This window comes from Flammeovirga sp. EKP202, from assembly GCF_014534745.1.
Lineage (GTDB): Bacteria > Bacteroidota > Bacteroidia > Cytophagales > Flammeovirgaceae > Flammeovirga.
In genome coordinates, this window is record NZ_JACVVP010000007.1 from 57,672 (window position 1) to 115,342 (window position 57,671).

General features: G+C 34.2%; 50 protein-coding genes (2 of these 50 cut by a window edge). 23 read left to right on the forward strand and 27 right to left on the reverse strand.

Annotated features, from left to right (window positions below):
- The 8 genes from IC221_RS05770 to IC221_RS05805 all read left to right on the forward strand — a co-directional run.
- Positions 1-130 carry the end of a MaoC family dehydratase gene (locus IC221_RS05770; protein WP_188168057.1) on the forward strand. It extends 278 nt beyond the left edge of the window, so only the last 130 of its 408 coding nucleotides appear in the window; its start codon lies off the left edge, out of view; its stop codon occupies positions 128-130.
- A gap of 92 nt (positions 131-222) precedes the next feature.
- Positions 223-1,116 carry a bestrophin family protein gene (locus IC221_RS05775; RefSeq protein WP_188168058.1) on the forward strand — a complete coding sequence of 298 codons (894 nt, stop codon included), beginning with the start codon at positions 223-225 and terminating at the stop codon, positions 1,114-1,116.
- Entirely contained in the window at positions 1,116-1,466 is a 351-nt protein-coding gene (locus IC221_RS05780) for an arsenate reductase family protein (RefSeq protein ID WP_044213026.1), read from the forward strand. Before IC221_RS05775 ends, IC221_RS05780 begins: the two co-directional genes overlap by 1 nt.
- Positions 1,466-1,882, forward strand: a complete 417-nt coding sequence (gene ruvX / locus IC221_RS05785; protein ID WP_044213028.1) for a Holliday junction resolvase RuvX — start codon at positions 1,466-1,468, stop codon at positions 1,880-1,882. Before IC221_RS05780 ends, ruvX begins: the two co-directional genes overlap by 1 nt.
- A gap of 17 nt (positions 1,883-1,899) precedes the next feature.
- Positions 1,900-2,460, forward strand: a complete 561-nt coding sequence (gene def, locus IC221_RS05790) for a peptide deformylase (protein WP_188168059.1) — start codon at positions 1,900-1,902, stop codon at positions 2,458-2,460.
- A gap of 54 nt (positions 2,461-2,514) precedes the next feature.
- Positions 2,515-2,991 carry a hypothetical protein gene (locus IC221_RS05795; RefSeq protein ID WP_188168060.1) on the forward strand — a complete coding sequence of 159 codons (477 nt, stop codon included), beginning with the start codon at positions 2,515-2,517 and terminating at the stop codon, positions 2,989-2,991.
- Between the two features lie 3 nt (positions 2,992-2,994).
- Complete coding sequence (locus tag IC221_RS05800) at positions 2,995-3,786, forward strand: amidohydrolase (protein WP_188168061.1); 792 nt, start codon at positions 2,995-2,997, stop codon at positions 3,784-3,786.
- Between the two features lie 9 nt (positions 3,787-3,795).
- A complete protein-coding gene (locus IC221_RS05805) occupies positions 3,796-4,782 on the forward strand; it encodes a sodium:calcium antiporter (protein WP_188168062.1) in 987 nt (328 codons plus the stop codon).
- Positions 4,783-4,788: 6 nt separating this feature from the next.
- On the opposite strand, the gene IC221_RS05810 is transcribed toward IC221_RS05805, so the two are convergent.
- The 4 genes from IC221_RS05810 to IC221_RS05825 all read right to left on the reverse strand — a co-directional run bounded on the left by IC221_RS05810 (position 4,789) and on the right by IC221_RS05825 (position 9,803).
- Positions 4,789-5,442: a DUF4290 domain-containing protein gene (locus IC221_RS05810; protein ID WP_188168063.1), complete on the reverse strand. Its 654-nt coding sequence runs from the start codon at positions 5,440-5,442 to the stop codon at positions 4,789-4,791.
- A gap of 51 nt (positions 5,443-5,493) precedes the next feature.
- Positions 5,494-7,332: a glutamine--fructose-6-phosphate transaminase (isomerizing) gene (gene glmS, locus IC221_RS05815; RefSeq protein WP_188168064.1), complete on the reverse strand. Its 1,839-nt coding sequence runs from the start codon at positions 7,330-7,332 to the stop codon at positions 5,494-5,496.
- 35 nt (positions 7,333-7,367) lie between these two features.
- Positions 7,368-8,789 (reverse strand): DUF4270 family protein, encoded by a 1,422-nt coding sequence (locus IC221_RS05820; RefSeq protein WP_188168065.1) that lies wholly within the window; start codon positions 8,787-8,789, stop codon positions 7,368-7,370.
- Positions 8,790-8,987: 198 nt separating this feature from the next.
- Positions 8,988-9,803 (reverse strand): glycogen/starch synthase, encoded by an 816-nt coding sequence (locus IC221_RS05825; RefSeq protein WP_188168066.1) that lies wholly within the window; start codon positions 9,801-9,803, stop codon positions 8,988-8,990.
- A gap of 131 nt (positions 9,804-9,934) precedes the next feature.
- Here IC221_RS05825 and panC point away from each other — a divergent pair, with 131 nt between their 5' ends.
- Positions 9,935-10,792: a pantoate--beta-alanine ligase gene (gene panC / locus IC221_RS05830; protein ID WP_188168067.1), complete on the forward strand. Its 858-nt coding sequence runs from the start codon at positions 9,935-9,937 to the stop codon at positions 10,790-10,792.
- A 68-nt stretch (positions 10,793-10,860) separates the two neighbouring features.
- Here the strand turns inward: panC and IC221_RS05835 are convergent, their stop codons facing one another.
- The 3 genes from IC221_RS05835 to hemL are packed head-to-tail and all read right to left on the reverse strand — an operon-like array spanning position 10,861 to position 14,162.
- Entirely contained in the window at positions 10,861-12,498 is a 1,638-nt protein-coding gene (locus IC221_RS05835) for a S8 family peptidase (protein ID WP_188168068.1), read from the reverse strand.
- A gap of 32 nt (positions 12,499-12,530) precedes the next feature.
- Positions 12,531-12,866, reverse strand: coding sequence for a hypothetical protein (locus tag IC221_RS05840; RefSeq protein WP_188168069.1), 336 nt, complete (start codon positions 12,864-12,866; stop codon positions 12,531-12,533).
- A 3-nt stretch (positions 12,867-12,869) separates the two neighbouring features.
- Positions 12,870-14,162: a glutamate-1-semialdehyde 2,1-aminomutase gene (hemL, locus tag IC221_RS05845; protein WP_188168070.1), complete on the reverse strand. Its 1,293-nt coding sequence runs from the start codon at positions 14,160-14,162 to the stop codon at positions 12,870-12,872.
- A 361-nt stretch (positions 14,163-14,523) separates the two neighbouring features.
- Between hemL and IC221_RS05850 the strand changes: the two genes are divergently transcribed.
- Entirely contained in the window at positions 14,524-15,162 is a 639-nt protein-coding gene (locus IC221_RS05850) for a hypothetical protein (RefSeq protein WP_188168071.1), read from the forward strand.
- Positions 15,163-15,164: 2 nt separating this feature from the next.
- A complete protein-coding gene (locus tag IC221_RS05855; protein WP_188168072.1) occupies positions 15,165-16,487 on the forward strand; it encodes an AarF/ABC1/UbiB kinase family protein in 1,323 nt (440 codons plus the stop codon).
- Here the strand turns inward: IC221_RS05855 and IC221_RS05860 are convergent.
- From IC221_RS05860 to IC221_RS05895, 8 genes are all read right to left on the reverse strand, one after another.
- Positions 16,484-19,477 carry an ATP-binding protein gene (locus IC221_RS05860; protein WP_188168073.1) on the reverse strand — a complete coding sequence of 998 codons (2,994 nt, stop codon included), beginning with the start codon at positions 19,475-19,477 and terminating at the stop codon, positions 16,484-16,486. The genes IC221_RS05855 and IC221_RS05860 overlap by 4 nt on opposite strands.
- A 23-nt stretch (positions 19,478-19,500) precedes the next feature.
- A complete protein-coding gene (locus IC221_RS05865; RefSeq protein ID WP_188168074.1) occupies positions 19,501-20,958 on the reverse strand; it encodes an NADH-quinone oxidoreductase subunit N in 1,458 nt (485 codons plus the stop codon).
- Between the two features lie 10 nt (positions 20,959-20,968).
- A complete protein-coding gene (locus IC221_RS05870) occupies positions 20,969-22,717 on the reverse strand; it encodes a NuoM family protein (RefSeq protein ID WP_188168075.1) in 1,749 nt (582 codons plus the stop codon).
- Positions 22,718-22,750: 33 nt separating this feature from the next.
- Positions 22,751-24,802: an NADH-quinone oxidoreductase subunit L gene (locus IC221_RS05875; RefSeq protein ID WP_188168076.1), complete on the reverse strand. Its 2,052-nt coding sequence runs from the start codon at positions 24,800-24,802 to the stop codon at positions 22,751-22,753.
- Positions 24,803-24,827: 25 nt separating this feature from the next.
- Entirely contained in the window at positions 24,828-25,136 is a 309-nt protein-coding gene (gene nuoK, locus IC221_RS05880; RefSeq protein ID WP_169658763.1) for an NADH-quinone oxidoreductase subunit NuoK, read from the reverse strand.
- A 50-nt stretch (positions 25,137-25,186) separates the two neighbouring features.
- Positions 25,187-25,663, reverse strand: a complete 477-nt coding sequence (locus tag IC221_RS05885; RefSeq protein WP_188168077.1) for a hypothetical protein — start codon at positions 25,661-25,663, stop codon at positions 25,187-25,189.
- A gap of 120 nt (positions 25,664-25,783) precedes the next feature.
- Positions 25,784-26,491, reverse strand: coding sequence for a response regulator transcription factor (locus IC221_RS05890; RefSeq protein ID WP_044201675.1), 708 nt, complete (start codon positions 26,489-26,491; stop codon positions 25,784-25,786).
- A 164-nt stretch (positions 26,492-26,655) separates the two neighbouring features.
- Positions 26,656-27,738: a nucleoid-associated protein gene (locus IC221_RS05895; protein WP_188168078.1), complete on the reverse strand. Its 1,083-nt coding sequence runs from the start codon at positions 27,736-27,738 to the stop codon at positions 26,656-26,658.
- A 384-nt stretch (positions 27,739-28,122) separates the two neighbouring features.
- Between IC221_RS05895 and IC221_RS05900 the strand changes: the two genes are divergently transcribed.
- Positions 28,123-28,443, forward strand: coding sequence for a DUF3467 domain-containing protein (locus IC221_RS05900; RefSeq protein WP_188168079.1), 321 nt, complete (start codon positions 28,123-28,125; stop codon positions 28,441-28,443).
- A gap of 51 nt (positions 28,444-28,494) precedes the next feature.
- Here IC221_RS05900 and IC221_RS05905 read toward each other — a convergent pair whose 3' ends face one another.
- From IC221_RS05905 to truA, 3 genes are all read right to left on the reverse strand, one after another.
- Entirely contained in the window at positions 28,495-28,824 is a 330-nt protein-coding gene (locus IC221_RS05905; protein WP_188168080.1) for a tRNA-binding protein, read from the reverse strand.
- A 9-nt stretch (positions 28,825-28,833) separates the two neighbouring features.
- Complete coding sequence (locus IC221_RS05910; RefSeq protein ID WP_188168081.1) at positions 28,834-29,739, reverse strand: hypothetical protein; 906 nt, start codon at positions 29,737-29,739, stop codon at positions 28,834-28,836.
- A 543-nt stretch (positions 29,740-30,282) separates the two neighbouring features.
- Positions 30,283-31,080, reverse strand: coding sequence for a tRNA pseudouridine(38-40) synthase TruA (gene truA / locus IC221_RS05915; protein ID WP_188168082.1), 798 nt, complete (start codon positions 31,078-31,080; stop codon positions 30,283-30,285).
- Positions 31,081-31,179: 99 nt separating this feature from the next.
- Here truA and IC221_RS05920 point away from each other — a divergent pair, with 99 nt between their 5' ends.
- Positions 31,180-31,695, forward strand: a complete 516-nt coding sequence (locus IC221_RS05920; RefSeq protein ID WP_188168083.1) for a GNAT family N-acetyltransferase — start codon at positions 31,180-31,182, stop codon at positions 31,693-31,695.
- 39 nt (positions 31,696-31,734) lie between these two features.
- On the opposite strand, the gene IC221_RS05925 is transcribed toward IC221_RS05920, so the two are convergent.
- Both IC221_RS05925 and IC221_RS05930 read right to left on the reverse strand, forming a co-directional pair.
- Positions 31,735-32,721 carry a YhdH/YhfP family quinone oxidoreductase gene (locus IC221_RS05925; RefSeq protein WP_188168084.1) on the reverse strand — a complete coding sequence of 329 codons (987 nt, stop codon included), beginning with the start codon at positions 32,719-32,721 and terminating at the stop codon, positions 31,735-31,737.
- 166 nt (positions 32,722-32,887) lie between these two features.
- Positions 32,888-33,382 (reverse strand): histidine phosphatase family protein, encoded by a 495-nt coding sequence (locus IC221_RS05930; protein WP_188168085.1) that lies wholly within the window; start codon positions 33,380-33,382, stop codon positions 32,888-32,890.
- A gap of 237 nt (positions 33,383-33,619) precedes the next feature.
- On the opposite strand from IC221_RS05930, the gene IC221_RS05935 reads away from it, so the two are divergent.
- From IC221_RS05935 to lpxB, 5 genes are all read left to right on the forward strand, one after another.
- Positions 33,620-34,780 (forward strand): PorV/PorQ family protein, encoded by a 1,161-nt coding sequence (locus IC221_RS05935; RefSeq protein ID WP_223241306.1) that lies wholly within the window; start codon positions 33,620-33,622, stop codon positions 34,778-34,780.
- A 103-nt stretch (positions 34,781-34,883) separates the two neighbouring features.
- Positions 34,884-35,936 carry a tetratricopeptide repeat protein gene (locus tag IC221_RS05940; protein ID WP_188168086.1) on the forward strand — a complete coding sequence of 351 codons (1,053 nt, stop codon included), beginning with the start codon at positions 34,884-34,886 and terminating at the stop codon, positions 35,934-35,936.
- An 11-nt stretch (positions 35,937-35,947) separates the two neighbouring features.
- Complete coding sequence (locus IC221_RS05945) at positions 35,948-37,462, forward strand: tetratricopeptide repeat protein (RefSeq protein ID WP_188168087.1); 1,515 nt, start codon at positions 35,948-35,950, stop codon at positions 37,460-37,462.
- Between the two features lie 225 nt (positions 37,463-37,687).
- A complete protein-coding gene (locus tag IC221_RS05950; protein WP_044201704.1) occupies positions 37,688-38,107 on the forward strand; it encodes a 6-carboxytetrahydropterin synthase in 420 nt (139 codons plus the stop codon).
- A gap of 146 nt (positions 38,108-38,253) precedes the next feature.
- Entirely contained in the window at positions 38,254-39,384 is a 1,131-nt protein-coding gene (gene lpxB / locus IC221_RS05955) for a lipid-A-disaccharide synthase (RefSeq protein WP_188168088.1), read from the forward strand.
- Positions 39,385-39,619: 235 nt separating this feature from the next.
- Here the strand turns inward: lpxB and IC221_RS05960 are convergent, their stop codons facing one another.
- The 5 genes from IC221_RS05960 to IC221_RS05980 form a co-directional block, all read right to left on the reverse strand.
- On the reverse strand, positions 39,620-40,396 hold the full coding sequence (locus tag IC221_RS05960) for a DUF4292 domain-containing protein (protein WP_188168089.1): 777 nt from the start codon (positions 40,394-40,396) through the stop codon (positions 39,620-39,622).
- 153 nt (positions 40,397-40,549) lie between these two features.
- On the reverse strand, positions 40,550-43,177 hold the full coding sequence (locus IC221_RS05965; protein WP_188168090.1) for a valine--tRNA ligase: 2,628 nt from the start codon (positions 43,175-43,177) through the stop codon (positions 40,550-40,552).
- A 295-nt stretch (positions 43,178-43,472) separates the two neighbouring features.
- The gene (locus IC221_RS05970; protein WP_188168091.1) at positions 43,473-47,252 is read right to left on the reverse strand and encodes a caspase family protein; all 3,780 of its coding nucleotides are present in this window, start codon (positions 47,250-47,252) and stop codon (positions 43,473-43,475) included.
- Positions 47,253-47,455: 203 nt separating this feature from the next.
- Positions 47,456-48,061, reverse strand: coding sequence for a hypothetical protein (locus tag IC221_RS05975; protein WP_188168092.1), 606 nt, complete (start codon positions 48,059-48,061; stop codon positions 47,456-47,458).
- Between the two features lie 170 nt (positions 48,062-48,231).
- Positions 48,232-49,176: a D-2-hydroxyacid dehydrogenase gene (locus IC221_RS05980; protein WP_188168093.1), complete on the reverse strand. Its 945-nt coding sequence runs from the start codon at positions 49,174-49,176 to the stop codon at positions 48,232-48,234.
- A gap of 68 nt (positions 49,177-49,244) precedes the next feature.
- Here IC221_RS05980 and IC221_RS05985 point away from each other — a divergent pair, with 68 nt between their 5' ends.
- From IC221_RS05985 to IC221_RS06005, 5 genes are all read left to right on the forward strand, one after another.
- Positions 49,245-49,745, forward strand: a complete 501-nt coding sequence (locus IC221_RS05985) for a hypothetical protein (RefSeq protein WP_188168094.1) — start codon at positions 49,245-49,247, stop codon at positions 49,743-49,745.
- A 5-nt stretch (positions 49,746-49,750) separates the two neighbouring features.
- Positions 49,751-50,161, forward strand: a complete 411-nt coding sequence (locus IC221_RS05990) for a thiol-disulfide oxidoreductase DCC family protein (protein WP_188168095.1) — start codon at positions 49,751-49,753, stop codon at positions 50,159-50,161.
- A 104-nt stretch (positions 50,162-50,265) separates the two neighbouring features.
- On the forward strand, positions 50,266-51,363 hold the full coding sequence (locus IC221_RS05995; RefSeq protein WP_188168096.1) for a leucine-rich repeat domain-containing protein: 1,098 nt from the start codon (positions 50,266-50,268) through the stop codon (positions 51,361-51,363).
- 149 nt (positions 51,364-51,512) lie between these two features.
- Positions 51,513-53,399 (forward strand): amidophosphoribosyltransferase, encoded by a 1,887-nt coding sequence (locus IC221_RS06000; protein ID WP_188168097.1) that lies wholly within the window; start codon positions 51,513-51,515, stop codon positions 53,397-53,399.
- A 71-nt stretch (positions 53,400-53,470) separates the two neighbouring features.
- Positions 53,471-54,067, forward strand: a complete 597-nt coding sequence (locus tag IC221_RS06005; protein WP_188168098.1) for a hypothetical protein — start codon at positions 53,471-53,473, stop codon at positions 54,065-54,067.
- A gap of 187 nt (positions 54,068-54,254) precedes the next feature.
- Here the strand turns inward: IC221_RS06005 and yidC are convergent, their stop codons facing one another.
- Together yidC and IC221_RS06015 are read right to left on the reverse strand one after the other, a co-directional pair.
- Positions 54,255-56,063, reverse strand: a complete 1,809-nt coding sequence (gene yidC / locus IC221_RS06010) for a membrane protein insertase YidC (protein WP_188168099.1) — start codon at positions 56,061-56,063, stop codon at positions 54,255-54,257.
- A gap of 182 nt (positions 56,064-56,245) precedes the next feature.
- Positions 56,246-57,671: the 3' portion of a CTP synthase gene (locus IC221_RS06015; protein ID WP_188168100.1), read on the reverse strand. 221 nt of this gene lie beyond the right edge of the window; only the last 1,426 of its 1,647 coding nucleotides appear in the window; its start codon lies beyond the right edge, outside the window; it ends in the stop codon at positions 56,246-56,248.

The window sequence follows — 57,671 nt, forward strand, 5'->3', positions numbered from 1 at the left end:
CTTTGAAATCACAGAAATAGATTCTAGAAGAAAAACAGCTATCATTAAAACCACCATCACTTCAGTAGCAAATAAAAAAGTAATGGTAAAAGGCGAAGCGAAAATTATGCATCAAGAACTTATCGCTTAACCTCAATTAATATTCTTGTTGTCTTCCTCTGACTATACTTTTTGAATCAAAATTACTCATCAAATAAAATATCATTATAATCTTTTCAAACTATGCCTAAAATTAACAAGTTCAGAAATACTACCTTTTATGGGATGTTCAATTACAAAAGTTATCTCATAAAAAAACTAGCATTTGATTTGGTATGGATTACGATCCCTACTACAATATTATGTGCTGTCCATGAATTCAAACATTTTGATATCGGAATGAATTTTTCACTTCCAGGTTTGATGGGGGCTATATTAGGTATTTTGTTAGTTTTTAGAAATAACACGGCATATGACCGTTGGTGGGAAGCTCGAAAAGTACTTGGAGGACTTGTAAACACTTCCAGAAATTATGCTTTACAAGTTCATTCGATGCTAAGTGACAGTGATGAAAAAAAAGATTTAATGAAACTGATTGCATCTTTCCCTTTTGTATTAAAGGAACACCTTAGAGATGGAGTCGTTTTTAGTGAGATTGAGTTTATTGGTGATAAATTATTAGTTGAAGTAAAAAAATGGGATCATATTCCTAATGCTATCAATTCATACATTCAGGAGAAATTAAAGATAGCACTTAATAGAGGTGACATTACTGATTTTCAATTTTTAAAATTAATTGAAAATAGCGATGAACTGATTGACATTATGGGTAAATGCGAAAGAATTAAAAATACTCCAATGCCTGAATCTCATACATTTCTATTAAGACTCTATATTTGGGTTTATGCTATTATCATTCCATTTGGTCTAATCAATACATTAGGATGGTGGACAATTCTTGCGGTGGTAATGGTTTATTACGTAGCGATGAGTATTGTGACCATTTCAGAGGAGATCGAAGAACCGTTCGGGACAGATCCTAACGATTTACCAACTGACAAGATTGCTCAAAATATTTATAATAACATTCAAGAGATTCAATTTAAATCAACTGAATATTCAACATACAATCCATAATGGTAAAAATATATCACTTATCTACTTGCTCTACCTGCAAGAGAATTATTGAAGAAATTGGAAAAGATAAGTTTGATCTTTTTCAGGATATTAAAACCGAAAAGATCACTGAAGAACAAATTGATGAAATGCAATCACTAGTTGGATCTTATGAAGCGCTTTTTAGCAGAAGGTCAAGACAATTTAGACCTATGGGACTTCATGAAAAGGATTTATCTGAGAATGATTATAAATCGTTAATACTTCAAGAGTATTCTTTTTTAAAAAGACCTGTTATTATTGCAAATAATAAGATCTTTGTAGGTAATAGTAAAAAAGAAGTAGAAAAAGCAAAAGAAGCTTTAGGATAATGGGAAGAATTTTGGCAATTGATTACGGTACAAAAAGAACTGGTTTTGCAGTGACCGATCCTCTTAAGATCATCGCATCTTCATTGGAGACTGTTCAAACCAATGTTGCAATGCAGTACATCAAAGAATATTTAGAAAAGGAAGATGTTGAGTGTTTTGTAATGGGGCTACCTGTTGGCCTAGACGGCAAAGAAACCGACAATACAAAACCGGCACAATCATTTGCCAACAAATTGAAAAAAAACTTTCCTGATAAAATAGTACATTTTGTCGACGAAAGGTTCACTTCTAAAATGGCAGAGGCATCTATGATTGCTGGTGGCATGAAAAAGAAGGACCGAAGAGTAAAAGGAAATGTGGACAAAATAAGTGCAGCTATTATTTTACAATCTTATTTGGAACAAAATAGCATTTAGAAAATTTAGATAAGTATATGATTTATCCTGTTGTCGCTTTTGGCGACCCTGTATTAAGAAAAGTTGCAAAAGACTTTAGTGAAGAAGAATTAAAAGAAGTTGGTACGTTAGCTTCTGATATGTTTGACACAATGGAAGGTGCTCATGGTGTTGGGCTTGCTGGTCCACAAATTGGCAAAGCAAAAAGAATTTTTGTAATCGACTCTAACTTAATGATTGACGAAGAGTCAGAAGAAAAAGGTTACAGAGGAGCTTTTATCAATGCTGAGATCATTGAGGAATGGGGAGATGAATTCACTATGGAAGAAGGTTGTTTAAGTATTCCTGGTATCAATGGAGATGTTACTAGACCTTCTAACCTAAAAATCAAATACCTTGATGAAGAACTTAATGAAAGAGAAGAGGAATTCTCAGGTATGACAGCAAGAGTCATCCAACATGAGTATGATCATATTGAAGGTGTTCTATTCACTGATTACCTTACTCCAATCAAAAAGAGGTTAATCAAAAACAAACTGAATAACATCTCAAAAGGAAAAGCTCAGCATAGCTATAGAATGAGATTTCCGAAAAAATAACTAACTTTCAGCCACTCTTCGTTGAGTGGCTTTTTTATTGAATTATTTTTTGTCATGAAACTTCTAATAAATATACTCCTAATTTTAACCCTTCTCGGCTGTACTTCTAATGAAATCAATTGGTCTACACCAAACAGTCTAGATGATGATTTTATGAATCAAATCAACAAACATCGACAAGAGGTTGATTTACCTGAATTAACGTTCAACCCTATCTTTTTTGAACAAGCTAAACGCTTTGCTGCTCGCATTGCTGACAATCCACATATGAGAGAGCAATTAACCCAAGAAGAAGAAGGGTATTACAAAAACGCGATCATTGCACAAACAAAAGCCACAAACTTGCGTGGTTGCACGGGTTTCAGTTCAGGTATGAATATAGACCCTACATCAGGAGTTGTCGAATATATGTTGAGAACTTCGTGTAGAAATACAATCGAAAGTAGGAATGCAAACACAATTGGTGCTGCTGTATTTCAAAATTCCAATACTGGTGATTATTTTTACGTAACTTTTATTGGTAGATTATAAAAAATGAAACATCAAGAGAACTTTAAAATTGCCATGGTTCAACATTCTATAGACTGGATGAACCCTACTTCTAACTTTGCTACTTTAGAAGAAAAATTATGGCAAATTGATGAAAAAGATATCGACCTAGTTATTTTTCCAGAATTATTCACAACTGGATTCCATCAATCAGCAGCAGACCTTGCAGAACCTATTGGCTTAACTACTACAAAATGGCTCCTACAACAATCAAAAAGAATGAACGCTGCCATGATTGGAAGTTACCCTGTTCGACAAGACCGTAAAGTATTCAACAGGCTCCTTTTTGTAAAACCTGATGACACTTTTTCACATTACGATAAAAGGCATTTATTCAGAATGGCCTCTGAGCACATGACTTTTTCCCCTGGCGACTTTCAAGTAGTAGAAGAATGGAAAGGCTGGAGAATAAACCCTATTATTTGTTATGATTTAAGATTTCCTCTATGGTGCAGGAATACAAATAATGACTACGATATTTTATTATGTATTGCCAATTGGCCTAAACCTAGAATTGCAGCATGGCATACATTATTAGCGGCTAGAGCTATCGAAAATCTAAGCTATACAGTGGGTGTCAATAGAACAGGAGTTGATCCAAATGAGGTAGTCTACAATGGCAATTCAGCTGTTTATAATCCAAAAGGTGAAATTACAAATGAGATAAGCGAAGAAGATGACATACAAATTGTCACATTAAATTACCATCATGTTCAATCTTTAAGAGAGAAGTTCCCAACTCATCTCGACGCAGACCATTTTAATTTACATTTATAGACTTTCTGAATGGAATATATTCTTCTTCATTTAATTATTAGTTCCGTTGGTGTTATTCTGATGAGAAATGGTGCTTTGATGCTTTCAAAAGGTGCCACTGCTTTATCTACAAAATCACACTTTTCGGGACTAAGGGTTGGGCTTACAATCGTTGCATTGGGAACCTCTATACCTGAGGTTGCTGTATCATTGATTTCAACCTTTAAGAATGAAGAAACACTTGCTTTCGGTACCTTGATAGGAAGTAATACTTTTAATATTGTTTTTGGGCTAGGCCTGACTACTTTTTTTACCAGTATTAGGGTGTTTGCAAAGAGTATTTGGAGAGATTTACTTGTTGCAATATTGGGAGGTGTTTTGTTATTCGTTTTATTAAATAAACAACTCATCTTTAATATTGGAGCCAACTATCTTACTAGAACGGATGCTTTAATACTATTTAGCACCTTCGTTTTCTATTATATTATAATTTTCACCAACAAGAAGTCTAGAAGAGAAATTTCTCTTCTTAATGCACAAAAGCATTCTTCTTTTCATCAATTCAACAAACAGACAATTGTAAGAAATATTATTGTTGGTATACTAATTATTTGTGTAGGTGCATATATTGTGGTTATTGAGGCATTATTACTAAACTCTACAACACCACTAAGCTCAAGATTTATTGGTGTAAGTATAATGTCTATTTGTACCTCATTACCGGAAATCACAACTACTTTAGCAGCAATTAAAAGAAAGCGTCAAGATATTGCACTTGGTAATATCATGGGATCTTATATTATCAACTTTTTACTGACCCCTTGTCTATTAACAATCAAGGGTGAAGCCTTTTATGACTACACCCTTAATTATGATTTAATATTTTCGATATTAATCTGTACCCTTTGTATTACACTAGCATTATCAAGTAAAAATTACGTTTTGAATAAATTCACTTCGATAATTCTACTATTACTTGGGATACTATTTTATGTGACCACTTACCTAAGAGGATAGCATTCACTATTTTCTTCTTTTCTTACGACGCTTTTTACTTTTTGAAGAAGAGTTATTACTAGAAGAAGTCGTTACAGCCGTATTCGAAGGAAGTTTCACATTTTTAAAAGCATCAGGATATTTGGCCTTTACTTCTTTCATGTTTACTTTTCCCTTAGATAAAATACTCAATGTATTCATGATTACATCATCTTCTATCTGATTATTTACTTGAGCAGAATAGAAGGATTTCATCAATTTTACAATCTTAGAAAAAGCTAACTCTACATCTTCTTTTGTCTCTAATTCCAAAGCATTTTGAACCATAGCCTCCAGATTTTTACCAAAGTGTCTGAATCGGATATTACTTTGTGTATATTCAACTCTCCTTGGTTTACTGAACATCATATTTTCCTTTGGAGCAGGGTATGGAGAGTCTATATCCAATTTAAAATCAGACATCACTTGTAAGTGATCCCAGATTCTTTGTTGGCTATCATTTAATTGCTTTTGTATTGGATGAAGCTGCTTCATCAAAGCAATCAAAGTATATGCATATTGCGTCCTTAAAGACTTATCTTCCAACGAAGAAATAAATTGAACTAAACCTTCAATATTTCTCCCATACTCTTTCAGAATAATATCTGATCTACTGGTGTTATAACTATGTTCGTCGCGCATATTCTTAATTAAACTGAGTGATTTATTAATAATCACTCAGCATATTATAATTTATTCTACTGTTACTGACTTTGCCAAGTTTCTTGGTTGATCCACATTACACCCTCTCATAACAGCGATATGATAAGAAAGCAACTGTAAAGGAATACAAGAAATCATCGGCATTAATACTTCATGCGTATCAGGCACCTCAATCACGTGATCTACCATACTTGGAATTAATGCATCACCTTCAGTTACAACAGCAATTACACGCCCACTTCTAGCCTTAACTTCTTGTAAGTTAGACACTACTTTATCATAAGAGCTATCTCTAGTAGCAATAACTACTACAGGCATCTCTTCATCAATCAAAGCAATTGGACCGTGTTTCATTTCTGCCGCAGGGTAACCTTCAGCATGAATATATGAAATCTCTTTTAGCTTAAGAGCTCCTTCTAAAGCTACAGGGAAATTAAACCCTCTACCTAAATATAAGAAGTTTCTAGCATCTTTATACAATGCAGACATCTCTTTAACAGCAGCATCAACTTGTAAGACTTTCTCAATCTTAGATGGAATGCTTTCAAACTCCACTAACAAATCATGTAATTGTGCTTCTGTTAAAGATCCTTTTTCTTTTGCCAACATCAATGCCATTGTAGTAAGCACTGTTAATTGAGCAGTGAATGCTTTTGTACTGGCTACACCAATTTCTGGCCCTGCATGAGTATAAGCTCCTTCGTGAGAGTTTCTAGCAATAGATGACCCTACTACATTACAAACTCCAATTACAGTAGCTCCTTTAGACTCTGCTAAAGACATAGCTGCTAATGTGTCCGCAGTTTCCCCTGATTGAGAAATTGCAATCATCACGTCACCTTTACCGATAATTGGGTTTCTATATCTAAATTCAGATGCATATTCCACTTCAACCGGAATACGCACTAATTCTTCAATAATATATTCTGCTACCAAACCTGCGTGCCATGATGTACCACATGCAACAATTACAATACGGTTAGCATTAAGAAGGTCGTCAAAGTGATTTAAAATACCACCTAGCTTTACATGGTTTTTACGTGCAATTACACGTCCTCTTAAACAATCGGCTACAGATTTAGGCTGTTCCATGATTTCCTTCATCATGAAGTGATCATATCCACCTTTTTCTATAGCTTCTAGTTCTAATTCTAACGTTTGTAGATAAGGAGTTTGAACTACATTCTTAATGTCGGTAATTGTCATTTCACCGTCTTTAAGAAGTACTACTTCCTCATCCTTAATATAAACAACCTCTTTTGTATATTCTACAATTGGAGTAGCATCAGAAGCTAGGAAGAACTCATTCTCCCCTACACCAATTACCAATGGACTACCCTTACGAGCTGCCACTAACTGCCCTGGATTATCTTTACTTGTGATTACAATAGCGTAAGCCCCCACTACTTCATTCAAGGCAATACGAACAGCTTGATCTAAATCACAATTATTATCTTTTTGGACTTGCTCGATAAAGTGAATAAATACTTCAGTATCAGTTTCTGATTGAAATACATGTCCTTTTTCTATTAATTGAGCTTTTAGTACTTCATAGTTTTCGATGATGCCATTATGCACCATTGCTAGTTTTGAATCAGATGAATAATGAGGGTGAGCATTTACATCATTCGGAGCACCATGTGTAGCCCAACGTGTATGACCTATACCTGTTGAACCTTTAGTGTCTTGTCCTTTTAATTCGTTTTTTAAGTCTGCAACTTTCCCTTTACATTTAAAAACTTTTACATCAGAGTTTTCAACAAGGGACACACCAGCGCTATCATATCCACGATACTCAAGTCGCTCTAAGCCTTTAATAAGAATGTCTAGTGCATTTCTATGTCCTACATAACCGACAATTCCGCACATGATGTTTATAAATTTAGTGAATAATTATCAACTCCCTATTTACAGTTATAGTTAGGGTCATTGAATACAGCATAGTATACAACTAATCTCATCTTCATAGGCTGTCCATTTAATGGATGCATAAGATCATTTTCGTCTCCTGCAAAAACTAGCTTTTGAATAGAAGAAGATTGTTGACTTGGTAATATAACGAGACCATCATCATCAAGAGGTAAACCTTCGACCTCTCTAAATGTTCTTTCTTGTAAGTATTGAGCTAATTTAGCCCAAGTATATGTTTGTGTATTAGAATTATAACCAATTTGATGATTACCAGAAGATGGGAATTGAGCTTGTAATAATCTATATTGTCTAGATTCACTATCTACAGTTTGTATTGTACCATCTTCATCCATAAAACCAAAATACAATCCTGATGGTGGTGGGAGGTTTGATGCAGGGTAAACTTTATATCCATCATCTTCTGGACCAACCGCAGTAATTGCTAAATCTGCTTGGTTAATGTGCACTTCTCTTAAAGTTCCATCCTCCTTCTTCATTAAATTAGCTAAAGAAGGGAACTTAATACGAGCTACCATTCCAGTACCTTCAAAAACGAAGCCTAAATTATTAGAATCTTCAGACTTAACCACATCTCCAATATTGATGTTTTGAGTTAAAGTACCTGGTGTATATTCTATATTATTAAATCTTTGATTAAAGCCAAAATAGTATATATCTCTAAGAGTATCTTCTTCAGAATCTCCAAAATAATGCATATCCATCGTCACAACGGTCCCAAAGTTCTCTAAACTGTATTTCCCTGACCAAGCTGGAGTCTGAGTGTCTTTTACTTTAATTGCTAAACCTTTAATAGTCTCTGCGAACTCATCTTGATCAGCATATCCACCATTAGATATAATCTTGGCTCCAAATAGACTGTCTAATTGAATTTTCACTGTATCAGTTGTGATATCTGAAACTTTGAAAGTTCTTGTTCCAATTGGTGTTGCCGCATATTCAACCTCATCATTAGAGTAATATCCAATTGAATCACCTTGAATATCGTCTAATAATTCATATACTTCAAGCGTCAATTCTTGTGTAGTATCTCCGTAAAGAGTTGTTTTTTCTAATGCTAATGATAAAGAAATAGAATCTAATGTTCTATCATCAAAACTCACTGCTTCTTCAGAACCTATACTTAATTGGGTAAAAGCCATAGTCTTAGTATTACCAATTTCGGTCCCCTCATCCACATAACCTACTAAGAAATACGCTCCATTTTTAGTATAAAGCGAATCTTTATAATGTGTTTCTATTTCAATTTCGAATGTATCGGCATAACACATTACTGTTGCATCATCAATTAGGTCTCCTCCAATTATAATTGTTTGTAGATCCGTACGCTCACAAGCAATGGAAAAAATAACTACTAAAAATGAAATTGCTCTAATGTATAAGTTTCTTATATTCATCTGGAAAATTATCAGTTAAAAAGTGGGAATCTAAAACCCCTCTTTTTCCATGACAATGGATTGTTTAAAATGGTTGAAAACCTAATAAAAAATACGTGAGGACAAAAATTGCAAATATTCTTATAGCACACAAACAAAAAAGGTAGTCGATGTAAAAACGACTACCTTTTTTATATAAAAATACTTAAAAAGCTTACATTATTCAGCTAATCCAGTATAAATATCATAATAAGACTCTGCATACTCGTCACCTTCTGGTTCAGTCTCGGTTAATTTTTCTCCATATGAAGAAAGTACCTCTACTACTGAATCATCGATAGCTGGACTACCTTTGGTTACTTTATCTGCATATTCAGAACCAATTTTAATAAAGCTATTGTAATCTGCCGATGACAAATCAGATAACATTGAATCATCGATATCTAACATTTTCACTTTATTTGCCAATTGCTCATGATCAAATTTATGATCAAACTGCGTATTATAAACCGTAAATACAGTTTTCGCATTTTTGAACATTGGATCGTTCTTGTATGAAGTTTTCAAGTACAAAGGAATAAAGCTTGTAAACCAATCATTACAGTGCACTACATCTGGTGCCCATCCTAATTTCTTTACAGTTTCAATTACTCCTTTACAGAAGAATACAGCTCTATCATCATTATCAGAGAAGAATTCATCACTCTTTTTGTCTCTGAATACTGATTTTCTATGGAAATAATCTTCGTTATCTATGAAGTATACTTGTAATTTCGCACTTTGTATAGAAGCAACTTTAATTGTAAGTGGCTTTTCGTCCTCACCTACGGCAATGTTCATTCCCGAAAGTCTCACTACCTCATGCAATCTGTTCTTACGCTCATTGATCAATCCAAATCTTGGAACCATAATTCTGATTTCCATTCCTCTTTCTTGCATCGATTGAGGAAGCTTTCTCACGTAATCTGCTACCTCTGATGTTTTCAAAAATGGATTTATCTCACTTGAGACATAAAGAATTTTTAATTTCGACATATTCTACCGTATTTACACCTTTTCTACGCAAAAGTACGGAAGAACTTACTTAAATTCAACTTAAATATACTAAACTAAGGTAAATAGTTACAGTTACTTAGTAATTTATTTTCAAAAAATCAACCCCTAAAATGAACGTTTTTAACAAAGTTAGTACCTTAAAAGAATTTGTCAATAATTGCAAATTTTCAAAAAAAACGATCGGTTTTGTACCAACAATGGGTGCATTACATGAAGGGCATCTAACATTAATTCGTCAATCAAAGAAAGAAAATGACATTACAATTTGTAGTATTTTCGTCAATCCTACACAATTTAACAATGCCATTGATCTTAAACATTACCCTATCAAACACACTGAAGATAAGGCACTTCTAGAAGACGCTGAGTGCGATATTTTGTTTTTACCTTCAGTAGAAGAAATGTATCCGTCAGGAATTGAGAACAAAAATCTTGTTGGTTTTTTATTTGGAGACATCGAAAAACAATTAGAAGGAGCCTTTAGACCAGGCCACTTTAACGGTGTAGGAATTGTTGTAAGCAAGCTTTTTCATATGGTTAATCCTGATAAAGCTTACTTTGGGCTAAAAGACTTACAACAGTTTTTAATTATTAGAAAAATGACAAAAGAACTTTCTTTTGGCATAGAGGTTATTGGCGTTCCAACGGTAAGAGAAGAGGATGGGCTCGCAATGTCTTCTAGAAACTTAAGGTTGACTTCCGATGAACGAGCTAAAGCTCCTTTTATTTATGAAGTCATTAGTGAGATGAAGAATAAAATCAACCATTCACAAGCACCAAAAGAAGTTCTTGATTGGGGAATACAGAAATTCCAGAAAAACACTTCTTTCCATTTGGAATACCTCGAAATTGTCAACACTTCAGACCTAAAACCTGTAGAACCTTATCAAACACCTAATGCTTATGCAATCGTAATCGCAGCTCATTTAGGGAAAGTCAGATTAATTGATAATTTATTGATTGAATAATCGGATTAAGAATCATAAAAAAAGGGTTAGAATTTACATTCCAACCCTTTTTTTGCATTCTGAAAAATCTATTTTGAGATTTTCTCGGCATATTTTACAGCTTCATAAAGGTTTACAACCCCTCCTGTTACTGAAAGTGTTCCAAACTTCACTTTTTCAGGCTCTTGACCTTCTTCTAAGTCTCCATAACCTGGCTTGTAAACTTCTTTATCTTTTAAAGGAGTAACCGTTTTCATCAAGATTTTCTTTACTTGAGAAGCAGACAGATTTGGATAGTATGACATTAAAACTGCAGCACAACCCGCTACAACAGGACAAGCCATACTTGTACCGTTTAATGCTTCATACTCTGATCCTGGCACAGTAGAATAAATGTTATACCCTGGAGCAAATAAGTCTACATTCTTCTTCGCATAATTTGAGAAAGTGGCAGGCAACTCCTCATCAATATGCCATGTAGATGCACCTACTTCAATCCAGTTACGAGCAGTACCTCTTCTGTTATATCTATCAGTTGGGAAATTACTTTCAACGTCAGTATTCTTGTTGTCGTTACCAGCAGCATGCACCAATAAAACACCCTTAGAATCTGCATATTTAATAGCAGCGTCTACTTCAGCTTTATATGGTGAAAATGCTTTACCAAAACTCATATTAATAATTTGAGCACCGTTATCGACTGCGTAACGAATCGAGTTAGCTACATCTTTATCTCTTTCATCGCCATTAGGTACAGTTCTAACAACCATAATCTCAACGTTGTCAGCAACACCCTCTATTCCTAAGTCATTTCCTCTTACAGCACCAATAATACCAGCAACGTGAGTACCATGTAAAGCATCAGGACCTACAACTTTATTATTTCCATAATATCTTTCTTTTTTATCATCGATATTATCTCCTACGATTTCTCTAGAATTGAAATCAGGATTATAGTTATAGTCTACTTGACCTTTGAAATAATCAATACCATCTTGAATTCGAGCTTCAGTCACCCCTCTACTCATCATCTTCACTACTACTTCTTTCATACCAAGAAGTACTTGATCTTCTGTTTCCAAAGTCTCTAAAGCACCCAATAATTCTTCTTCAGAATCAAGGTCGAAATAAGCAACAAATAAAGCTTTTCCTCTTTTGTATTGATGCAGTAACATCTCATAATACTCAAGGTTTTCATTTGCCTTAGCGGATCCACTTTCGAAAGACTCTTTAACTTCTAACCAAAGTTTGAACTCTTTTTTGTCAGCTTTTGAAATTTCGTCTTCAGCTTTGCCATCAAACTTTTTGCTTAATGAACCGTACAAACGAGCTACTTCAAGGTTTTCTTCATTTACAAATGAACCGTCTTTACCACCAATGAAATTCCATCCATTAATATCATCAACATATCCATTTTTATCGTCATCCTGACCATTACCTGCTACTTCTTTTGGATTTACCCAAATTACTGATTTAAGATCTTCATGGTCAATATCAATACCACTATCAATCACTGCAACAACGACCTTCTTACTTTTCTTTCCTTTTAGAACTTCTTGGTAAGCTCTTTCTGTTCCAACACCGTAAACACTGTCAGTAGAATAATCTAAATTGAACCAATTTTCTGGTGCTCCTCTTAATGGGTCTTGAGCTGAAGCAACATTTGCTACTCCTAACTGTGCTGTAAACGCACCTGCAACTAGGATTGCTTTTAAAGTATTTCTCATTTAATTAATACTATAGAATATATAATGAAAGTTTAATGATTCTTCTTAGGCCATTGAGCGGCAAAGACTTCACGAAGAAGTAATACCAAACCAATAACCATCAAAGCGGAGAGTAATTGTCCAATTTGAATTCCTATGAAATCAAAAAGACTTGGCAATGTAACAAAAAGTGTTGCGAAAATGAAACCAAATCCCAAATCAATAAACATCTTTTCTTTATCAGAATACTCAGGAAGGTCCTTTTTCTTACAAATTGGACATTTTGATTTATCTAATCGAAGTCCATATAAAAAAATGTGTTGCCACTTGTATCTAGGACAGGTGACAACATTTTTTGTTTTATGAAATCCTTTTCGCTTTTGGCTCATAAATTACTGAATTGCGATATCTAATGATTTATCAATAGCATCTAGAATTGAAGCTAAATTCTCATCTGTTAATGCAGCAGACATAAACCAGCTTTCATATTGTGATGGTGGTAAGTAAACACCATTATCTAACATCGCATGGAAGAATTTACCAAACTTTTCAGTATCTGTAGTTTGAGCATCTGCAAAATTTTCTACTTTCTTATCAGTGAAGAAAATACAAACCATTGAACCTAACAATGTCACTTGATAAGGCAACTTCTTGGCATCTAAGATCTTTTGGATACCAGTGGCTAATTTTTCTCCGTTTTTCGCTAAATCTGTATATACCTCAGGATGTGTATTCAAGTAGTTTAACATTGTAAGACCTGCTGCCATTGCTACAGGGTTACCTGATAATGTACCAGCTTGGTAAACTGGTCCTGCAGGAGCGACATACTCCATAATCTCTTTTTTACCTCCGTAAGCCCCTACTGGCATACCTCCTCCAATAATTTTACCTAGAGTAGTCATATCAGGAGTTACACCAAACACTTCTTGAGCTCCACCTTTAGCCAATCTAAAACCAGTCATAACCTCATCAAAAATAAGGACTATGCCTTCACGATCACAAATATCTCTTAAAGCTTGTAAGTAACCATCGTTAGGAATCACCAACCCCATATTACCTGGCACTGGCTCTATAATTAAAGCTGCAATTTCTCCTTTATTTTCAGCTACTAATTTTTCAATAGCTTCCACATTATTATAAGGAGCTAACAAAGTATCTTTTGCGGTTCCGTCGGTAACACCTGGACTGTTAGGCACTCCCATTGTTACTGCACCACTTCCGGCAGCAATAAGGAATGAATCTCCATGCCCATGATAACAACCTTCAATCTTTATAAATTTATCTCTACCTGTATAACCTCTTGCAACTCTAATCGCAGACATTGTTGCTTCAGTACCTGAATTCACCATTCTCACCTTCTCAATTGAAGGCACCATCTCACAAATTAATTCTGCAATATCAATTTCCTTTGCAGTCGGTGCTCCAAAAGAAAGAGAATTATTTACGGCTTTTTGTACTGCTGCCGTGATATCAGGATGGGCATGTCCTAAAATCATTGGCCCCCATGAGTTGATCAATTCGATATATTTATTATCATTTTCGTCAATCATGTATGCTCCTTCAGCCCCTTTGATAAATAATGGAGTTCCTCCAACTGATTTAAATGCTCTAACAGGTGAATTTACGCCACCTGGAATACTATGCTGTGCTTTAGAGAATAAAGCTACACTTTTATTGTTGTCCACGATAAAAAGGTTTGATTGTTTTTCTTGTATTTATACAAAGTTAATTAAACCTTTGACAATACTAAACAATACCTTAATTAGTATGTTTACGTTGAGTTTTATTCATTAATCAGAATGTAAAATCATGCTCAATTTTAATGACTTCACTTCTGAAAACTTTGGAAAGAACAACTATTACTTCGTTTTTAGCGTTGTACTCAAAAAAAATAATTCAAGAAGTATACTTCGTTATTTTAGTTTTTGCAGTAAAATAAAAAAGAAACCCCCGAAAATCAGAGGTTCCTTCCACTTTAATAAACTAAACTAACAAACAAACTTCGATTATGAAATTAACATACATTTATTAAAATACCTAAACAATATGAGTGAAATTTCAAAAAAAATAGAATTATCTTATATCAACTTTATTTTGTTACATAACAAACGCCCAAATTCTGTTAACGATCTAATTTCAAATGAGTTAGAAGAAAATAAAACAGAGATTTTGGAGGAGTATAAAGAAATAAATAAGATAGAAACACAAATATGGGAAAGTGGAATTATGACAGCTTTCCAACATTCGGAAAATGACCCTAATTATGCTGAATATACTGTTAGAGAAAAACTACTTTCCTTCTTTTACAATTATGCTGAGGTACTAAAAAAAGAGGAGAAGTTTTATGAATATTCAGCAAACATTCATTCAATTTTTGAGTTAAGTATATTAAACGAAAGATCATCTGTATTAAAAAATGTATTTTTAAATAATGTCAATGGTATCATAAAAAGTGGCATAGAAACCGGAGAAGTTGCTGATCGTTTCTTCATCTCAGATTACTATGGCGACATCATATGGTATCAAGCTTTATTGATTATTAGATACTGTATATCTGACGAGTCTAATGAGAAAGAAAATACAGATGAAATTATTGAAAAAAGTGTAAACCTCATTATGGATTTGTTTGAACCTAATTTTACAGATTCTGCATTTCTTCTTGCTAAATTCCTATTTCAGAAATAAATATGAGTGATATAAAAAATAAAGTACAAAAAAGCATCCCTTCTACTAAAACACAACGTGTAAGTAAATTTGTAAAAGTAGGAGCAAAAGTAAGTTCAAACTATCTTAAGCACTACGCTAAAAGTGTTATCGATTCTTCTTACGATAGAAAGAAGGCATTGGATGAAGAAAATGCAAATGATGTGTACGAAGCATTGAGTGAACTAAAAGGAAGTGCCCTAAAAGTTGCTCAAATGATGAGTATGGATAAAAATATGCTTCCTCAAGCGTATACTGATCAGTTTCAGATGTCACAATACTCTGCACCACCATTATCGCTACCACTCGTTAATAAAACATTTCAAAAAGCATTTGGGAAGGCTCCGCTAGAAATTTTCGACACCTTTTCTAAAGAGGCTGTTAATGCTGCATCTATCGGTCAGGTACATCAAGCTACTTTAGGGGATAAAACTTTTGCGGTGAAGGTTCAATATCCTGGTGTAGCCGAAAGTGTTTCTTCGGATCTAAAAATGGTAAAACCTATTGCAGTAAGAATGGTTGGTCTGAATGAAAGAGATGTAGATCATTACATGGAAGAGGTTGAAAACATGTTACTTTCTGAAACAGATTACGACCTTGAACTCAAAAGATCTATTTCGATTTCTGAAGCTTGTAAAGACATTTCAAATATTCATTTTCCTTCTTATTATCCGGAATATTCTTCTAAGAAAATTTTAACGATGGATTGGTTGGAAGGAGAGCATTTGAACGAATTTATTGCAACCAACCCTTCTCAAGAGATTAGAAATCAAATAGGACAAGCGTTATGGGATTTTTATGATTTCCAAATTCATAAAATGAAAGAAGTACATGCAGATCCACACCCAGGCAACTTCTTATTCAAAGAAAATGGCACAATGGGTATCATAGATTTTGGATGTGTGAAAGTAATCCCTGATTTATTCTATGATAATTACTTTGATCTGATGAAGATTGAAAATTTAGAGAATAAAGAAAAAAGAACTCAAGTTTTCAGTAACATGAACTTCATTTATGAAAATGATAGTCTTGAAGACAGGGAGAAACTTGATAGTCTTTTCACATCAATGATTACTATCTTATCTCGCCCATTCCAACACTCTACTTTTAATTTTAGCGATGATAATTATTTCAATGAAATAGCTGCACTTGCTGATAATAAAGAAAACCAGAAATTATTAAGGAATTCAAAAAAACCTAGGGGATTAAGAGACGGACTTTATGTCAATAGAACCTATTTTGGTTTATATTCAATATTACATGATTTGAAAGCGGAAATTTCGACAAAATCGTATTTTTTCGATTAGAAAACATCCACTCGTGAATCACTGGCAATGGCTTCAGATAGGTAATCTATATACTTGCTGAAGCCAGTGTCATACTCCTGCAACAATATATATATTGACTTCAAACGAGATAGTTTATGTTCTACACTCAAACTTGTAGCTGTAGTCAATTCTTTTAGTTCTTCAATTAACTCCTTATGTTCTTTTGGATCAAAATACTTTTTAGTCACTTGATCCTTGATAAGATATTTCTTTAATGTATTAATGAGGTCGTTTCTATCCAATGGCTTTGTCAAGTAATCGTTGATACCAACAGCGAAAGCATGGAACCTTCTATCCCAATAAGCATCAGCACTTAATGCTACAATTGGAGTTGTCACATTTAATTCTTGACGCAATTTTTCAGCTGTTTCAATCCCACCTAAAATAGGCATATGTAAATCCATTAGAATTAAATCACATTCAGATTCTTTAATATACTTAATGGCTTCTTCCCCATTCTCCGCAATATCACAATTCAATGAAAGCTGTTTAAAAAGTGCCTTCATCATAAACTGATTCATTTTATTGTCCTCCACAATCAGAACTTTCGAATCTGCATCAAATGCTACTTCTGCTTCTCTCCCATTTTCCTCTAAAATCTCGTTTCTATCCCCCTCAATAATTGGTAATTGTACAATGAACGTCGCCCCTTCTCCCTCAATACTGTAAACTCTTATCTGCCCTTTAAGCATCTCGACAAGCTTTTTAGAGATCGCTAATCCTAAACCTGTACCACCATACTCTCTAGTTACAGAATTATCAGCTTGTTCAAAAGAATCAAAGATGACATCAATTCTATCTTCTGATATACCTATACCTTGATCATGAACAGATAATTGAAGGCATTCTGAGTTTGCTGAAACAATTATTTTTATCTCTGTTTTCTCTTTCGTAAACTTGATTGCATTGGTCAATAAGTTTGTCAAAACCTGTCTGAATTTTGTAGAATCTGTCACAAAATGTGTCGGTACATTATCACTAACCTCAGTATGAATCACAACTTCTTTTTCATGTGCCGAAGGAGTATGTATTTTGACCACTAAATTGATAAAACTTCTTATATCAATTCTTTCATGGAAAATTTGCATTTTACCAGCATCAATTCTGGAGTAATCAAGAATATTATTGATTAATTCTGAAAGGTATTCCCCGTTAAAATATATATATCGAAGTTGTTCAATAAATTCTTCAGAAAGGTTTTCAGAAAACGATTTACGATAGAGTACGTTACTTAATCCTATTATTGCATTAAGAGGTGATCTAATCTCGTGTGAGATATTGGCCAAGAACATACTTTTTGCTTTATTTGATTTTTCAGCAGCATTTCTAGCCTCCTTTAATTCAAATTCTACTTTTTTCTGTTGAGTTAAATTCCAGCACACCCCATGCATCTCATAGTTTCCATTCTGCATTCTAGATTTACCATAGATTTGTATGTATTGCACACCTCTTACACTATGATTGATTTTTGCAGAAATGTTAACATTATGAAGCTGTCCTAAAAAAATCTTATGGAATAATGAGATTATTTTCAGTCGTTCTTCCCTTACAACTGTGGCTAAAAATGTTTTCAATGGAGTTGGAGTGGGTGCGTCACTTATCCCTAATATTCTACTTATTTTCTTATCCCAAGTAAAACCCTCTTCCGGGGTAAAAGACCAAGCACCAATTTTGGCTGCATTTAATGCTAGATCTAATTTCAGCTTCTGTTGATTGAGCTCAAATGTTCTTTCTTTTACCTTTTGCTCTAGTGAACTATTAAGCTGCTTGATTTGAAGTTCATGCTTCCACTTTTCAGTAATATCTAAATTATATACAGCAATAGCGTAGATTTCATCATTGACATTTACAAGTGGTGAAAAAACAGACTGTATAAAAATATTATTATCGAACTGAAATTCTGTTTCAAAGATTTCTTTTTGATGAAAAGCTCTTTTAAAATGAGGGCTATAATATTCGAAAAGCTTTGAATAGGGCTCACTATTTAAATAGTCATCTTCCTTTATGTCAATATGTAATAGGTTTTTTATGAGGTCACCAAACTTAGTATTGTAGGAGGTGATCTTAAAATCAGTATCGATTGAAAATATATAACTTTTCGCACTTTCAATCAGAACTTTTGTTTGTTGATGGGCTTCAATTAATGCCTGTTCAGCGGCATACTTTTCAGTAATATTATCAATAAATACGATATCTTGAAGGTTTTTTTCGTCCCCGATTGTCTCCTTCCTTAGGTTAAACACTCTTTCTAGCTTAGGGAATTTTACAATCTGTTCTCTTTCTGTAATATCAAGTTCACCAATACCAAAAAGCTCTTCAAAAGACATCCCCAGTAAATCATGTGTCTCAAGCCCCAATTGATGAGTAGCAGTATCATTGGCATCAATGATGGTATTGTCTTTAATAATTAATGCCCCTAAGTAATTATAATGAAATAGTTGTTTGTACTTCCTCTCACTTCTTTTAAGGTTTTCTTGAGAAAGTATATATTCGGTTACATTTCTCACCACCACTGAAACTCCTACAACATCATCTCTACTAAAAATTGGGCTGTAAGTCGCTTCAAAATGGGCTCTGGTAAAGTTTTGTTCATCTCCGTAGGAACGAATTACAGAATATTTCTCACCTTCCAACGCTCTCTTTATGTCGTTTTCTGCCACATCAGCATCATTCTTGACTCTCATATAATCAAGAATATTTTTCCCGATTTCTATCCGTTTCCCATAAACAGAATACATCGTTTCCATATGGGCATTATTAAAAGCAAGATAGTTATAGGATTTATCAACCGAAAAGACAACATCTGAAGAATGCTCCATCAAGAGATTAAGCATTCTAAAGTTTCGTATACCATTGGCAATAGTTTTCTTTTGCCTAGCCACCAAACGAACATACATTGATATTAATATGGTTACTAAGCCAGTAAAGAAGGTAATAAGAATCGCAAAAAGGAAAGAGTTGATAAACATAAAAGGGCTTTATCTGCTAGTCATTAAATGATTAGTGATGGTATCAAGAAGGTCAATACCAAAAACACTCCCAAAATAACAATAAATCTAGATAAAGCAATATTTAAATGTATGTGTCCTTTTACATTTCGTCTGTAAAGGAAAAATGGAATCTTTAAATAATACACCAACGATATCGCAGTGTTCAACAAACCTAGGAACAAAACAATAATATATATAAGATTGGAATTTGCATTATACAACTCCCATAGTGATGTAAAAATGAGAAGCTTTGCAGTAAAGCCTGCTAAAGGCGGTAAACCTATTAATGAAACGACAGCAAGAATTACAGCAGGCCCCCATAATGCAGCACTATTAGACCAACCTAACCCTTCTATCTGCTTTAAATCATCTGTTCCTTTCTCTTTTTCAATTTCCCCGATGAAATAGAACATAGCATAATTGGCTATTACATATACCCAAAGGAAATAAAATAGAGCATTCGCTGCAATTTCATCTTTATTCAATAAAGCAATTACGATTAAGCCTGCATTAGCGATGGTACTATACCCCATCAATCTTCTCATGCCATTTTGGAAAATTGCAGCCAAATTACCAATAAACATAGAGATCACGCCTGTTGATAATAAGAAGTAATTGACGTAAGTATTCTCTATTAAAGTAGTTTCTACCAAGAATCTATATAAAAATACAGTTGCACCTATTTTGGGTAAAGTAGAGAAAAAAGCTACAGATTCAATTGGAGCAGCTTGATAAACATCTGGCACCCAAATATGCATCGGAAATCCACCTAATTTGAATACGAAGCCCATCATTACCAATATTGCTCCTGTAATAAAAAGAGGTGAAAATGGTTGATTATATGAAGCAATACCCTGAAGGTCAATCGTAGAAGTTAGACCATACATGATAGACATTCCATAGATTGTAATAGCGGTAGCTACAGCACCAAAAAGGAAATATTTGATAGATGCTTCAACTCCTTTCTTATCTCCTTTATAAGCAGTTAGTAAATAAGAGGGTAAAGACATTAATTCTAATGCTAAAATGGCAACAATAAAATCATTAGCCATTGTAAGAACGTGTGCACCAATCAATAACCCAAGGGCCATCGTCATCCATTCTCCCTCACCAGAAAGCTTTGTTTTAGAGCTCTCATTTGTAGAATTAAAGTAAAGGTGAATCGATAAAAGAATTACACAAACATCTGATAAAATTCTAAGCTTAATACTCCAATTATCTTGAACCAGAGTAAACAACATTAGTTTATTTACACTCTCTTCTGCCAACAACGAAAGATAGGTCACATCACCTATAAGACCTATACCAACGATAGCATACAGATATTTTTTATTTCTCTTTGCAAAGATTAAATCAATGAGAATAACTCCAATTAATAGAGCAGCAATGCCTACTTCTGAAGCTAAAAACGGTAAGCTCTCAACGATATTTGATAATTTTGACGATAAGTCTTGTCCCATAATTTATCTTTTAAGCACCAATGATCGCTTTGATATAATCTAATCCAACATAGTTGGCAAACTCTACGAAAACAGTAACACTACCTTCAATCAAGTTAATTAACAACTTAGGATAAATACCTAATACCAAGGTGATGACTGCCAATGGAGAAAGCATTAATAACTCTCTTTTAGTAAGATCTTTTAATTTCTCATCCATTGATTCATCTTTTAGGTGATATTTCCCCAAGAAAATTCTTTGCATTGCCCATAAATAATAAGCTGCACTTAATACCAAACCTAATGTTGCAACAATAGTCATCCATCTCGGCACCAAATTGTTTACTGCAGATGAGTTAAATGCTCCTAAGAAGACAAATAATTCTGCCATAAAACCTGAGAAACCAGGTAAACCTAAAGAGGCAAAGAAGGCAATTGTAGCCAACATTGTGTAGCGAGGCATTTTAGAAGATAAACCACTATAGTTTTCGATTTCTAAATTACCTGTTCTATAGTAAAGCACCCCTGCAATCAAGAATAAGGCTGCTGAAATAATACCATGTGAAAACATTTGGAAAATGGCTCCAGAGATACCTTCTGCTGTTAAGGAAGCAATACCAAGCATTACAAATCCCATGTGCGATACTGAAGAGTAAGCAATCATTCTCTTCAAATTATGTGTACCTAAGGCTACAAATGCACCATAAAGAATGGAGATAACTCCACCCAATGCAATGTACCATGCAAAATGATGTGCACCATCAGGGAAGATAGAATAAGCAATTCTCAACATCCCGTAACCACCAATTTTTAAAAGAATACCAGCTAAAACAACAGAAATTGATGTTGGAGCTTCAACGTGAGCATCAGGTAACCATGTATGAAGAGGCACAACCGGCAACTTGATTGCAAAACCAATAAATACCATCAAGAATGCGACAAATCGCACATGCGTACCAAATAACATCGCTCCAGAATCTAAAGAAAGAATGGCATTTGGAATATAATTCGATGCATCCATCATATGTACCAATGAGAAAGTTCTCACTAGGTTAGATTGCTCGATTTCACCTGACACTAGCATCACATGCACCTTTTCAATAATATCTGGCGTCACTTGTTGAATTGACTCTGCCAAACCTAATTGAACAGCAGTAGCAATAGGATCAATCACTGATGCAGCCAATGCAATCATAATCACCAAAATGAAGATTGAACCTACTAAAGTATATATAAAGAATTTGATAGAAGCATATTCGCTATTCTTACCACCCCAAATACCAATTAAGAAGTACATAGGGAGTAACATAAATTCAAAGAATAAATAGAATAAGAAGAAATCCAATGCAAGGAAACACCCCATAATTGTACCACTCAACAGTAAATACAAAGCATAAAAACCTCTGCGCTTAGTCTTGATTTCTAATGATGATATTGCTCCAATCACCATCACTATGGCCGTTAGTAAAATCATGGAATTACTCAGACCGTCTACCCCTAATGTATAATCGGCCGAAAGTCGACCAAATGTACCTAAGTTTAATACAATCCATTCCGATTTTTCTAAATACTGAAAAGTATCCAAAGATAAGATTCCATTCATCTTCTCCGATAGTCCCTCATACCCCATCATCAAATAGGAAGCGATAATCAGTTGAAATGAATTAATACCAATAGTGATTTTACCAAATAAGTCTTTAAAACTGTTCGGTAAAAGAAGAATTACAAGTGTTCCAAAAATTGGAGTAAAAACTAATAATGTGAGCAATAACTGCGACATAATCTATATATATACTTTTGTTAGTTTAAACGACTAAATAAACCAGAGTACTAATACCATAATAAGGAGTAGGAAGATTGACCATGCAATCATACTCTGCGTTCTTTCTCCTTGAGGTTTTCTAAAGACATCACCGAAGATGGCTAATACTTTAGTGAACAATGTCACGATTCCATCTACGATCACTTTATCAAACCATGCCAACATATGTCCAAAAACCACATTGACTACAGCGAATAGCTTCACAAAGAAGTCTACTACTTTATCATCAAAACCTCTTACAAATTCTGAAGTATGAATTGTAACTCCCACAAAATACTCATCTGCGTGAGGAATATTTTCTAACTTATTTGCTGTAAACAAAGTCGTTTTCACACCTAACTTATATCCTTTATCTAAGTAGGCAAAATTGTACGACAATTTATGTAATGAAGATGATTTCAATTGTTTTTTGAGAGAAGCAAAAGCATCTTTAAAATAAATAAGATAAGCTCCTCCAGCACCTAATACTACAACTCCAATGGATAAGAATAGACCTAACGTATGAACACTTTCCGTGTCAACAGTAGCCAGACTGAGACCATTTTGAAGCCAAGTATGTGATGTTTCAAAAGGTGATAATGCATAGAAAAACCACAATGTAAAAGCACCCAATAAAATTACAGGCATTGTCATTCTCACATTAACCTCTTTCGGTAAGACCAAACAGTCTTTGCATACCTTATGATTAGCGATTCCTAATTTCCCAAAGAATACTTGATAAAGTAATCGGATAGAATAAAACGCTGTAAAAGCAGCAGCAGTAAACCCTAACAGAGCTAAGAATATCCATTCCCAACTTCCTGTAGATGCCTTCACCAACAGTGATGAAAGTATAGCATCCTTTGAGAGGAATCCAGATGTAAACGGCAATCCCATTAAACCTGCAAGACAAATACTGAAACCGATGAAGGTCTTAGGCATATATTGCTTTAAATTACCCATCCAACGAATATCTTGAGGATCAAATCCCTTACAGATATCACATGAAACTTGATGCATACTATGGATGATAGAACCCGCTCCAAGGAATAAACCTGCTTTAAAGAAAGCGTGGGTAGTAAGATGGAATACAGATGCCTCTGGGTCACCTACACCTATTCCAATCATCATATAACCTAACTGCGAAATTGTAGAGTAGGCTAAGATTCGTTTAATATCATTTTGTGATAGAGCAGAAAATGCTCCTAAGAAGGCTGTTAATCCTCCAATAATCCCAATCAAAAGTTGTATTTCTGCTGGCAATACAAAGAAGCATCTTGCCAATAAATAGATGCCAGCAGCCACCATTGTTGCAGCATGGATTAATGCAGAAACCGGTGTTGGTCCTTGCATGGCATCTGGAAGCCATACTGATAACGGCAACTGAGCAGATTTACCCATAGCCGCCATTGTTACACCTATACCAACTATATACAATGGAAGAATTTGCAATTGATCAACTTCAGTGGACAAAGCTTCAATACTGACTGTACCAAATGTAGAATACAATGTAATAATGGCTACCATAAAGCCTGCATCACCGATTCTATTCAGTACAAATGCTTTTTTAGCGGCTTTAACTGCTTCATTCTTTTCTCTCCAAAAGCCGATAAGCATATAAGAACAAAAGCCTACTAATTCCCAGAAAAGGTAAAGCATAATAAGATTATCACTTACTAATACCCCAAACATGGAAAAAGTAAAAAGACCAAGAAGTGTAAAATATTTTTTATACTTAGGATCACCCTGCATGTAAGCAGATGAAAAAATGTGCACAAATAAGGATACGATTGAAACCATTGTCAGGAGCATGCTACTCAACTGATCAATTTTCAAGGTCGCTTTAAAAGAATGCTGACCTAACAAGAACCATTCGTCTTGAAGTACAATAGGGCTATAATTCCAAGTGTAGTAGAACACACACAAATTCCCTACGACACTTAACCCAATTAAAGTTGTTGCAATCTTGTCTGAATATAAATTCTCCTTTCTAAAAAATAGGATTAAGGCACCTATCAATGGAGAAAGTAATGTAATCGAAGTTATGGTTTCTAGAAAGTTCAAAAAGCGTGTTTAATTTATTAACTTCTTATTCTTCTTTTAATGTATTGACTTTATGTAAATCAACAGATCTAAAGTGTTGAAAAAGTCGGATAATCAATGCAAGGGCAACACATACTTCAGCTGCTGCTATTACAATGACAAAAATAGAAAAGGCTGTACCTTCTCCAAAGCTTGGATCTCTATGTGAAAAAGCCACTAAGTTAATATTAGCCGCATTCAACATCAATTCTACCCCCATTAAGGCTACAATTGCACTTCGTTTTGTTAAGGCTATTGCTAACCCTATACAAAAGAGAAATGCAGAACCTAACATATAATATGAAAACGGTATCATACCTATTTGTTTGTTTCAGAAAGCAAATATGCTCTTATTATTATCAGAATTCAAATAAAAGCGGGTTTTCGTGCTAATATTTCTTCTTCAGGGTAGTCATTAATTGTTATTTTTTCAATTATCTGCCCTTTTTCTATTGAATTAATTTTAACATGATGCGTTGTGGACACCATTCCTATGGGTGAACATACACCATCATAATGTGATGCTTCATCACTATCCAGCATAATGACTAATCGATCTGACACATGATAAGGATCTGCACCTACAAAAGATAGAAAACCGTACTTATGAGGTTTTGTATTAAAGTCTACACGAGTAAGTGGTCTCTCAGCAAAAGCTACAAACTCTTTTTGCGGTCCTATTTTGGTCACACCATCCTCTACTTTAAATTCTACTACCCATTGATCATAAACATTTGCATTTACTAAATCAACAAATCGTTTTGTGGCTATGGGTGCATCTTCTTCTTTAAAAAGAAAAAAATCATATTGCTCTCCATCGATTAGAAACTCCGCAATCAGCATTCAAATATTGTATTAATCAGTACTGTTTTTTGGCAAATATACTGAATAGGAATTATGAAAAAAATAAAAGCCTAACTGCATTAAGCAATTAGGCTTTTTAGTAGAATGACTTAAATAAAATTAGTCTTGCACTAAGAATTTAAATCCGATACCATGAACGTTTAATATCTCGATAGTTGGATCATCTTTTAAGTATTTTCTCAAACGAGACATAAATACATCCAAACTACGACCTTTGTAATAATCATCATCACCCCAAACTTCTTGTAAGATATACTCACGTTTGATCAATGTATTACGGTGACGGTGTAAGAATCTCAACAATTCAGCTTCACGAGTTGTTAATTTTCTTGTGTCTTCACCAATACTTAATTTTTGGTAAGGGAAATCTAAGATATAGTTACCAATATTGATTTGATGAGGATCGTCTTCGTTACCTACTTCAACTTTAGGCTCAGATTTTTGACGCTTCAAGATCACCTCAATACGAAGTAATAATTCTTCTACGTTTACTGGTTTAGTAACATAGTCATCAGCACCAATTCTGAACGCTTTTATTTTGTCTTTTGGTAAATTGTTAGAAGACATAAATAAGATCGGAATATATGGATCTTTAGCTCTTATTTCTTCAGCCAAAGTGTATCCATCTTTGTGGGGCATCATCACATCCATGATAATTAAATCATAGTCTGCTTTGTCGTATTCTTTCATGCCTTCCACTCCGTCCTCGGCATGGTTTACAGCATAACCTCTGATGTCTAAATATTTTTTCACAAGAGAGGCTATAATTCTATCATCCTCTACTAGAAGAATCTTCACTGCATCCATAGTATTATAATAAGTTTTATGTAATAATGATGTATATATATATTGTTTTACTTTGTACAAAACAGATATACGCAATAACTACTGAGAAGTTTTAAATAACAAGTTTAAACAAATGTTAATTGCGTAAAAAATGTTATAATACAATTTATTCTTGGTGATATTCATCACTCTTCTTCATTGAAGAAGATCATGTAATAATTCATATTTCTCTCAGAATCATACCCTTTCTCCACATTTTGCTCATTTCCGCTAATGGTGATATTTATCTTCTTATCTAATTTGATAATACTTTTAAATTCTTTCTTAGACTTACGAACTGCTTCCTTAGAAACTTTGAATTCATCGAAAACTGGGATCTCTTTTTTCTCTTGAAAATCGACTTTATATTCCTGAAATGCTTCGATAGCTTCAGGTTCCTCAATCACGTTATTTTCAAAATCAACTACATTAAAATCCTCTTTTTCGTTGAAATACTTTAAAGATCGATTTAATAAATCAATTTGTGCAGGTTTTTCTACGGCATGGTCTTCATTGAAAACCTCTTCCACAAAACCGACACACATATCTAAATAATTTTTTGTATGAAAGAAATTATCTTCCCTAGGCTTCAGTTGTAGGTAAGACTCTTTCCAATACAGTGCCTCCACGGATCTAGTAGGACTGTCTTTCAACATGACCTTATACCCTTTCTCCTCTTCGCACTTAAAAATCAGACAACCTTTATCCAATTTTTTCACGCTGACACCTTCGCTCTGCTCTAATTCAAAATTACCTACATCTGTTTTATCTCCAACAGTTAAAAACATTTCTTTATGTTCTGCCTTAAACAAACCAATTGCATCAACTACATCACCGTCAACAACACAATCTCTCAGTACAGCAACAAACAGTTCTCCTCCTTTTATTCTTGGGTGAGTAGAAGCTTCAAAAAGAAGTTCTGCCATTTCTCTTGATCGCGTCATGAATTGTTCATAAGGATTAGAGAAAATAGCTTCAGTAGCTGTAAATACTTCGTTGTCGGTAAAAGACTCTTGACCTTCTGGGGCTGCAAAATGGTACATTGGACCCGGCTTAAACGACTTCAAGAAATAATCCATTACTGATTTGTACAATGGACTATAGTTTTCAATTTCAATTTCAAACTCTGCTAATTCTATCGGTTCCTCCTGTGTCTTATTACCCACTTTATGTATTACTAACTGGGATAATTTTACATTGGATAAATCAAATGATTTTATCTTGCTCATTTATAAATATTAAAGGGTATTGTTGGAGAATCCTTCTCCGCACTGAAATTCCAAAAAACTTTCAATATTAACAAATTGAACTTACAATCTTTCAAGTCTAAATCATCAAAAGTGTTTAAACACTCTGTATCATAGACTTATAAATATATTAAATTTTACAAAAAAGACACACATATCCTTTTCATATTTATCCCTCATTTTTGAAAAGTATTCAATAAAATGGTGATTTATTGTAAATCTCTTATTCGTTACTCTTCTGTTTTTCTGAAGAGTAGAAAGTTTTAATATTTACTAACAAACTCAATCCAACGTATTTTCTTTGTTTTATATCTCATTTTTTTGAAATTTGGAGCTCAACTTTGAGTATTATTAATTCAATATAAAATGGATCAAGAAAAAAAACCTGAAAATCAAATCAACATCGAGTTGACAGACGATGTTGCTGAAGGAGTTTATGCCAATTTAGCCATGATTGCTCACTCTAATAGTGAATTTGTAGTAGACTTCATCAGAATGATGCCAGGTGTACCTAAAGCAAAAGTAAAATCTAGAATTATCCTTACTCCAGAGCATGCCAAACGTTTATATATGGCACTTCAAGATAATTTAAAGAAATATGAGGCTCAATTTGGTCCTATCGGAAAAACGGAGGAAGCGCCTAAGTTTCCAATGAATTTCGGAATGACAAATACTGACCCTCAATAAGTTCTACAAAGCAATAAAAAAGGGATGCTCTTCAAAGTCATCCCTTTTTTGTTACCCGATTTTTAGTCCATTTAGAATTTTCTCGTCAGTGGTGAGCAATGTCACACCCTCCTTCCATATTGCTCCTAGAACAAGGCATTCGGACATAAAATTAGCAATCTGCTTTGGAGGAAAATTTACAACGGCTATTACCTGTTTTCCTATTAGATTTTCGGGTGAATATCTATCTGTAATTTGAGCAGAAGTCTTTTTCACACCCAAATCTCCAAAATCAATAAATAATTTATAGGCCGGCTTTTTAGCTTCTTTAAAAATTTCCGCATTAATCACAGTACCTACTCTTAAATCTATTTTCGCAAAGTCATCCCAATTGATCGTCATTACTTCACCTTATTGGCTGATTATTTTTTTCACTGACCCATCTCTATTTAATTTAGCTTCAACTGTAGTCAAAACTTTTGCACCATAAGAATTTACCTCACGGTACTTCATCATCACATTTAGATATTTCCCTTTTTCAGTGATTAAGGTTCTTACGTGTTCAAAACTTTTAGGGTCATTCATGTCTTTTTTCACATGATCAACAAATACAATTATTGCTCCCTCATCATCTAGTAAATCTTCTAGGTCCTCTTTTAACTTGATCTCTTCATAAAGACCCTCTACTCCTTTTGGATTAAAATCTTCATCTACTTCAGCTAGTTCATCTCTCGCGTCATCAAATTCTTTATCATTCATCAAGGCAATTGCCTTTTCTACCTTTAGTTCGTTATCAAGCTGAATGACTTTCTTTTCTAATGCTGCTACTTTTCTTTTGCTGTAAGAAGTATCAATTTTTGCGAAATACACTTTCGTTTTCTTGATATTCCTCTCTTTGAGATAGTTCTTTGTCTTTGTGATGTTTTCTTCATTAACGACCACAAACAACTTATCCTTAACAACTTTTACCTGATCTGTTTTAAAATCTTCATCGATCAAATCAATGTATTTCTGACAAGATCCTAACCACTTCTTCTGAAGGCAAACCTTTGCATTAGTCAATGCAACTTCATTCAACTCTGTCCTTAATAGCTCAACACTGTCCGGCTTATAACTACTTCCAATTACGTTTAATTGTATTTTAGCTTGAGTTAAACTCTCTACTTTGCCTTGTTTGATAAATTTCTGAATGCTAACAAATCGATTTTCATCAAATTGTAGTGTATTCTTTATTTCACCCGCAAAGAAGAAATAAGACACCGTGCCGATAAATAAAATAATGATGACACCTAAAAAATATAAGATAGCCTTTTTCATGACAAGTTCTGTTAGTTTAATTATTAAGTCATTATACAAGCTCAAATGCTTACAACTTGAAAATTAATAAAAACATATTCAATAAAAAAAAACAATAGAAGGTGAAAATATTAAGAAAAGAAAAACAATCATTGAATCATATAATTGACTTCTACTAAGATTTAGAAATAGTTTCATTTTTCATCATGAAAGATGAAATAGGTCTATCAAAAAAATATTTTTTTATTATTGTTCTAAAGCAAAAAAGAACATCAAATTAAATTTCGCGAAATTTAATATTTACAAAATATAAGCAAACGATTAGTTATTATAACATTATTTTTAACATATATACACAACCAATCATAATTCACTGAAAATATCAAAAAAGAAAAGAAACATCAGTCAACATTATGCATAAGCTTCTTTATTTGATAGAAAAACTCAAAGTCCTTGGATATTTATAAAAAAACTTGCTATATTTATATTATAAAACAGCAATAAGAAATAGTTTTTGGGTTATTAAAGGAATTAAAAAGTCAATGGTGATGCCGTTGACTTTTTTTATTTTAACTCATCTTCGTAACTAATTGCATTAAGATTTAAACCGGATGCAGGAGCTACATACCCTAGCTGTGTTTTATCTTCACTTATCTGTAATGCATTTTTAATATCTTCCATACTCAATTCTCCCTTACCTAACATAAATAGAGTTCCTATCATAAGACGTACCTGATTTCGCATAAATCCTTTGCCATGAACATGAAAAATATAACTTTTCTCAGGAAAAAAAGAGGCTGACATCCTATCATTTTCTTTGATCTCACAATAGTCTATTGTTCTAACCAAAGATGTGCCCTCTTTAGGTTGTTTACAAAAACGACCAAAATAATGCTCACCTTCATACAATTTCGCTCCTTCTTTCATCAATTCTAAGTCCAAGTCGTGCGTTATATTTGTCATAAAAGGTGCGCAAAAAGGATGGTTTTTCTCTCCAAAAGAAAATAGATATTGATACTCTTTCCTTTTTGAACTTTGGATAATATTGAACTCATCTCCTACTTTTTGAATAGACAAAGCTCTAATATCATTGGGTAAGTTTTTGTTAAACAACTCGAAAAATTCCTCTTCGTTCAATTCCTCCCACACAAATAATTCAAAGGCTGAGTGATTAGCAGACACGTAAGTATCAGTTCGTGAAGTTCCTAATGTCTTAAATTTCACTTCACCTCCCAACACAAAGTTGATCGTCTTATTGATCATCCCTTGCACTGTTTTTAATCCTGGCTGTACCATCCAACCGTGAAATCTATACCCTATATACTGTACCTCAATTAAATAATTATATCTTTGTTTTTTCATGAGTTTAATTAATTCACAATAGTTAGGAACTATCTGCTGTCAGTCCACTAACCTCAACTGTTTTCTTACGTCTTTATAGATAAAATAAATTATTTCAGTATGGTAAAATTAATAGATGGCAGCCAAATCTTTGGTACTTTGTGGGAAATATATTTAGAAGCTTTTTCTCCTGCTGAAAGACGTTCCAGAAAAGACCTTATTGATACAATGGAGCTGAAGAATTATTTCTTCAATGGCATAAAATTCAAAGGTAATAACTGTGGATTGGTAGGTTTTTGGGTGTTTGATGAATTCATTTATATAGAATACCTTGCTATGAAATCTTCAACGAGAGGTTCCGGTGCTGGAAGTAAATTTTTGGAACACTTTAAAAATATATTTGGCAAAAGGAAGATTATACTGGAAGTTGAACATCCTGTCACTAACATGCAGATAAGAAGGGTCAACTTTTATAAGAGAAATGGCTTCTTCTACAATAAAGGTTCATTTATACAACCAAAGTACAATGAAGAAATTAAGGAAGACGTTGAATTAAACATCATGTCCTATCCAAAAAAATTAGAGAAAGAAGAATTAGCGAAAGTAAAAGAGATTCTTTTTGAAAGAGTATATTAAAAAAGGTCGTCTTTAATTGACTAAAGACGACCTTTTAATTTATAATTTCACGAGAACTCTACCGCTTACTTGACCTTTAAAAATTGCATTAATTTTATCATCAAGCCCCTCTAAAGTAACCTCCTCAGAGATTTCTTCTAAATTATTAGGCAACCATTCTTTTCCAATATTTTCCCAAACTATAATTCTTTCCTCTCTAGGGAAGTTTTGAGAATCAATACCAATTAGGCTTACCCCTCTTAAAATAAATGGAAATACATTTAATGGTAAATCAAATGAAGCCGCATTACCACAACAAGTCACAACACCTAGTGGGGTGGTAGCTTTAATGGCTGTTGCAAGATAGTTTCCACCCACAGTATCGATAACCCCTGCAAATTGTGGTTTTAACAACGGTCTTTCACTTCCTTCTAAAAAGGATTCTCTAGACATCACCTCAGCAGCACCAATTCCTTTTAAATAGTCTACTTTGTCAGCCTTTCCTGTAACGGTAACAACAGAATATCCTAACTTATTTAAGATGCTCACTGCGATACTACCTACACCGCCAGTCGCACCTGTAACAAGCACGTTACCATCATTAGGAGCTACTTTATCAATTAGCTTATAGACAGACATTGCAGCTGTAAGACCTGCTGTACCCATCATCATACTTGACTTAACATCTAACCCTTTTGGCATTGGAATGACCCATGAAGCAGGAACTTGAATATATTCAGAAAAACCTCCCCAAGTATTCATTCCCAAATCATAACTTGTTACAATTACCTCATCACCTTCTTTAAAATCAGATGATTTACTAGACACTACAGTTCCTGAAGCATCGATTCCTGGAGTATGAGGATAATTTTTTGTTACACCTGGCTTACCTAATGCCGAAAGTGCGTCTTTATAATTCAGAGACGAATAAGCAACTTTTACTAATACTTCACCTTCTGGAAGGTCACTTATTTGTTTGGTTTGAATGGAAGTTGAAAATTCTTTTTCACCAACTTTTTCGGATACAAAAGCTCTAAATGATGTCATAAACTAATTCGATAAATAATTATGGTTAATATTTATCGCAATGTAGCTGAGTCAACCTAATAATTAGGTGACAAAAGTAGGTGTTTGCTTTACTTCTTACATATATTATATTAATAATATTTATTATGCTATAAAAAAATATACAATTGATGTATCTCAAAAAGTATTAATTCTCTTCAATATCTTTTTTAGGGTATTCGTAAAATAACTCTTTCCCTTTCCCCAGACTTCTCCAAGAATTGGCATTTTCAAATTCAATAGCAACAACACCAGATGTTGGAATATTTTCGAGATAATCATCGGGTAAAAAATGATTCCTCAAATCTGTAATAGCCGGGTTGTGAATGACCAACATAATATCTTGAATGTGATCATCAAAGTCCTTGATAATTTCTAGAATCTCATCATAAAATGCTTCATAAAAATCTTTCTCAAAATGCAACTTTTTACTCAGTGTTTCAGCAACTTTCTCAGCTGTCACTTTCGTTCTTTTGGCAGGAGAACTAATTATAAGCTCTGGTTTTATCGACTTTTCGAATAAAATCTCTGAGATTTTTACAATATCATTCTTCCCTCTGCTGTTTAAAGGACGGTCAAAATCAGAAATGATTGGATTTTTCCAACTTGACTTTCCATGACGCATTAATATTAACCTCTTCAATTTCCCTTAATCTTTATTTTATACTAAATTACTTCTGATTTTTTTATAAAAAAACCCGATAGGCGTTATATTTGATATTGTTAAATAAGTTTAAGGACTTAAGTAAGTAATTATACTACAAAATCAATATTAGCAATAAGGTTTGGTCTACAATTGAGTTGATATCATCTGATCACTTCATAAAGGCCATCAAGCAAATATTAATTTCTCAATTTTATTAAAACTTTATCTATTCAATTGGTTCAAATTCTTAAATACCTACTAGGTTCAATCCTCCTATTCACTTGTTGTATTACGGATCTACTTGCACAAGTAGAGACTCCTAAATATGTCAATGAATACCTAGCCATTGGCGTTGGTGCAAAAGCCTTAGCTATGGGAAATTCTCAAACTGAATTGGTCGATGATGCAACATCAGGGTATTGGAACCCTGCCGGGTTATTGAATATTGAAGACAAATATACCATCTCATTAATGCACGCTCAGTATTTTGCGGGTATTGCCAACTATGATTTTGTAGGATTTGCCACAAAAATTGACGACCGTTCTGCTTTAGGTATTTCTGCGATTCGTTTTGGTGTTGATGATATACCTGACACCCGCTATTTATTTGATCAAGACGGCAGACTTAATTGGGATAACGTTCAAAGTTTTTCGGCTTCTGATTATGCCTTCCTCTTTTCTTATGCTAGAAAATTCCCTCAACTACCTAATGTCAGATTTGGAGCAAATGCCAAAATCATTTATCGAAATGCGGGACAGTTTGCTAATGCGTGGGGGTTTGGTTTAGACTTTGGATTTCAATGGTCTAAAGATAATTGGAAAGTTGGGGTGACTGCGAAAGATATTACAGGTACCTATAATATTTGGACTTACAACCCTGCCACCTATTATGATGTATTTGCTTCAACTGGGAATACAATTCCTGACAATTCAATTGAAGCTGCTACTCCACGGTTAATTATTGGATTAGCAAAACATTTTCCTTTGTGGAAACGAAGTCAGTTGGAAGATGCTGAAGAACTAATGGGATTACTAGTTTCCATTGGTGCTGATCTTACTTTTGATGGACAAAGAAATACGGTCATCAGAAGTGAATTAATGAGTTTAGATCCACATGCAGGACTTGAACTTCATTATCAAAAAATGATCTTTCTTAGAGGTGGTATATCTCAATTTCAATATATCAAAGAGTTTGATGGCTCCGAAACGCTTGAGTACCTTCCTAGTTTTGGAGCAGGTTTAGCCTTCAAAGGTTTTACCGTTGACTATGCTCTTACGAATATTGGAGACATCTCAACAGCCTCTCTTTATTCTCATATTTTCAGTTTAAAAGTAAATTTCGGGCATTCTATTAAGCGTACAGTAAATACCCCAAAAAGCGACAAATACTACTAAATCGTTAATATTCAGTCACATTAATTATTAAAATTTGGTAAATCTTGTGTTTATTTAGTAAAATTGCATTAGTGATGTTATTACTGCATTTTTTTTATTACTGATGAAATCTACTTACTTACTTATACTAATTACTATCAAATTTACTGTACTACATATTGGACTGAGTATAACAAACTGCATAGCTCAAGAATTTGACGCACCTAAAATTGAAATCTCTCAGGATAATAATTCCAACAGTAACAAATGTAAATCTCTTTTTGAGGTCAATAATACCTTACAAAAAGATCCACTGAATTCTAATGCCTTATTTTTAAGGGGTAAGATAAAAATTGAGATGGGTGCTTTTAAAGGTGCTCAAACAGACTTGACTCTTGCTTTAAGAGATTACAGGTCCAAAAATCGCATAGAAATATATTACCTTAGAGGGCTCTCCTACTACATGGAAAATGACTTTCTAAATGCTATTGCTGATTTTGACAGTGTAATTTTTATTCAACCTCATCATATAGACGCACTCTGGAAAAAGGCACAATCCTATTATTTTTTAGGAGCTAATGGAGAAGCTATCTCGCTATTAGATAACATCACCAGAATCAACCCTGACAATCCAATTACATGGCATGATTTGGGAGCCTTATATTATAAAAACAAAATGCTTGACAAAGCGAAAGATTGCTTCACTAAATCATTAATTCTTAATCCTCAATTATCCATTTCGTATAATCATAGAGGTATTATTTATGAAAATCAAAAGCAATATTCATTAGCTTTTGACGATTTCACTAGAGCAATTCAGTATGACACTACATATGTGGATGCATACAACAACAGAGGTTTGATTTATATGCATTTTGAAGATTACAGCCAAGCTGAAGGTGATTTTTCAGATGCTATATTACATAGTAAAGATACAGCCAAAGAAGCACTTAATAATAGAGCATTAGCAAGATGCATTCTTGGAAATTATGAAGAAAGCCTTGACGATATTAACGACCTTATCGATAACTTCCCTTTTTATTCGCAAGCCTATATCACAAGAGGCGACATCAAGGAGTATATGCATGATGACAGTGGAGCTTGCTCTGATTGGCAAAAGGCTGCGGAACTCGGCAATTTGATTGGGATTCAATACACCCAATCTGCATGCCATTAAAAAACTAGACAATGAAGCATTTTTTTTTATCCATCTATTTTTTATTTCTAGTAAACTTTACTTGGTCTCAAGAAGTAACAAAAGATAGCGTAACCTATACTGAAAATTTAGTATCTCTTAATGATAATGATATGACCTTTGTGAAAAGGCTTATAGAATTAGGAGATAGCCTTTTCTTTGAACTAAAACAACCTGATGAAGCGTTCAAATACTACCTCGGTGGATATGATTATTTGGTCAATGACGCTGAACTCAACTTAAAAATCGGTCAATGCTATTTAGCATCTGTCACTGAAGAAAAATCGCTTGCCATACCCTACTTTTTAAAAGCCTTAGCACTTAATCATGGGCAAAAAGATCCTGAATTATATTATAATTTAGGGCAAGCCTACCATTATGATGAGCAATGGGATAAAGCTTTAACCTACTATAAGAAGGCAAAGCTGAATATGAAAAATAGCGAAATGCGTAAAGTCAATAAAAGAATTGAAGAGGTCATTTATGGAAAGAAGGCTTATGCTAATCCACAAAAAAATATAATTGTAAGGAATTTAGGCCCACAAGTAAACTCTAAATATTCAGATTTTTGCCCACTCATTGACGCAGCAGAAAGGGACCTTTATTTTACAAGTAGAAGACATGAATTCAGGTCCGACAATCCTGATATAAGAACGCACTTATATGAAAGTATCTATTTTAGTCAAAGAAAAGATTTTAAAAATTGGACTACGCCCTACCCTTCAGGGCACCCATTGAATGATGATGGGCATACTGCTACAGTCTCTATTTCAATGGATGGAAGTGAAATGATTCTTTACAGAGAAGGCCACCTATGGATTTCTTATAAAGAAAATACCTCTTGGTCAAAACCAAAAAAACTCCCCAACACTATTAACAGCGTATACGTAGAAACTTCGGCCTGTTTAAATTATAGTATGGACACGCTCTACTATGTCAGCAGTAACGAAGACCTCTCAATGGGTGGTTTAGATATTTTCATGTCTGTAAAAGGGCAAGATGGAAGATGGAAAAGAGGCAAAACACTAGGTCATGTGATTAATACAGAATATGATGAAGAAGGTGTGGCTTTATCGAGAGACGGAAATACACTTTATTTTAGCTCTAGAGGACATGATTCCATGGGAGGGTATGATGTTTTTAAATCTACAAAAGACTTTCAAGGAAACTGGAGTACACCTGTTAATTTGGGGGCTCCAATAAACTCTCCGCATGATGATGTTTACTTTATGATGCGTGCCAATGGAAGACATGCCTATTATTCTTCCTCAAGAAAAGGAGGATATGGTGAGAAAGATATCTACAGAATCACAATTATAGACCATCAAAAAGAATTTTCTCTAGCAAAAAAAGATATTGACTTTTTACTTTTAAACAAAGATTCAATTAATACCAAACATACACCAAGCGATATTGATCATCTGAAAGAAGTTAGAGAAACAGCGTTAAATGCAACAGTAGATATGCTGAAAACTTTATTTCAAGTTTCAACTTCTCAAATAGAATAAATTAAAGTTTTGGGTTATCTGTAATAAGTAAAATATGGTCGTGTTTAAATTTCACACCGTTCGATTATTACATATTCAACCCCTCTGTTCATTCAATAATTAGTTAAACAAAAAATTTTAGCTCCACAATTACCATTATAGTAGCACTTAATAAAGAATTATTTTGAAGTAAAAAGTGGTGTGTAAACATGAAGTTGTTATTTTTGCACTTCAAATTGAAACATTATGATTTACATCAATAGAAGAGAGTTCTTTAATGCAGCTCACAAGTTGTACAATCCCAAGTGGACAAAAGAACAAAATGAGGCGTTTTTTGGACCTTGTGCTAATGAAAATTGGCATGGTCACAACTTCGAGATGCTTGTTACCGTAAAAGGTGAGCCTGATCCAGATACAGGATATGTAATGAACATGAAGGATTTAGGCAAGATCATGAAAGAAGAAATCATCGATAAAGTAGATCACAAAAACTTGAATATGGATGTAGACTTCTTGAAAGACAAAATGACAAGCTGCGAGACTTTAGCAATGGAATTTTGGAAGATCTTAGCTCCAAAAGTAAAAGATTTTGCTCCTAATGCTGAACTTCATTGTATTGAATTACATGAAACAAGAAAGAACTTTGTTCAGTATTATGGCGGATAATACCAATTGCTACAATGATATTTATGAAAGGATGCTTTAAATAAGCATCCTTTTTTTATTTTTGTTTAATCATTGGTATCAAGGAAAAGAGAATTATTCGTTAATTTCATCTTAGAACCAACATTTTTTTACCATACTTCTTAACAATGAAATACTATTTGATAGCAGGAGAGAAATCAGGAGATTTACATGCTTCCAACTTAATGAAAGAGATACTTCAAAATGATCCGGAAGCTGAATTCCGTTTTTGGGGTGGTGAAGAGATGCAAAAAGTTGGAGGTGAACTAATTCATCATTATTCTGAAATCTCGTTTATGGGATTTTTAGAGGTTGCCAAGAATTTGATGACCATCAGAAGGTTTATGAATTATTGTAAGAAGGATATCTTATGCTGGAAGCCTGATGTTGTAATCTTAGTGGATTTCTCTGGCTTTAATTTAAAAATAGCGAAATACGTTAAGCCAAGAGGTACTAAAGTCTTCTATTATATTTCTCCTAAAGTATGGGCTTGGAATCAAAGTAGAGCAAAAAGAATCCGTAATGTGGTAGATAGAATGTTTGTGATCATGCATTTTGAAAAAGCATTCTACAAAAAATATGATTATGATGTAGATTATGTAGGCAATCCACTTTTTGATGCCATAAATCAGTTTGAGCCATCTCCAACCTTCCTGCAAGACAATCAATTAGATCCTGACAAAAAGATCATTACCATTCTACCTGGGAGTAGATATCAAGAAGTTAGCTCTATTATGAATACTATGCTGACTATCATCCCTAAATATGATAGCAATGAATTCCAGTTTGTGGTAGCTGGTGTTGAACATCTACCTTCTGAACTTTATGATGAAGCAAAGAAACTTGGAGTTAAAGTGATCTTCAATCAAACTTATGATTTGCTAACAAAAGCTACTTCTGCAGTAGTCACTTCAGGAACAGCAACACTTGAAACGGCTTTATTTGAAGTCCCTCAAGTAGTATGCTATAGAACTAGTCCTGTAACTTACAGTATTATTAAAGCTTTAATCAAAGTTCGTTTTATCTCTTTAGTAAACTTAATTGCTGACAAAGAAGTAGTGAAAGAACTAATTCAAGGTGAGTTTACAACAGAAAACCTTGAAAAAGAATTGGGTTATACTTTGGATGAAAAGCGAGAGAAAATCATTCAAGATTATAAAGAAATGAAAGCGATGATTAAAACAGAAGGTACTTCTAAAAAGGCTGCATCATTGATGTACAAGTACTTGACCGAAGGAATTCCGGAGCAGAAGTTTTAATTTCAACTCTGAATATACTGAAATAAAAAACTCATACTTCCCGATCAAGAAAGTATGAGTTTTTTTATTGACCTTTAAACTGGTTCAAGTCTTAAGCTGAAAGCGTGACTTGGACCTATATATGAAAAAAGTCTGTAGACTTTTAGGTCTGTTTGGTATTGCTATAAGTCTTCAGACTTATAGCAATTATGAGCACAAGTGACGCTCCGCTGAACACTTGCGCAAGTATAGATTATTACTTTATCTTAAAAGCCTCTTTCCCTCTCAATTTATATTTAGAAGGAATTTTAAAAGGCATCTTCTGAGCTTCAGGTTCGACTTCTATTTTTGAAAAATTCAATTCTACAGTTGTTTCAGGCATTACTTTATCTTGATTTCCTACTCCAACCTTTACTAGAGAGTGAAAAGGTGCTGATTGATCAGCTCCATTTACTACAGGTTGGAAGGTATCATAATCAATCGTTGCTACTTTCTTCTCCTTTTTCAATAACACCGCAACTTTCTCTAGCTTTTGAGAGGTTCTATTTACTGAAGCAATAGATTCAAGGCCTTTGTCTTTTCTAGTTAAAATAAAGTCTTCCTCTCCCATCTTTACTCTTGACTCCTCAAATGTAGATGGCAGATCACCGGTAAAAATTGATTGAAGCAAGTCATAATCAATACGAGTACCTAACAATAACTCAACATCATCATAGCTTAGTGCATAGGCTTCTTTCTCCATTTTCAACAGAGCAAAAACACTATCTTTTGTAGCAAGTACTCTCAACCCCTCAATCTTCGCTACACGCATTGACATCCACATCTGCTTGTCCTTTTCAATGCGAGTATCAACAGCCAACTTGGTTTCTTTTCCTTTACTATTGAAAATGAGTTTTCCTTTTGTTGAAAGGTATTGATATTCTAGATTTCGAACATCTAATTCAGAGTTCTTATCTCCTGTTGTTGTTGAAGTATATTTTGGTTGACAACCCAACATTCCCACCATTAGGGACAAGAGTAAATATTTTTTCATTATTGATTAATCAGTTTTGAACTTGATCAAAGTGACACAATTATTAATATAACAACAAATAAAATCCACGCTTGGACATTTATTGTAATCTTTTCTATTCAAAAAAAGGCAACCGTACATGTACGATTGCCTTCTAATATAAGCATTATCTTCTTAGAGTTTTGCTAAAGCTTCTTCTAATGCTTTGATTTTACTCTCTGCATCTTCTTGCTTCTTCTTCTCAGTTGCAACAACTGCCTCAGGAGCGTTAGAAACAAAGCGTTCGTTCGACAATTTCTTTTGAACTGACGCTAAGAATCCTTTAGTGTATTCTAACTCTTTTGCTAACTTTTCTTTTTCAGCTTCTACATCAATTTGATCTGCCACGTCAATGAAACATTTGTCTGACTTGTATAAAAATTGAGTAGCACCTTCTACCTCTGCATCAACCATTGTCAATGACTCAAGGTTAGCCAACTTGCTGATGATACCACCGAAGCGATCATAAACCGTCGTATCTTTTGCTAAAATAGACATTGGTAATGCCACTTTAGGTCCAATCTGCTTTTGGTTACGTACATTTCTCACTTGAGAAATCACTTCAAATGCATCAGAAGCTTGAGCTAATAATTCTGCATCGAAAGATTGTACTGTTGGGTACTCTGCTACTACACAAGCTTCACCTTCTTGTCTATCCTTGATTGCATGCCAGATTTCTTCAGTTAAGAATGGCATGAATGGATGTAACAATCTTACGATTTTCTCGAAGAAGTTGATTGTTGCTTCTAAAGTAGCCTTGTCGATTGGAGAACCGTAAGCAGGCTTCACCATCTCTAAGTACCAAGAACAGAAGTCATCCCATACCAATTTGTAAATTGACATCAATGAATCTGACAATCTATATTTCTCATAGTTTGCTTCTACGTCTTCCAATACTTGATTGAAACGAGATTCAAACCAGTCGATAGCGATTTTATTTGCCTCAGGTTGTGCTTCTTCACTTACCTCTAAACCTTTTACTAAACGTAAAGCGTTCCAGATTTTATTCGCGAAGTTACGACCTTGCTCACATAATTTCTCATCAAACAATAAGTCGTTACCTGCAGCTGCTGATAATAATAAACCAACACGTACACCATCCGCACCGTACACTTTCATCAAGTCGATTGGATCTGGAGAGTTACCTAATGACTTCGACATTTTACGTCCTTGGTTGTCACGTACAAGACCTGTTAAATAAACGTTCTTGAACGGTAATTCACCTTTCCACTCATAACCTGCGATGATCATACGAGCTACCCAGAAGAATAAGATATCTGGACCAGTTACCAAATCATCTGTTGGATAGTAGTAGTTGATTTCCTCATTTTCAGGTTGAGTAATACCATCAAATACTGAGATTGGCCATAACCAAGAAGAGAACCAAGTATCCAATACATCTTCATCTTGAGTCAATTGCTCTAAAGTGATTGAAGGATCTTTTTCTTGTGCTAAAGCTAAAGCTTCTTCAGTAGTTTCTGCTACTACATATTCACCATTTGGAAGATAGAAAGCTGGAATTTGTTGTCCCCACCATAACTGACGAGAGATACACCAATCTTTCACATTTTCCATCCAGTGACGGTAAGTGTTTTTGAACTTCGCAGGATGTAATTGAATGTTGTCATTCATTACATTTTCTAATGCAGGCTTTGCAATTTCTTTCATTGAGACGAACCATTGCGTAGAAATACGAGGCTCGATTACCGCACCTGTTCTTTCAGAAGTACCTACTTTGTTTTGAAGTTCTTCTACCTTCACCAAGTTCCCTAGTTCTTCAAGGTCTTTAACGATCTCTTTACGAACTACGAAACGGTCTTTACCGTCATATTTGGCACCTGCTTTTGCATTTAAAGTACCATCCTCTTCGATAATATCAATCACCTCTAAGTTATGCTTTAAGCCTAACTCGTAGTCATTGATATCGTGAGCAGGAGTTACTTTTAAACAACCTGTACCAAATTCAATATCTACATAGTCATCACCAAATACAGGAACTTCTCTTTCCGTAGTAGGGATGATTACTTTTTGACCAATTAAATGTTTGAAACGCTCATCGTTAGGGTTTACACAAACTCCAGCATCGGCAGGAATTGTTTCAGGACGAGTCGTAGCAATTGTTACAAACTCTCCTTCTTTACCAACGATAGGGTATTTCACATAATAAAGCTTCGAGTTTACCTCTTTGTGGATTACTTCCTCATCTGATAAAGCTGTTTTTCCTTGCGGATCCCAGTTTACCATACGAGCACCTCTGTATACCCACCCTTTTTTGTAAAGGTCTACGAAAACTTTGATTACGGCTTTAGAAAGCTCGTCTTCCATTGTAAAACGAGTACGGTCCCAGTCACATGAAGCACCTAACTTCTGTAATTGATTTAAGATAATTCCACCGTATTTTTCTTTCCATTCGAAAGCATATTTCATGAACTCGTCACGAGAGATATCAGACTTGTTGATACCATGCTCTTCTTTCAGCATCTTTACAACTTTAGCTTCTGTTGCAATAGATGCGTGATCCGTACCCGGTACCCAACATGCTTCATAACCTCTCATACGAGCACGTCTTACTAATACATCTTGAATAGTATTATTCAACATGTGGCCCATATGCAACACACCAGTGACGTTTGGTGGTGGTATGACGACAGTAAACGGCTTCTTTTCAGGATTTGGCTCCGAATGGAAGTATTTATTATCTAACCAGAATTGGTACCACTTGTCCTCTATGTTTTGAGGATTGTACTTTGACGCTAGCTCCATAGCTATGATTTAATAATTACAAAAACTAAAATTATAAAGTAAACTCATGGGAACACCCATGAATTCAGATCTGCAAAGTTAATCAAAAAAGCAGATTGGTATTAAGATTTGGGTATTAATAATTTAGAAATTAATCAGCAGTCAGAGCCTTAGCTATTAATAGACTAGTTTTCAATATTTTATAATTATCAAATAAAAGTTTATTACCTCTCAACATTAAAATTTTCTATCTATTTTAAATAGAAAAAGACCTTTCAAGTCATTGAAAAGTCTTCAATAATATATTTGTCTAGATTTAATCACAAGAAACACACCTCCCTGCCTCATCATAGAAATCAGCAGATTGATCACTATCACTGCTACTATATCTACAACATGCAGTCGGACGACCTGACCATCTTCCATTTGTAATTTTATCATATTTCAGTGGCACGACTAATTTTCCTGATTTTGCATCTATACAACCCATTTTACCATTCAACTGCACTTTGATCAAACCACACTCTAGTCGCTCCATTAAGTCATACCTCTGCCCTCCTAATAACTGCCCACTTGGTGAGGTAAATTGTTTTTTTCCTTCTTTGGTTGTACCAATTGTATATCCATCTTTCAAGACTTCTACACTTACAAATTCCAAAGGAATCACCGCACGTCCTGCATAATCTATTAAACCTTGTGCTGTATTATTCGACACCAAATAAAATGCACCTTTCTTTTTTACAGAGTTGTAATCATATAACTTCTTGATGCCTACTGTTGGGTTTTTCATTACATAAGCATAATTATAATCGGGTGAAATACTTAATGCGGTTTCGATATAGGAAGCTGATTTTCTGTAATCTTTACGACCAGTAAAATACAATCCATATTTATAGTCAAACCAAGGGGTATCGGGCAACATATCTTTACCCATCAAGTATAATTCTTTCAACTCTTCTTCTTTATTCAACTCCACATAAGTATTCCATAAGAGTTTGTAGTTTTCTAGTTTGTATGGGTTTTTCAATAAAGCCGTCTTTGCACTACTTGCCAATGCCTCCAAGTCTTTTTGTGCATAAGCAACATAACCTAAGAAAATATCTAGATCCGAGAATCTCCCTCTTTTTTGAGTGTACTTTACGGTATAGTTTTTAGCAGATGAAACATTGTTTTCAATTTGGATCGCGTACTGAGCTTTATACCTTAAAGCAGTAGCATTAAAAGGATCTAGAATCAAAGCTTTGTCTAGAAATGCATTGACGTCTTTACTCGATTTCTTGAAAACAAAATCATATTCAGTATACAATTTACCAAGCTGAGCCATCAATTCCGGTGATGTAGGATAAACATTTATTCCATCTAACAAAGTCTTTTCTGCTAAAATCAACTTGTCTACGGTTTGTGTTTGTCGATCATAAATCTTTGTCCAAAAACTAGATTGAACAGCATATCCTTTTTCTGATATTTTATTAAGACTATTATTTTGATTGACTAAAGCAAGGGCGTATTTCAATTGTCCCAAAGCCAACAGTACCTCTAATTTTGTTTCCCAAACACTAGGGTCATTCGTATTAATTTCTTCCATCTTCTTCACCAATTCCCAAGCCTTCTGATAATAGCCCATCTTAATGTAGATATTTGCTTTACCATAATACCCTTTTAATCCATTTGGAGTGATCTTTATAATCTCTTCATTTTTTCTTAAAGCCTCATGGTAATTTTCTTCAGTAAGGTAGGTATTGACCATCGTCTTTTTAGGTTCAGTCCAAGTAGGCTTCATTTTCTCAGCAATGGCCACAGTTTCTTTGGTTTTCTCCAGCTTCATTAATTTCTGATTGATCAATGCAATACCGTTATATGGATAGGCTGCCTCAGGCGTTATTTTCAGAATTTTCTCTAAGTAAGAAATAGCTAGAGGAAAGTCTTTTACATTATTCTCAACGATGATCAGATAGGCTTGTAAAAACCACCTTCTTAAATTGACCATTTCTACTAATTCCGTATCACCTCTATATAACTTGTTCGCATAATTCAATTCATAAATGGCTTCTTTTATTTCAATGGCAGAAGGCGTAATACTTTTACCCAAAACAAAAGGTGTCATGATCTTTTGGGCTTTGTATTGTAAGGCTACTGCCAAAGTATTTTTAGCATCGTTTCTCTCTCTGCTACTAATAGAATTATCTTTTTGAATTTTATCATACCATTCACTTGCAAATGGTATTGGTACTTTTACATTGGCATTTACTACGGAAGATGTGCTAACAGAGGCAAGTACTTTTGAATTACTGCTCCATTTAAAATTCTTACCCATTGGGTGTTTGATAGCTGGTGTGACCGTATTTTCAACTACATTTATAAAAAATAAACTAGAGTTTTCTCCTAGAACCAATAAGTAATTATCATTGAGCTTGGTGATTTTATGAGGCTTTTCATTTTTAGGAAGACGGTAATCTTTGATCGTTTTTCCATTGGATGTATGAATAGAACGAACGGTGGCATAATTTAATCCCAATAATAGATTTCCATTGTTCATGAAAAACATCTTTTGACTGTTAGAAGGGGATAATTTGGAAGATGAAATCAATGAGAAATCAGCATCCAAAATTGAAACCTCACCTTTTTCATTTCTGAGAGCTATTCGATCACTTGGGTCTGTGATTGCGATACCTGTTACACTTCCTTTTATTCTAAACTCTTTTTTGGGATTTTGAGATAAGGAATATGAATAAATATTACCTTTAGCATCACCTGTAAATACTTTTCCATTGGATGAAAGTTTTAAAGATGTAATCTCTGATTTATGATAAGTTTCTGATTTTATCTTTTCTTTTCCTTTATAAAAATGAACTGAATTGTTTTTATCAGAAAACACAAAAATATTACCTTCGTAACCTATCATTTTAGGATAATTGGGTAATGGAAATGAGTTTTTAATTTTCTTTTCATTATCAAAAACCTCGACCGTTTTTCCATTTCTTACCACAAGAACCTTTTCATTAGTAACAGCAACATGAGAAACTTTTCCCAATTGAACTCCTTTTAAAAATTTCAGATCTACTTGTTCAGTATAGGGCAGATATTTTGGGTGAAGAATTCTATCGGCTTCAATAGCTTCATAAAAAGATTTCATTAGTGAGGATGCTGTGCTTTCAAGCTTATTTTCATTTCCCCTTGAAGCTACTGTTCCTGACAACAGATTGTAGTTATCTTGTTTGACTAAATCTAATAGATTCTCATCCACTTCCATCAAGATATCAGAAGCATTCCCTTTGTATTGAGGAACTTGCTTAAACTCAGTATCCATGCTTACCTTACTATTGATATAAATCCCTAATTCAGCATGTAATATCTTTTTATCACCACTTTGGTCTGCCTCTCCCATCAAACCTCTTAAAAAATAATAGGTAAATGCACCATGACCTCCACCCCATTGTGAACCTTCTTGCGACAACTGATTTGGTCCACATGAGACGTATTTGTAGGTGTTGTTCCAATCTTGCATTAATGCATTGATGGTTGCGTTTGTATTGTCTGTTTTTGTAATATGTCCCGACCTACATGCATCAGTAATCAGTAAAACTTTAAACCCTTTATTGGATGTATTGGAACTGATTTTTTTCTGAAGTCTATCAATTTCTATTGCTCCTTCTATTCCCCAGTCATGCCCTCCTTCCTCTGGAGCTACAGCATCATTTGTAATTAAATAGGCTTCTCCATCATTATCTACATCACCATGACCTGCAAAGTAGATAATCACCAAATCATCTTTTTCTGCTGTGCTAAAAATCTGTCTTAGCTTATTTTTTACATTAAGAGAAAATGCTTGATCATTCGTTAAGAGGTGGATATTTTCTTCTTCAATAGAGGTATGTTGCTTTAAAAACTCCGCAAAAGCCATTGCATCATTATCAGCATATCTTAATTGAGATTGTTTGGGGTAATTGGCGTATTCTGAGACACCAACAATTAATGCCTTAATGGAATTATGTGCATTCTTTCCATCCTGAAGTACTAAACCTCTAGTATTTGTTTCTTGACAGAAAGCTGTAATTGAGAATATAAATAAGAGTAAGTTAAAGAAATAAGTTTTCACTGTATGGCAGTTTGATATGAAGCAAAAATGTCTTTTACTAATATGGAGAATTATCAGTAGCAGGGCAAAATAAAACGAATAATTCTGAAATTGAGCTTAATCTACAAAATGAAACGCGAACAAATTGATAGAACAAAAAAAGTCATCTCCATTTATTCAATCAGATAAATAGAGATGACTTCGACTTTTCATAACAGACAAGTTTACATCGATTTTGCCTGATTATATTCTACGATTAAAGGAAAAACCGACTCTAGCTTAATTTCCTTTAAGTTGTTTAGCTTTTCAATAATTTCAGGATTTCCAGTTAAATACTTTGCCACTTGAGCTTTTAGTTTCGATCCGCTTCGTTTAAGCTTTTCCCCTTTTGCATCACCTGTTGAAATATAATAGGTATTGGAAGAGATAAACCCATCAATAGAGAAACCTCCTACTCCTACGGGTGTACTTGCAGTCATGCCATATTCGTACACCTCAACTGAACCTGTGATGTAAGACGGGATCAATGCATTAAACTTGTTTACCGCTGCAGGGTGTTGCACCCTATGTTGTTTCCATTTCTGACCATCTTCTCCTACAATCTTCTTCACATAATTAGAAGATAACTTTTCAGGTTTGTCTTGAGACAAGTCACTCTTGAAATAAATCCTATGGCTATTGCCTCTCACATTATTGGATACATCAAAATACCCTTTTTTGACGCCTGTTGTAGTATAGACTTCGCCTGGTTTGTAGTTTCTTTTACTTTGAGCAAACGTTGTAGTCACTACACCTAATAATAAGGTGATTAAAAAAAATACGTTTTTCATAAAAATTAAAAAATTAGTTATTAACTATATTAACACCATTTCAGACCAACATGCCGTCAGTCTTATAGTTTGCAATTTTAAATTTAGGTTTAACAGATAAAAAATCATCATCTAAACCTAAAAAATTATTTCAGTTAAAAAAATGAACGATTGAAGGTTGTGTAAAAACATTATTTACACATTGCCCCCTCTACATTATTAAAAGTAATATCCAAAAGTGTTGCTCTTGCTTCTTTACTCGCCCAAGCGATATGAGGTGAAAGCATTAACTTCTCTTTTTTCTTCACATTCATTAATGGGCTATCTGAAGGTGTAGGTTCTGAAACAAATACATCTACCGCTGCTCCGGCAATTTTATCTTGATCAATGGCCTCTGCCAATGCTTTTTCATCTACAATTCCACCTCGACCAACATTTATTAGAATTGCATTTTCTTTCATCATTTCTAATTCATTCGTTGAGATCGCATTCGCCGTTTTCTCATTAAGAGGTGCATGAATTGAAACGACGTCAGCTCTTTTATAAAAGTCATCATGATTTACTAATTCAAAACGCTCGTCTCTTACTTCTCCTGAAGTGGAATAATAAATTACTTTTGCTCCAAATGCAGTTGCAATTTCAGCCACTCTTCTACCGATATTCCCCATGCCGAAAACACCATACGTTTTATCTTTTAGTTCGAAAAAGCTTTGTCCGATCCAAGTAAAAGAACTTGATGCTGAATAATTACCGTTTTTCACAAACTCATCATACTCTTGAATATGATTCAAAAGTGATAATAACATCGCGAATGTCTGTTGAGCCACACTTTCTGAAGAGTAGTTGACAGCATTCTTTACAATTACGCCTAACTCCTTCGCGGCTTCCAAATCCACATTGTTTGTTCCAGTCGCAGTTATGGCGATAAGTTTCAGCTGAGGATTGGCTTTCATCATTTCTTTGTCAATGACTACTTTATTCGTAACAATCACTTCAACCCCTTGAATTCGTTCAGCAGTTTCAGATGGAGTAGTTGCATCATAATATTTTACTTCACCAAGCGATTGAAATCTATCTAGTTGATATTGCATATCATCCCCTAATGATGCTTTATCTAAAAAAACTATTTTTGCCATTTTATCTATATGTTTTCTACCTTGCGAAAAAAGACAAGGATCATTAAAAATCACCTAAAAATAATAAAATGAAAGTAACTACTTGGAGAAAAATCCCACAAATTTGGAAGAATATAATTGTACTTAGTGTTAAAGTTCAAGAAGAAAATATTGATTCTGATAAAGTTATAGATTTACTAAAAGAGCATAAAGACCCTTCAGTAGTTTATGAATCTATTTTTAACGAAAAAATGTTTATGGAAGACTGGCCTAATTTCACCTTTTTCCATCGATTATCTCCTTTAGAAAATATTTTTTGTGCCTATTTACCGATTGATGATATTGATCCATTGATGTATTTCCCACTGACCAAAAAGCTACATGCTGAAGGAACAGGAATTATGGCATTGGACGCACTAATCCTCACTTCAAGTTTAGAAGAATTATACCTTAATGACACTTTTGTCGATGATATTACAGAGATAATGGACTTGCCTCTAAAAATATTAAGTATTAAAGGCTGTATGATAGAACAAACTCAACTGCAAACCGTTTTATTAAGAAACCCATCTTGTACAATTATCAATTAATATAAATGGATAAATCACCTAAAATAGTATTATTTGACGGCGTCTGTAATTTATGTGACAAGAGTGTTCAATTCATCATCAAAAGGGATAAAAAAGAAGTTTTTAGTTTCGCCTCATTACAATCTCCAGAAGGTGTTGCATTACTCAATAAACACCACTTACCTCAAGACTACACTGACAGCATAGTGTTGATTGATGGTGAGCGTGCTTACAAAAAAGCAGAAGCAGCATTAATTATTGCATCACATTTAAGCTTTCCTTGGTATTTATTTAAGATTGGAAAGCATTTACCTCACTGGTTTACGAACTTTTGGTACGATCTTATAGCAAAGTATAGGTACTCTTTTTTTGGAAAGAAAGAGGATCAGTGTGACCTTATTCATCAAAAAAGAAGATATACCACAACAGAATTGTAAGAGAAGCACAATATGAATACAATATGAACGTATTAAAATTGAAGGCTTAATAGTTTTATGCTTCCTTAAATAACGAAATTGAACATTTTTCAATAATGAAAATAATGACTTTAAAAAAGAACCTTCTCTTTTTACTTATATTTTTTACATCCTCTACTTTCTCATTTGCTCAAGAAGAGTTAACTATGGAATGGTGGAATGGATTAGATAAATATTGGAAAGGAATTTTCATGTCGCAAATCATGTGGCAGGAAGATGAAATGAATAAAGAGGGACTTCTTAGGATTCAGAACTTGACAGCAATTAATGCATCTGGTTATGATGACTATGGTGACGAGAGAATTGTCACAAAACTAGATCCTATTGCTTCGTTGACACTCCTTGAAGACGTTGATATTTCCTATACAAGAGTGAAAGATCTTACTCCTCTGATGAACATGCATCATTTGAAAAGGTTGAATTTGGCTTACACTAGAGTCAATGACCTCACTCCTTTAGATCATTCTACTACGATTCATGAAATTTTCTTATCAGGAACAAGAGTCAAAACTTTAGCACCTTTAGCAAATATTCCACTTGTCACACTTGATCTATTCCAGAATAAATCATTTGATGATTGGGCTTCTTTATCTGTTTTTAAGGAATTGACGTCACTGTCTTTAGACGAAACAAGCGTCTCCGATTTAACCTTTATCAGTACACTAAAAAATTTAAAAGAGCTTAAGCTGTCTTACACCGCAGTAGAAGACCTGACACCCATCAAAAAAATAAAAGGCCTTACGTTACTTCAGATACAAAAAACTAAAGTAACAACCCTTGACCCCATCAAGAACCTTAAAAAGCTTGAGCACTTAAACATCAGCAATTCTGAAATTGAAGATATTTATGCATTGAAAAAAATGAAACAATTGCATACGTTTTACTTTTCAGACAGTAAAGTCAACGACATTACAGTGCTGTCAAGAACAGTGGGGTTAAACGAACTGACATTTTCTAATACCCCTGTAACCGATTTGAGTCCATTGATTGAATTACCTGAATTAAGTATTTTGATCATCACGGGTTCACAAGTAAATGATGTGAAACCTATGGAAAAAGTAAAACCGCTTACAATAATGTACTTTAGAGACTCCCAAGTGAGTCCTGAAAATGTGGAAGCCTTTAAACAGGCACGACCAGAAGTAGAAACTGATTTCTTTTAAAATAAATCAAACACTTGTAAAAGAATTGAAATTAAAAGTCTTATTTCATCTTTATATCACATATCCTTAATATTTTATTGATGGTAATTTGGTAATAGATAGAAATAAGACTTTTTTTGCAGTGGATTTAATTTAACCTCTATACTCCAGTGAGTGAAGTCATAAAACACGAGTGTGGCATTGCAATGCTACGACTTAGGAAGCCGCTGTCTTATTTCATAGAGAAATATGGCACTCCTACATATGCGATCAGTAAGATGTACCTATTAATGGAAAAGCAGCGCAACCGTGGTCAAGATGGTGCCGGTATTGCGAGTATCAAACTCAATATGAAGCCAGGCAATCCATTTATTGACAGAGCTCGGTCGATTGAAGCTGATCCTATCAATGACATCTTTAAGAAGGTAGGAAAAAAACTGAACAAGATAAGCAAAGACACTTCTAAATATCTTGATGCAGATTATTTAAGAGAAAACATTCCTTACATGGGCGATGTTTACATGGGCCACCTTCGTTATGGTACTCATGGTAAAAACACTATTGGACATTGCCACCCTTTCATGCGTAACAACAACTGGAGAAGCAGACAGTTAATCATGGCTGGAAACTTCAACATGACCAATGTAGACGAGTTATTCGACAAATTGGTGACTTTGGGGCAACACCCTAAGGAAAATGTTGATACGGTAACTGTAATGGAAAAAATTGGTCATTTCCTTGACCTTGAAGTTCAAGACTTATTTCAACAATACAAAGAACAAGGCTTAGATAATATTGCCATTTCTGAACGTATTGAAAAAGAACTTGATCTTTCAAAAGTGCTTTCTCGTTCATGTAAAGATTTTGATGGTGGTTACGCTATCATGGGTCTTACAGGTCATGGTGCTGGTTTTGTAGCAAGAGATGTAAACGGTATTCGTCCGGCATATTACTATGCTGATGATGAGATCGTAGTTGTTGCTTCAGAAAAAACAGCAATCAAGACAGCATTTAATGCTGAATACGATAAAATCAAAGAGATCGGTCCTGGTAATGCTTTGATCATTGACAAGGATGCCAACTACAAAGAAGTAGAGTACTTAACTCCAAAAGAAAAGCTTTCTTGTAGTTTCGAGAGAATCTACTTCTCAAGAGGTACTGATCCTGCAATCTACAGCGAAAGAAAGAAACTTGGTGAGCTATTAGTTCCAAAAGTACTTGAAACGTTGAACTACGATCTTGCTAATACAGTGTTCTCATACATTCCAAATACTGCAGAAACTGCTTTCCTTGGAATGATGGCGGGTATTGACAAATACTTAGTCAAAAAACGTTTGGAAGCTGTTGAACAAGGAGTATCTGGAGAAGAACTTGAACAACTGATGACTTTCAGACCTCGTCAAGAAAAATTAGTAATCAAAGACGTGAAGGCACGTACTTTTATTGCTGATGATACGATGAGAGATGATATGGTTGCTCACGTATACGATACTACGTACGAAGTAATCAAAAAGAAAGTTGATACGCTTGTGGTATTGGATGACTCGATTGTTCGTGGTACTACACTTGAAAAGTCTATCATCAATATGTTAGACCGTTTGGAGCCAAAACGTATCATCGTTGTTTCTTCTGCACCTCAAATTAGATACCCTGACTGTTATGGTATCAACATGTCTAAAATGAAGGAATTCGTTGCTTTCAGAGCAATGGTGAACTTGATGAAAAAGACAGGCAAAGAAGATTTATTAGACGAGATTTACTACCGTTCTAAATCAATCTTACGTGCTGAGGATTTTGAAACCAACCATGTTCAGTCGCTTTATAATAACTTTACAGATGATGAAATCAGCGAGGAAATTGCAAACATTATCAAGTTAGGTCATATTAAGGCGGACGTAGAGGTAATCTACCAATCTGTAGAAAACTTAAACATAGCTTGTCCAAATCACTTAGGTGATTGGTACTTCACTGGTAACTTCCCTACTAAAGGAGGCATGAGAGTAGTACACAAAGCTTTTGTAAATTATATGGAAGGAAAAGAAGTTAGAGCTTACTAAGCAAAACTTTTCTTCTCAACAAAAGGCTAGGATTTAAAAGATCTTAGCCTTTTTGTTTTTAAATTTAAATCATGAAAGAAAGAATACTCCTACCCTCATCAAGATATATTTTAGGGTTTCAAAATAAAGAAGAACGCATCATTCAGAGAGCTTACAATGATTTCTTTTATCCTCTATTGGATGAAAAGGACATTGAAGACAAATACTTGTTTCAAAGAGGCTTCTGTAAGGCCTTGACTCATACGCTTTACTCAGGAACATCTAGTGAAGAGGAGTTTATCGATATCATCAAGAAACATTTCCCAGGTAATCAAGAGGAGTTTGATATTGAAGAAGTGGAAATTAAATTCCGAGATGAGGACTTACTTTTACTTCAACTTCATTTTAATCAAAAACTCTCTGATGAATCTATCGCCGCTCGTACTGAGATGAGTATTGAGGACGCCAAAGGGAGAATCGATAAACTTCAGAGAATGTGGGGGCAAGATATGCCTTTGGAAGAGTATTTATTGCAGATTGAGCAAAGACAGTGGTTCAAAAGATTGACCAACAATCCTATTCCTTTTCAGCCTAAAGGAAAGAAAAAAAGTAGCTCTTCTGTAAAAGTGGGGAAAATCAATAAAGTAGAAGAAACGATTTGGGATAAGATAAAAGGGATTTTTTCTTGAGTCAAGTTTTTCTTTCATACTATTTGAATGAAAAGTTATAAGTTTTCGGAGATTCTGAAAATTTCACTTTTTTGTTGTTTGAGATAAATTTTATTACAATTTAGTCAACTTGTTTTAGGACGTTATAACCAATAAAAAAGCCCATCAAAACTAAATTTGATGAGCTTTTCTTATCGCTAAAAGAGAATTATTTATTCTTCTTTTTATTTTCTTGTTGTGCCTTTTGTTGTTCTTTCATCGCTTTGTCTAAACGAGCTGTTAATCCGCCAGCTTTCTTATTGGCATTTTTCTTTTTATTCTCTTCCATGACGGCACGGATCTTATCTTCGTTTACAAATTTCTTAGAAGCAATTTGCTGAACGATAGTGATACAGTTCGATACGAAGTAGTAGTACGTTAAACCAGCTGCGAAGCTGTTGAAGAAAAATAAGAAGAATACAGGTGAGATATAAGATACCATCTGCATCTGAGGGTTTGACTGTACTTGTGACTGGTTTTGGAAGTAAGTATATCCTAACATTGAAACCGCCCAAAGTAAAGTAAATAATGACACGTGATCACCATATGCAGGAATACTGAATGGTAAGTCTAAGATCGAGTCATATGTTGATAAATCATCTGCCCATAAGAACGATTGCCCTCTTAACTGCAATGCATTAGGGAAGAAGTTATAAAGTGCCACGAAGAAAGGCATCTGAGCCAACATAGGAATACAACCTGACAATGGGTTCGCTCCTACTTTTCTGTAAAGGCTCATTGTCTCTTGCTGAATCTTCATTTGGTCATCACCATACTTTTCTTTTAACTCGTCCATCTCTGGCTTCAACAAACGCATCTTCGCCATTGACTTGTAAGAGTTGAAAGTAAGTGGGTAAAGTACAGACTTCACCAATACCACCATAATAAAGATGATTAACCCGTAACCCAACTCAAATCCTTCTAAGAATTCGAAGATTGGAATAAAGATGTATTTTGACAATGGAGTTGTCCAAGCCCAACCTAAGTATACGTTATCTTCAAAACCTGTTGTTACAGCTTCACAAACACGGTAATCGTTTGGACCGAAGTAATATCTAAGGTTTGCAGATTGAAGTGAACTCAAAGGAATTTGGAAAGCAATATCAAAAGTCTTTACAATTTCAGTATTGTCTTCGTTGTAATCAGAGATAAGGTTTGCTCTGTTAAACTGTTTATCTGTAATCAAAGCAACGTTAAAGAACTTTTGTTTTGCAGATACCCACGCTAATGGTTCTTGAATTGCCTCTTCTTCTTTTGAAGTAGAAGTCATTGACAAGTAATCAAAGTCGTCTTTCTTTGTAAAGTAGTTGACAGTAGTTTTCTGACGTGATGTTTTCATGTCTTTCTCTACTGATTTCATATCTTGGTGCCACACATAAGAGATATCTTGGCCTTGGATAAATGGTTGAGCACCTGAAAGGTCCAAATCATAATCCACCACATAAGTATCTTCATCTGCTAAAGAATACGTTCTCTTAATCAAAACATTTCCTTCGGCGGTTTTTGCAATCATTTCTACTTTATCACCAGCAATAGAAACATTTGCAGTATAGTTTAATGTATTAATATCAATTACCCCATATTGTGTAGGTAATTTCTCTTCTACTTTGTAATGTGCAGGATCAACTAAGTGTAAAGGTTTTTTGTCGTACGTTTGGTAAGTTTTTAACAATACATCTGTAACATTACCGCCCTTTGTATCAAAAGTGATTTTTACATTTTCATTTTCTATCGCTACTTCTTTGGATGTACCGTTCATTACGCTACCGAACACACCAAATTTTTGCATTAATACTGAATCACTTTCAACGTTAGTTGTTTGAAAAGTTTGATTTTCTGTTTGTCCTTCCACTACATTGGTAGCAGTCTCTTGCGTTTGAATAGGATCTTCCAAAGGCGTTTCCGGCTGGAAGAAAAACATATATCCTACTAATAGTGCGGATAACAACAGAAAACCTGTCGTTTGATTCTTATCCATTTTACTCTTATTAATTTACGATATCAATAAATATTATTGATTTTCTCGTGCTTTTTGTACTTAAAATGCGTGCAAAGTTACGAATTTTATTGTCTTAATCTTGAAAAAAGACAATAAAGAATTTAAAAAACGAAAGCCCATAGATAAAATTACCTATGGGCTATCTCATAAATTGATTGTAATTAAGCACTTACAATCTCTTCTTTGCTATCTTTCAAATCCTTCACTGCTTTCACGAATGAAACAAATAAAGGATGAGGGTTTTCTACAGTAGACTTATATTCTGGGTGGAATTGTGCACCCACATAATAAGGATGATCTGGAATCTCAACAATTTCTACCAAACCTGATTTAGGGTTGATACCCGTAGCCACCATACCTGCTGCTTCATATTGTTCCAAATACTTGTTGTTAAACTCATATCTGTGTCTATGACGCTCAGAAATTTTAGAAGTTTTATACGCTTTTTGTGCTCTAGAACCTTCTTTTAATTCACAAGGGTAAGCACCTAAACGCATCGTTCCTCCCATTTGAGAAAGATTTTTCTGGTCTTCCATCAAGTCGATAACAGGTTCAGTAGTTGTTTCATCCATTTCAGATGAATTTGCACTCGATAAACCAACTTTATCTCTACCGAAAGCAATTACTGCTGACTGCATACCAAGACAGATGCCGAAGAAAGGAATTTTCTCTTCTCTTGCAATACTACAAGCGTTGATTTTTCCTTCCATACCTCTTTCTCCAAAACCTGGAGCAACAAGAACGCCATCTAAACTTGTTAAAATCCTCACAGCTTCTTCTCTATCTAGTAGCTCTTCCGCTTTGATGTATTCCAGCTTCACTTTTACTTCGTTCACAGCACCTGCATGAACAAAACCTTCAACAATTGACTTGTAAGCATCTGGTAATTCAACATACTTACCGACCAAACCAACACGTAAAGTATCTTTTGGATTTTTTAATTTTTGAAGGAAACTTAACCAATTATCAATATTTGGATCTTGGAAAGCCGGCAAACTTAATTTCATCAATACGATTTCATCAAGTTTTTCTTTTTGCATCAATAATGGCACATCATAGATTGTAGATGCATCACATGATTCAATTACTGCATTAAGGTCCACATTACAGAACGATGCGATCTTACGACGCATGTCCATTGGAATATGGTGCTCAGTACGACAAACCAAAATATTGGGTTGTACACCTGCTTCCAATAATTGTTTTACGGAGTGCTGTGTAGGCTTTGTTTTTAATTCACCCGCTGCTCTTAAGTAAGGAACTAACGTAAGGTGAATTACCATAGATCTTGAAGCACCAAGCTCTAATCTTGCTTGACGAACGGCTTCAATAAATGGCAAGGCCTCAATATCACCAACACAACCACCAATCTCTGTAATAACGATATCATACTCGCCATTTTCAGCTACTTTGTAGAAATTATTTTTAATTTCATCAGTGATGTGTGGAATTACTTGTACTGTTTTTCCTAAATATGCCCCTTCACGCTCTTTTGAGATAACATTGTGATAGATTCTACCCGTTGTTACATTATTCGCCTGAGAAGTAGGAACATTTAAGAAACGCTCATAGTGACCTAAATCTAAG

What these genes read in the sequence shown, in the direction of transcription:
- IC221_RS05775 (WP_188168058.1), top strand. Translation starts at nt 223, where the DNA reads ATGCCTAAAATTAACAAGTTCAGAAATACTACCTTTTATGGGATGTTC.
- IC221_RS05780 (WP_044213026.1), top strand. Translation starts at nt 1,116, where the DNA reads ATGGTAAAAATATATCACTTATCTACTTGCTCTACCTGCAAGAGAATT.
- ruvX (WP_044213028.1), top strand. Translation starts at nt 1,466, where the DNA reads ATGGGAAGAATTTTGGCAATTGATTACGGTACAAAAAGAACTGGTTTT.
- def (WP_188168059.1), top strand. Translation starts at nt 1,900, where the DNA reads ATGATTTATCCTGTTGTCGCTTTTGGCGACCCTGTATTAAGAAAAGTT.
- IC221_RS05795 (WP_188168060.1), top strand. Translation starts at nt 2,515, where the DNA reads ATGAAACTTCTAATAAATATACTCCTAATTTTAACCCTTCTCGGCTGT.
- IC221_RS05800 (WP_188168061.1), top strand. Translation starts at nt 2,995, where the DNA reads ATGAAACATCAAGAGAACTTTAAAATTGCCATGGTTCAACATTCTATA.
- IC221_RS05805 (WP_188168062.1), top strand. Translation starts at nt 3,796, where the DNA reads ATGGAATATATTCTTCTTCATTTAATTATTAGTTCCGTTGGTGTTATT.
- IC221_RS05810 (WP_188168063.1), bottom strand. Translation starts at nt 5,442, where the DNA reads ATGCGCGACGAACATAGTTATAACACCAGTAGATCAGATATTATTCTG.
- glmS (WP_188168064.1), bottom strand. Translation starts at nt 7,332, where the DNA reads ATGTGCGGAATTGTCGGTTATGTAGGACATAGAAATGCACTAGACATT.
- IC221_RS05820 (WP_188168065.1), bottom strand. Translation starts at nt 8,789, where the DNA reads ATGAATATAAGAAACTTATACATTAGAGCAATTTCATTTTTAGTAGTT.
- IC221_RS05825 (WP_188168066.1), bottom strand. Translation starts at nt 9,803, where the DNA reads ATGTCGAAATTAAAAATTCTTTATGTCTCAAGTGAGATAAATCCATTT.
- panC (WP_188168067.1), top strand. Translation starts at nt 9,935, where the DNA reads ATGAACGTTTTTAACAAAGTTAGTACCTTAAAAGAATTTGTCAATAAT.
- IC221_RS05835 (WP_188168068.1), bottom strand. Translation starts at nt 12,498, where the DNA reads ATGAGAAATACTTTAAAAGCAATCCTAGTTGCAGGTGCGTTTACAGCA.
- IC221_RS05840 (WP_188168069.1), bottom strand. Translation starts at nt 12,866, where the DNA reads ATGAGCCAAAAGCGAAAAGGATTTCATAAAACAAAAAATGTTGTCACC.
- IC221_RS05850 (WP_188168071.1), top strand. Translation starts at nt 14,524, where the DNA reads ATGAGTGAAATTTCAAAAAAAATAGAATTATCTTATATCAACTTTATT.
- IC221_RS05855 (WP_188168072.1), top strand. Translation starts at nt 15,165, where the DNA reads ATGAGTGATATAAAAAATAAAGTACAAAAAAGCATCCCTTCTACTAAA.
- IC221_RS05860 (WP_188168073.1), bottom strand. Translation starts at nt 19,477, where the DNA reads ATGTTTATCAACTCTTTCCTTTTTGCGATTCTTATTACCTTCTTTACT.
- IC221_RS05865 (WP_188168074.1), bottom strand. Translation starts at nt 20,958, where the DNA reads ATGGGACAAGACTTATCGTCAAAATTATCAAATATCGTTGAGAGCTTA.
- IC221_RS05870 (WP_188168075.1), bottom strand. Translation starts at nt 22,717, where the DNA reads ATGTCGCAGTTATTGCTCACATTATTAGTTTTTACTCCAATTTTTGGA.
- nuoK (WP_169658763.1), bottom strand. Translation starts at nt 25,136, where the DNA reads ATGATACCGTTTTCATATTATATGTTAGGTTCTGCATTTCTCTTTTGT.
- IC221_RS05885 (WP_188168077.1), bottom strand. Translation starts at nt 25,663, where the DNA reads ATGCTGATTGCGGAGTTTCTAATCGATGGAGAGCAATATGATTTTTTT.
- IC221_RS05890 (WP_044201675.1), bottom strand. Translation starts at nt 26,491, where the DNA reads ATGGATGCAGTGAAGATTCTTCTAGTAGAGGATGATAGAATTATAGCC.
- IC221_RS05895 (WP_188168078.1), bottom strand. Translation starts at nt 27,738, where the DNA reads ATGAGCAAGATAAAATCATTTGATTTATCCAATGTAAAATTATCCCAG.
- IC221_RS05900 (WP_188168079.1), top strand. Translation starts at nt 28,123, where the DNA reads ATGGATCAAGAAAAAAAACCTGAAAATCAAATCAACATCGAGTTGACA.
- IC221_RS05905 (WP_188168080.1), bottom strand. Translation starts at nt 28,824, where the DNA reads ATGACGATCAATTGGGATGACTTTGCGAAAATAGATTTAAGAGTAGGT.
- IC221_RS05910 (WP_188168081.1), bottom strand. Translation starts at nt 29,739, where the DNA reads ATGAAAAAGGCTATCTTATATTTTTTAGGTGTCATCATTATTTTATTT.
- truA (WP_188168082.1), bottom strand. Translation starts at nt 31,080, where the DNA reads ATGAAAAAACAAAGATATAATTATTTAATTGAGGTACAGTATATAGGG.
- IC221_RS05920 (WP_188168083.1), top strand. Translation starts at nt 31,180, where the DNA reads ATGGTAAAATTAATAGATGGCAGCCAAATCTTTGGTACTTTGTGGGAA.
- IC221_RS05925 (WP_188168084.1), bottom strand. Translation starts at nt 32,721, where the DNA reads ATGACATCATTTAGAGCTTTTGTATCCGAAAAAGTTGGTGAAAAAGAA.
- IC221_RS05940 (WP_188168086.1), top strand. Translation starts at nt 34,884, where the DNA reads ATGAAATCTACTTACTTACTTATACTAATTACTATCAAATTTACTGTA.
- IC221_RS05945 (WP_188168087.1), top strand. Translation starts at nt 35,948, where the DNA reads ATGAAGCATTTTTTTTTATCCATCTATTTTTTATTTCTAGTAAACTTT.
- IC221_RS05950 (WP_044201704.1), top strand. Translation starts at nt 37,688, where the DNA reads ATGATTTACATCAATAGAAGAGAGTTCTTTAATGCAGCTCACAAGTTG.
- lpxB (WP_188168088.1), top strand. Translation starts at nt 38,254, where the DNA reads ATGAAATACTATTTGATAGCAGGAGAGAAATCAGGAGATTTACATGCT.
- IC221_RS05960 (WP_188168089.1), bottom strand. Translation starts at nt 40,396, where the DNA reads ATGAAAAAATATTTACTCTTGTCCCTAATGGTGGGAATGTTGGGTTGT.
- IC221_RS05965 (WP_188168090.1), bottom strand. Translation starts at nt 43,177, where the DNA reads ATGGAGCTAGCGTCAAAGTACAATCCTCAAAACATAGAGGACAAGTGG.
- IC221_RS05975 (WP_188168092.1), bottom strand. Translation starts at nt 48,061, where the DNA reads ATGAAAAACGTATTTTTTTTAATCACCTTATTATTAGGTGTAGTGACT.
- IC221_RS05980 (WP_188168093.1), bottom strand. Translation starts at nt 49,176, where the DNA reads ATGGCAAAAATAGTTTTTTTAGATAAAGCATCATTAGGGGATGATATG.
- IC221_RS05985 (WP_188168094.1), top strand. Translation starts at nt 49,245, where the DNA reads ATGAAAGTAACTACTTGGAGAAAAATCCCACAAATTTGGAAGAATATA.
- IC221_RS05990 (WP_188168095.1), top strand. Translation starts at nt 49,751, where the DNA reads ATGGATAAATCACCTAAAATAGTATTATTTGACGGCGTCTGTAATTTA.
- IC221_RS05995 (WP_188168096.1), top strand. Translation starts at nt 50,266, where the DNA reads ATGACTTTAAAAAAGAACCTTCTCTTTTTACTTATATTTTTTACATCC.
- IC221_RS06005 (WP_188168098.1), top strand. Translation starts at nt 53,471, where the DNA reads ATGAAAGAAAGAATACTCCTACCCTCATCAAGATATATTTTAGGGTTT.
- yidC (WP_188168099.1), bottom strand. Translation starts at nt 56,063, where the DNA reads ATGGATAAGAATCAAACGACAGGTTTTCTGTTGTTATCCGCACTATTA.